The organism is Vibrio sp. 10N.247.311.13 (assembly GCF_041467595.1).
GTDB lineage: Bacteria > Pseudomonadota > Gammaproteobacteria > Enterobacterales > Vibrionaceae > Vibrio > Vibrio crassostreae_C.
In genome coordinates, this window is sequence record NZ_JBFSUX010000034.1 from 1 (window position 1) to 47,117 (window position 47,117).

General features: G+C 44.5%; 44 protein-coding genes, 1 riboswitch and 1 other annotated feature. Of the genes, 28 read left to right on the forward strand and 16 right to left on the reverse strand.

Features of this window, described 5'->3' with window-relative positions:
* Positions 1–97: 97 nt before the first annotated feature.
* Both miaE and AB6E52_RS14390 read right to left on the reverse strand, forming a co-directional pair.
* Positions 98–853, reverse strand: a complete 756-nt coding sequence (gene miaE, locus AB6E52_RS14385; protein ID WP_017060242.1) for a tRNA isopentenyl-2-thiomethyl-A-37 hydroxylase MiaE — start codon at positions 851–853, stop codon at positions 98–100.
* Positions 854–996: 143 nt separating this feature from the next.
* Positions 997–1,761, reverse strand: coding sequence for a hypothetical protein (locus AB6E52_RS14390; RefSeq protein ID WP_017060243.1), 765 nt, complete (start codon positions 1,759–1,761; stop codon positions 997–999).
* Between the two features lie 322 nt (positions 1,762–2,083).
* Here AB6E52_RS14390 and cysB point away from each other — a divergent pair, with 322 nt between their 5' ends.
* Both cysB and AB6E52_RS14400 read left to right on the forward strand, forming a co-directional pair.
* Positions 2,084–3,058, forward strand: a complete 975-nt coding sequence (gene cysB, locus AB6E52_RS14395) for an HTH-type transcriptional regulator CysB (protein ID WP_017060244.1) — start codon at positions 2,084–2,086, stop codon at positions 3,056–3,058.
* Positions 3,059–3,198: 140 nt separating this feature from the next.
* A complete protein-coding gene (locus tag AB6E52_RS14400) occupies positions 3,199–4,401 on the forward strand; it encodes a methyltransferase (protein WP_102319764.1) in 1,203 nt (400 codons plus the stop codon).
* A 155-nt stretch (positions 4,402–4,556) separates the two neighbouring features.
* Here the strand turns inward: AB6E52_RS14400 and ald are convergent, their stop codons facing one another.
* A complete protein-coding gene (ald, locus tag AB6E52_RS14405) occupies positions 4,557–5,681 on the reverse strand; it encodes an alanine dehydrogenase (RefSeq protein ID WP_017060246.1) in 1,125 nt (374 codons plus the stop codon).
* A gap of 156 nt (positions 5,682–5,837) precedes the next feature.
* On the opposite strand from ald, the gene lrp reads away from it, so the two are divergent.
* The 6 genes from lrp to AB6E52_RS14435 all read left to right on the forward strand — a co-directional run bounded on the left by lrp (position 5,838) and on the right by AB6E52_RS14435 (position 13,702).
* The gene (lrp, locus tag AB6E52_RS14410; RefSeq protein WP_004734558.1) at positions 5,838–6,332 is read left to right on the forward strand and encodes a leucine-responsive transcriptional regulator Lrp; all 495 of its coding nucleotides are present in this window, start codon (positions 5,838–5,840) and stop codon (positions 6,330–6,332) included.
* 163 nt (positions 6,333–6,495) lie between these two features.
* Complete coding sequence (locus AB6E52_RS14415) at positions 6,496–9,672, forward strand: DNA translocase FtsK (RefSeq protein WP_102319765.1); 3,177 nt, start codon at positions 6,496–6,498, stop codon at positions 9,670–9,672.
* Positions 9,673–9,747: 75 nt separating this feature from the next.
* On the forward strand, positions 9,748–10,344 hold the full coding sequence (gene lolA, locus AB6E52_RS14420) for an outer membrane lipoprotein chaperone LolA (RefSeq protein ID WP_102319766.1): 597 nt from the start codon (positions 9,748–9,750) through the stop codon (positions 10,342–10,344).
* Positions 10,345–10,408: 64 nt separating this feature from the next.
* Complete coding sequence (locus AB6E52_RS14425; protein ID WP_231625735.1) at positions 10,409–11,764, forward strand: replication-associated recombination protein A; 1,356 nt, start codon at positions 10,409–10,411, stop codon at positions 11,762–11,764.
* A 142-nt stretch (positions 11,765–11,906) separates the two neighbouring features.
* Entirely contained in the window at positions 11,907–13,214 is a 1,308-nt protein-coding gene (gene serS, locus AB6E52_RS14430; protein WP_017060250.1) for a serine--tRNA ligase, read from the forward strand.
* A gap of 221 nt (positions 13,215–13,435) precedes the next feature.
* Positions 13,436–13,702 carry a DksA/TraR family C4-type zinc finger protein gene (locus AB6E52_RS14435; protein ID WP_017060251.1) on the forward strand — a complete coding sequence of 89 codons (267 nt, stop codon included), beginning with the start codon at positions 13,436–13,438 and terminating at the stop codon, positions 13,700–13,702.
* A gap of 124 nt (positions 13,703–13,826) precedes the next feature.
* On the opposite strand, the gene bioA is transcribed toward AB6E52_RS14435, so the two are convergent.
* Complete coding sequence (bioA, locus tag AB6E52_RS14440; RefSeq protein ID WP_102319767.1) at positions 13,827–15,104, reverse strand: adenosylmethionine--8-amino-7-oxononanoate transaminase; 1,278 nt, start codon at positions 15,102–15,104, stop codon at positions 13,827–13,829.
* A gap of 159 nt (positions 15,105–15,263) precedes the next feature.
* On the opposite strand from bioA, the gene bioB reads away from it, so the two are divergent.
* From bioB to bioD, 4 genes are read left to right on the forward strand one after another with little or no spacing between them, the layout of a single operon-like run.
* Complete coding sequence (gene bioB / locus AB6E52_RS14445) at positions 15,264–16,316, forward strand: biotin synthase BioB (RefSeq protein WP_102319768.1); 1,053 nt, start codon at positions 15,264–15,266, stop codon at positions 16,314–16,316.
* Positions 16,303–17,514: an 8-amino-7-oxononanoate synthase gene (bioF, locus tag AB6E52_RS14450; RefSeq protein WP_102319769.1), complete on the forward strand. Its 1,212-nt coding sequence runs from the start codon at positions 16,303–16,305 to the stop codon at positions 17,512–17,514. The genes bioB and bioF overlap by 14 nt, the downstream gene beginning before the upstream one ends.
* Positions 17,515–18,318 carry a malonyl-ACP O-methyltransferase BioC gene (gene bioC / locus AB6E52_RS14455; protein WP_017072119.1) on the forward strand — a complete coding sequence of 268 codons (804 nt, stop codon included), beginning with the start codon at positions 17,515–17,517 and terminating at the stop codon, positions 18,316–18,318.
* Positions 18,315–18,998, forward strand: a complete 684-nt coding sequence (bioD, locus tag AB6E52_RS14460; RefSeq protein WP_029405464.1) for a dethiobiotin synthase — start codon at positions 18,315–18,317, stop codon at positions 18,996–18,998. Before bioC ends, bioD begins: the two co-directional genes overlap by 4 nt.
* Positions 18,999–19,112: 114 nt before the next feature.
* Here the strand turns inward: bioD and AB6E52_RS14465 are convergent, their stop codons facing one another.
* Entirely contained in the window at positions 19,113–19,280 is a 168-nt protein-coding gene (locus tag AB6E52_RS14465; protein ID WP_017060256.1) for a hypothetical protein, read from the reverse strand.
* A gap of 276 nt (positions 19,281–19,556) precedes the next feature.
* Here AB6E52_RS14465 and htpX point away from each other — a divergent pair, with 276 nt between their 5' ends.
* On the forward strand, positions 19,557–20,420 hold the full coding sequence (gene htpX, locus AB6E52_RS14470) for a protease HtpX (protein ID WP_102319770.1): 864 nt from the start codon (positions 19,557–19,559) through the stop codon (positions 20,418–20,420).
* A 314-nt stretch (positions 20,421–20,734) separates the two neighbouring features.
* On the opposite strand, the gene purB is transcribed toward htpX, so the two are convergent.
* The 3 genes from purB to mnmA form a co-directional block, all read right to left on the reverse strand.
* Positions 20,735–22,105, reverse strand: a complete 1,371-nt coding sequence (gene purB / locus AB6E52_RS14475) for an adenylosuccinate lyase (RefSeq protein WP_017068077.1) — start codon at positions 22,103–22,105, stop codon at positions 20,735–20,737.
* Between the two features lie 143 nt (positions 22,106–22,248).
* Positions 22,249–22,866: a high frequency lysogenization protein HflD gene (hflD, locus tag AB6E52_RS14480; protein WP_017060259.1), complete on the reverse strand. Its 618-nt coding sequence runs from the start codon at positions 22,864–22,866 to the stop codon at positions 22,249–22,251.
* A 43-nt stretch (positions 22,867–22,909) separates the two neighbouring features.
* Positions 22,910–24,046 (reverse strand): tRNA 2-thiouridine(34) synthase MnmA, encoded by a 1,137-nt coding sequence (mnmA, locus tag AB6E52_RS14485; RefSeq protein WP_017060260.1) that lies wholly within the window; start codon positions 24,044–24,046, stop codon positions 22,910–22,912.
* Between the two features lie 204 nt (positions 24,047–24,250).
* On the opposite strand from mnmA, the gene AB6E52_RS14490 reads away from it, so the two are divergent.
* Together AB6E52_RS14490 and AB6E52_RS14495 are read left to right on the forward strand one after the other, a co-directional pair.
* A complete protein-coding gene (locus AB6E52_RS14490) occupies positions 24,251–24,520 on the forward strand; it encodes a hypothetical protein (protein WP_010439986.1) in 270 nt (89 codons plus the stop codon).
* A gap of 102 nt (positions 24,521–24,622) precedes the next feature.
* Positions 24,623–25,927, forward strand: a complete 1,305-nt coding sequence (locus tag AB6E52_RS14495; protein WP_017060261.1) for an inosine/guanosine kinase — start codon at positions 24,623–24,625, stop codon at positions 25,925–25,927.
* Between the two features lie 194 nt (positions 25,928–26,121).
* Here the strand turns inward: AB6E52_RS14495 and AB6E52_RS14500 are convergent, their stop codons facing one another.
* Positions 26,122–26,532 (reverse strand): H-NS family nucleoid-associated regulatory protein, encoded by a 411-nt coding sequence (locus AB6E52_RS14500; protein WP_017060262.1) that lies wholly within the window; start codon positions 26,530–26,532, stop codon positions 26,122–26,124.
* 364 nt (positions 26,533–26,896) lie between these two features.
* A riboswitch (Lysine riboswitch) is annotated at positions 26,897–27,074 on the forward strand.
* 112 nt (positions 27,075–27,186) lie between these two features.
* Between AB6E52_RS14500 and AB6E52_RS14505 the strand changes: the two genes are divergently transcribed.
* The 9 genes from AB6E52_RS14505 (at position 27,187) to hisIE (ending at position 36,433) form a co-directional block, all read left to right on the forward strand.
* Positions 27,187–28,779 carry a Na+/H+ antiporter NhaC family protein gene (locus AB6E52_RS14505; protein ID WP_017060263.1) on the forward strand — a complete coding sequence of 531 codons (1,593 nt, stop codon included), beginning with the start codon at positions 27,187–27,189 and terminating at the stop codon, positions 28,777–28,779.
* Positions 28,780–28,969: 190 nt separating this feature from the next.
* Positions 28,970–29,105: a sequence feature (His leader region), on the forward strand.
* 53 nt (positions 29,106–29,158) lie between these two features.
* Entirely contained in the window at positions 29,159–30,055 is an 897-nt protein-coding gene (hisG, locus tag AB6E52_RS14510; protein WP_017060264.1) for an ATP phosphoribosyltransferase, read from the forward strand.
* Entirely contained in the window at positions 30,055–31,356 is a 1,302-nt protein-coding gene (gene hisD, locus AB6E52_RS14515) for a histidinol dehydrogenase (protein ID WP_017065318.1), read from the forward strand. Before hisG ends, hisD begins: the two co-directional genes overlap by 1 nt.
* 9 nt (positions 31,357–31,365) lie before the next feature.
* Positions 31,366–32,406 (forward strand): histidinol-phosphate transaminase, encoded by a 1,041-nt coding sequence (hisC, locus tag AB6E52_RS14520; RefSeq protein WP_017060266.1) that lies wholly within the window; start codon positions 31,366–31,368, stop codon positions 32,404–32,406.
* A gap of 131 nt (positions 32,407–32,537) precedes the next feature.
* Complete coding sequence (gene hisB / locus AB6E52_RS14525; RefSeq protein ID WP_017060267.1) at positions 32,538–33,626, forward strand: bifunctional histidinol-phosphatase/imidazoleglycerol-phosphate dehydratase HisB; 1,089 nt, start codon at positions 32,538–32,540, stop codon at positions 33,624–33,626.
* A gap of 9 nt (positions 33,627–33,635) precedes the next feature.
* Positions 33,636–34,250 carry an imidazole glycerol phosphate synthase subunit HisH gene (hisH, locus tag AB6E52_RS14530; RefSeq protein ID WP_017060268.1) on the forward strand — a complete coding sequence of 205 codons (615 nt, stop codon included), beginning with the start codon at positions 33,636–33,638 and terminating at the stop codon, positions 34,248–34,250.
* 43 nt (positions 34,251–34,293) lie between these two features.
* Positions 34,294–35,031: a 1-(5-phosphoribosyl)-5-[(5-phosphoribosylamino)methylideneamino]imidazole-4-carboxamide isomerase gene (hisA, locus tag AB6E52_RS14535; RefSeq protein WP_012604374.1), complete on the forward strand. Its 738-nt coding sequence runs from the start codon at positions 34,294–34,296 to the stop codon at positions 35,029–35,031.
* A complete protein-coding gene (gene hisF / locus AB6E52_RS14540) occupies positions 35,013–35,786 on the forward strand; it encodes an imidazole glycerol phosphate synthase subunit HisF (RefSeq protein WP_017060270.1) in 774 nt (257 codons plus the stop codon). Before hisA ends, hisF begins: the two co-directional genes overlap by 19 nt.
* Positions 35,783–36,433, forward strand: a complete 651-nt coding sequence (hisIE, locus tag AB6E52_RS14545; protein WP_017060271.1) for a bifunctional phosphoribosyl-AMP cyclohydrolase/phosphoribosyl-ATP diphosphatase HisIE — start codon at positions 35,783–35,785, stop codon at positions 36,431–36,433. Before hisF ends, hisIE begins: the two co-directional genes overlap by 4 nt.
* A 201-nt stretch (positions 36,434–36,634) precedes the next feature.
* Here the strand turns inward: hisIE and AB6E52_RS14550 are convergent, their stop codons facing one another.
* The 4 genes from AB6E52_RS14550 to AB6E52_RS14565 all read right to left on the reverse strand — a co-directional run bounded on the left by AB6E52_RS14550 (position 36,635) and on the right by AB6E52_RS14565 (position 39,922).
* The gene (locus AB6E52_RS14550; protein ID WP_102319771.1) at positions 36,635–37,147 is read right to left on the reverse strand and encodes a YchJ family protein; all 513 of its coding nucleotides are present in this window, start codon (positions 37,145–37,147) and stop codon (positions 36,635–36,637) included.
* Positions 37,148–37,274: 127 nt separating this feature from the next.
* On the reverse strand, positions 37,275–38,492 hold the full coding sequence (locus tag AB6E52_RS14555) for an EAL and HDOD domain-containing protein (RefSeq protein ID WP_102319772.1): 1,218 nt from the start codon (positions 38,490–38,492) through the stop codon (positions 37,275–37,277).
* A 123-nt stretch (positions 38,493–38,615) separates the two neighbouring features.
* On the reverse strand, positions 38,616–39,350 hold the full coding sequence (gene lpxH / locus AB6E52_RS14560; protein ID WP_065675744.1) for a UDP-2,3-diacylglucosamine diphosphatase: 735 nt from the start codon (positions 39,348–39,350) through the stop codon (positions 38,616–38,618).
* Between the two features lie 77 nt (positions 39,351–39,427).
* The gene (locus AB6E52_RS14565) at positions 39,428–39,922 is read right to left on the reverse strand and encodes a peptidylprolyl isomerase (RefSeq protein ID WP_017060275.1); all 495 of its coding nucleotides are present in this window, start codon (positions 39,920–39,922) and stop codon (positions 39,428–39,430) included.
* Between the two features lie 189 nt (positions 39,923–40,111).
* Here AB6E52_RS14565 and cysS point away from each other — a divergent pair, with 189 nt between their 5' ends.
* On the forward strand, positions 40,112–41,497 hold the full coding sequence (gene cysS / locus AB6E52_RS14570; RefSeq protein ID WP_102319773.1) for a cysteine--tRNA ligase: 1,386 nt from the start codon (positions 40,112–40,114) through the stop codon (positions 41,495–41,497).
* A gap of 98 nt (positions 41,498–41,595) precedes the next feature.
* Positions 41,596–42,174, forward strand: a complete 579-nt coding sequence (locus AB6E52_RS14575) for a thymidine kinase (protein ID WP_017060277.1) — start codon at positions 41,596–41,598, stop codon at positions 42,172–42,174.
* Positions 42,175–42,311: 137 nt separating this feature from the next.
* On the opposite strand, the gene AB6E52_RS14580 is transcribed toward AB6E52_RS14575, so the two are convergent.
* From AB6E52_RS14580 to AB6E52_RS14590, 3 genes are all read right to left on the reverse strand, one after another.
* Positions 42,312–42,977, reverse strand: coding sequence for a YdcF family protein (locus AB6E52_RS14580; protein ID WP_102319774.1), 666 nt, complete (start codon positions 42,975–42,977; stop codon positions 42,312–42,314).
* Positions 42,970–43,824 carry an NAD(P)H-binding protein gene (locus AB6E52_RS14585; protein WP_017060279.1) on the reverse strand — a complete coding sequence of 285 codons (855 nt, stop codon included), beginning with the start codon at positions 43,822–43,824 and terminating at the stop codon, positions 42,970–42,972. Before AB6E52_RS14585 ends, AB6E52_RS14580 begins: the two co-directional genes overlap by 8 nt.
* A gap of 114 nt (positions 43,825–43,938) precedes the next feature.
* Positions 43,939–44,169, reverse strand: a complete 231-nt coding sequence (locus tag AB6E52_RS14590) for a TIGR02647 family protein (protein ID WP_017060280.1) — start codon at positions 44,167–44,169, stop codon at positions 43,939–43,941.
* Positions 44,170–44,426: 257 nt separating this feature from the next.
* Here AB6E52_RS14590 and AB6E52_RS14595 point away from each other — a divergent pair, with 257 nt between their 5' ends.
* Positions 44,427–45,734, forward strand: a complete 1,308-nt coding sequence (locus AB6E52_RS14595) for an ATPase (RefSeq protein WP_102319775.1) — start codon at positions 44,427–44,429, stop codon at positions 45,732–45,734.
* A 362-nt stretch (positions 45,735–46,096) separates the two neighbouring features.
* A complete protein-coding gene (gene focA / locus AB6E52_RS14600) occupies positions 46,097–46,939 on the forward strand; it encodes a formate transporter FocA (RefSeq protein WP_017060282.1) in 843 nt (280 codons plus the stop codon).
* The last annotated feature ends 178 nt before the right edge of the window (positions 46,940–47,117 follow it).

Consider the following 47,117-nt stretch of genomic DNA (forward strand, 5'->3'; position numbering starts at 1 on the left):
GCTTGTACGGTGGTGTGAGAGGACGGAGGCCGTGAGGCCTCCTCCTACTCGATTAGTCTGGATTAGTCTAAACTGGACTGAATGTTCTGTGTGGAGCCTAAACCGGAGCACCACTATGGAATTTGAAGTCGCTGTCTTCTGAAGTGATAAGATCAGCTTCTACTTGAGCAAAATGCGAAATACGCTCTGAAATATCTTTCCCTGCGATCTGTTCTGCTAGCTCAAGGTAATCTTGGTAGTGGCGAGCTTCTGAACGAAGTAGAGACACGTAAAACTTCTCCATGTCTTCTTCCAAGAAAGGAGCCAATTTAGCGAAGCGCTCACAAGAGCGAGCTTCAATAAACGCACCGATGATAAGCTTATCAACCAGAGCATCAGGCTCGTAAGTCTTAACTTGTTTGATCAAGCCCTTAGCGTAACGACCCGCCTCGATTGGCTGGTAAGTCACGCCTTTCTTCTCCATCAACTCCATGACTTGGTAGAAGTGATGCAGCTCTTCTTTGATCAGTAAAACCATCTTATCGATTAGGTCAGCACCGTAATTACAGCCTTCTTTCGCTGTGATTTGCTTGGATACGTTGCTTTTACCACGCAGAGACTCTAAGTCTCCGATACGACGGTAAGCAAATTGCTCGTATGGCAAAATCCATTCATTCAGTTGCTTCGCGCTTTCTTTATCGACGGCGTACTTGCGAATAAGGAATAAAGCACTCTGTGCCGCCTTAAGTTCACACAGCATGTGATCGCGTAGAATGATGTGAAGATTTTCTGGCTTTTTGGCTTCATCTATCCATGAATCTGGCGTTTCGGCTTTAAGAAAAGAGTGGATTGGAGCGAGTAATTCTTGATACATGGTCAGGGAAAGTTTGTTGATAATGCGGGGATTTTATCACAGCTCAAGAGATCTCCCTATACAGAGAAAGGAAATTCAACAGCTACAAAAAAGGCCGCCTATTTAATGTAAATAAGGCGGCCTTTAAGTGTTGAGTTAGACTGTTACCATTTCTTCTTCTGACCGAAGAGGGCATCCATATCGTCTTCTCGTTCTTTAGATTCCATCTGCTGCAAATCTTGAGCGTTTTTGTCTTGGCGTTTCTGGTCAAGCTCGTTAAGCATCTGTTGAAGCTTTTCTTTGGCTTGATTAGAGTACGAGTCGTTCTTAGTCGCCAAAGCATCAATACCTTTGCGTAATAGCTGAATCGCTGTTCCCGGTTGTCCGCGAGAAATCGAATCGTTTGCACGTTTGATAACATTTTCAATGTTAATACGGATTTGAATTGTTTCTAGGCGAGCATTTTCAACCACATAAGCTTGAGTCTCGAAACGGCCTTTATTGTGCTCGTTGCGCACCGTATCACGCAGGCGTTTAACTAACTTAAGCATCATGATCGCTTGCTTGTCACTACTTGGTACGCGGAAAGCGGTACTCTCGCCACCTTTGTAGTTCTCTTTTAGCTGAGTGATTTGTTGTTTTACGCTTTCAATGCGTTGGGCAAGCTGCTTATTTTTTGGATCGAGTTGATACATGTTTTCTAATGCATCAAGAATTCGATTGTTTAAGCATACAAGAAGATCTTGGCTAAACGGCATGTGATGAGCGTTGCCAATCAGTTCTTCTGTACCGTCAATAATGGTTAGATAACGAGAAGCTTCCTGTTTCTTCGCTGTTTCTACCTTAACTTTATATTGAAGCATGATGTTGTAGCCTAAAACTAACACCAAAAGAACGGCTACTAAGACGATTATTAAACCAATATTCATATATTTGAGTCTGCTTATTATTTTCTATAGCTAACTGGAGAGGATACACGATTCCATTGTGTATCGGCACTCGTAAATTGCAATTTCTGATTATCTCTTGTTGAGCGAAATCGGCAATCAAAACTTACCAACTAATGTATGAGAATGAGGGTTGGGTTGCAAAGCGTTAGTGATGTTTTTGTTTGTTAAGCTAGAAAAACTCAATTTTCCTGTCATTTTTGTGTTCGAAGCGTTATAACTATTAATTATATTACACGCGACTATAACGCTCTCTTTGCAAATAAGTTAGCACAGAAATGAGTAAAGGATTACGAGGTTAGATATGAAGTTACAGCAACTGAAGTACATTGTTGAGGTTGTAAACCATAACCTAAATGTTTCAGCTACAGCAGAGAGTTTGTACACATCTCAGCCTGGCATTAGTAAGCAAGTTAGATTACTTGAAGACGAACTAGGCATTCAGATTTTTGAGCGTAGCGGCAAGCATCTAACGCAGGTTACCCAAGCGGGTGAGGATATCATTCGTATCTCTCAAGAGATTTTGGCGCGCGTTGAAAGCATTAAAGCGGTAGCGGGTGAACACACACATCCAGAGATGGGTACATTGAATATTTCAACGACTCATACTCAAGCTCGTTATGCACTGCCTGATGTGATTAAAGGTTTCACGGCGCGCTATCCAAAAGTATCGCTTCACATGCACCAAGGTACGCCAAGCCAAATGTCAGAAGCCGTCGCTAAAGGTACAGCGAATTTTGCGATTGCAACGGAAGCGCTACACCTTTACCAAGATGCGATTATGCTGCCTTGTTACCACTGGAACCGTTCGATCGTCGTGACCAAAGATCATCCCCTGGCACAGAAGCGTAATATCACGATCGAAGATCTTGCGGCTTACTCTCTCGTGACTTATGTATTTGGTTTCACTGGCCGTTCTGAGCTTGATACCGCGTTTAACAAAGTAGGTTTAACACCGCGTGTTGTGTTTACTGCGACCGATGCAGACGTAATCAAAACCTACGTTCGTATGGGCATTGGTGTTGGTGTAATTGCAAGTATGGCTATTGACCACGAGCAAGATACTGATTTGGTTGCGATTGATGCGAGTCATCTATTTGGTGCGAGCACAACCAGCATTGGTTTTAGAAAAGGCACCTTCTTGCGTTCTTACATGTTTGATTTCATGGAGCGTTTTGCACCGCACTTAACTCGCCCTGTGGTTGAGCAAGCTATTTCTTTGAAATCGAACGAAGAGATCGAAGAGATGTTTAAAGATATCGAACTGCCAGTTCGTTAATCTCATCGTGTAAATTTTGATTCTTATTCGGCCTGTATTTGCAGGCCGTTTTTCTTTTGGGCTTTTAGTTTTCGTTTTCTTTATCGGGCCTTTCCATTTCGACCTCTTACCCCTACAATCCAAGCATCATAGGGGGAAGCATGCATTCACGATTTAAAATACTCGATTCATTTTTGCTAGAGCACCAGATTTACTGGCGTTCAGAGCCTTTTCACCTATGCCAAACTCAACAGCAGCCGTGGAAAGAGGTCAATCGTCCACTCGTTGATTGGTTAGAAAGCTTAGATAATGAAAGCATTCAAACCTTAAAAGAGCAGCCTCAGCTTTTGATTGAGGAACTGACTCGTTTCCTACCTGAATTAGAAACTGCTACCCAAAACATCCACTTCGATAACACTGCTTTGGTTGGTTTAGACCTCCCACGTGGTACTGCTGATGGTATTCCTGGCCGAAAGCTACATCAAATTGTCGCAATGGGCGAGGCTGCATTATGCCATCACCATGGCAAAGAGTGGCTCGAGTGGTGTTCTGGTAAAGGCTTTCTTGGTCGAATCCTATCTCAGCAATCGGCTCAAAAAGTCACTAGCTTTGAATGGCAGCAATCGTTATGCGAAAGCGGACAAAAGATTGCGGATGACCAGAAGTTAGCGATGGATTTTGTTCAAGGAGATGCGTTTTCAGACAAGGCCGATGACGTGTTTAATTCGTACCAACATGCCGTGGCCCTTCATGCTTGTGGTGATCTTCATGTTGAGCTATTTAAAAAGTCAGTGTCACATGGGCTACCAGCGGTCACTATTTCTCCTTGTTGTTATCATCTTATTCGAGACGAAAACTATCAAGCGATGTCTTCTATCGCGAAAAGCTCAGCATTAACGTTAAGTAAGAGCGACTTGAGAATCCCGCTTCAAGAAACCGTTACTGGTGGTGAAAGAGTAAAAAGACATCGTCAACTAGAGATGAGCTATCGTCTAGGCTTCAGCCAGTTGCTTAAGGCTGAACTTAACATTGACGAATACATTCCTGTACCGAGCATCAAAAAATCAGAGTTAGCTGAGGGTTTTGAATCTTTCTGCCGTTGGGCATCTGAAGTGAAAGAGCTATCGCTGGGCTCAGATATTGATTTTGATTCTTATTTGATTCAAGGCGAAGCGCTTTTCTCGGAAATGGAAAAGCTGAGTTTGGTTCAACAAGTCTTTAGACGACCATTAGAGATATGGCTGGCTTTAGATCGCGCTATCTATCTGCAAGAGCAAGGTTATGAAGCTACGATTGAAGAGTTCTGTGAACGCAGTATTACGCCAAGAAATCTATTGATTCATGGGGTTAAAATCGAGCGCTAGTGGTAAACCGTACTGTTACGTGTTTTTACGAACTAAATCCATTAATGCAAAAAAGCCAGCGCGACATAATGTCGTACTGGCTTTTTGTTTAATGTGTACGAGTTAACTGAACGCTTCAACGAGAAGATTATTGCGTTCAGTTAGTCATTACATCATTAGTTAAACATTGCGATTGCTTCTGCTGGGTCTACGTATTCAAGGTCAAAGCTTTCTGCAACTTCTTTACAAGTTACTTTACCGTGAATAACGTTTAGACCTTCTAGGAAGCCTTCATCAGATAGAAGTGCTTCGCGGTAGCCTTTGTTCGCTAGCTTAACAATGTAAGGAAGTGTTGCATTGTTTAGTGCGTATGTAGAAGTGCGAGCAACAGCGCCAGGCATGTTTGCAACACAGTAGTGAACGACGTCATCAACAATGTAAGTTGGGTCTGCGTGAGTGGTTGCGTGAGAAGTCTCGAAGCAACCGCCTTGGTCGATTGCAACATCAACAACTGCTGAACCTGGCTTCATCTTAGCGATGTGCTCTTTTGTAACCAGTTTTGGCGCTGCCGCACCAGGGATTAGTACAGCACCAATCACTAGGTCTGCTTCTAGAACATGCTTCTCAATAGCGTCTTCAGTAGAATAAACCACTTTTGCACGACCTTGGAATTCTTCATCAAGACGACGCAGTGTATCTACGTTACGGTCAAGAATTGTAACATCAGCGCGAAGGCCTACAGCCATACGTGCTGCGTTAGCACCTACAACACCGCCACCAACAACAACAACTTTTGCTGGTTCAACACCTGGAACGCCACCAAGAAGAAGACCACAACCACCGTTAGATTTCTCTAATGTTTGTGCACCTGCTTGAATAGACATGCGACCAGCTACTTCAGACATTGGTGCTAATAGTGGCAAGCGACCCATATTATCTGTTACAGTCTCATAGGCTACGCAGACAGCTTTGCTCTTGATAAGCTCTTCAGTTTGTGGAAAATCTGGTGCAAGGTGTAAATAGGTAAATAATATTTGCCCTTCGCGAAGCATAGCTCGCTCGACAGCTTGAGGTTCTTTAACCTTTACAATCATCTCTGCTTTCGCGAAAACGTCAGCAGCAGTAGGAAGAATGGATGCGCCTACAGCGATGTAATCATCGTCTGAAAAACCGATACCAGTACCGGCATTGGTTTCTACAAAAACTTGGTGGCCGTGTGAGATTAGTTCTCTCACGCTAGCTGGGGTCATACCAACGCGGTATTCGTGGTTCTTGATTTCCTTAGGTACGCCAATGATCATCCTGACTCCTCATTTTATTTTGGTTGTTTTATCTATGTGTAGGGTAATTCTGTCGAATTAATATCTAGTATAGATAGGTTCAGATAAAATTTGATACTGAATATTAAAAAGTTGTAGTATATTTTTTTGCAAGGAAGTAATAAGGTGGAATAAAAAATGGCAGACAATTATAAGAAGCCGTCCAAGGAACTAGATCGTATTGACCGCAACATTCTTAATGAGTTGCAAAAAGACGGTCGTATCTCAAACGTTGAACTCTCAAAACGAGTAGGACTTTCTCCAACTCCATGTCTTGAACGTGTTCGTCGTTTGGAACGTCAAGGTTACATTACTGGGTACACAGCGTTGCTGAACCCACAGTACCTTGATGCTTCACTTTTAGTGTTTGTTGAAATTACGTTGAACCGTGGTGCGCCAGATGTGTTCGAACAATTCAACACCGCTGTGCAGAAACTGGATGACATCCAAGAGTGTCATTTAGTGTCGGGTGATTTTGACTATCTTCTAAAAACACGTGTATCTGATATGGGTGCTTACCGTAAGCTACTGGGTGATACGTTACTTCGTCTACCGGGCGTAAACGACACTCGAACTTATGTTGTAATGGAAGAAGTGAAACAAACCAATCAACTTGTGATTAAAACTCGTTAGTCACAATTGGTGAAATGAAAGAAAGCGGACATTTGTTCCGCTTTCTTGCTTTCTGGAATTGGGTTTTTCTGTTTGATATGGTTAAATCAACAGTAGTTTCATTGAAACGAGCGGCTTTGGCCGCTCGAGATGTTTTTATCCCGTTTAATTATTAAGTTGGTTTATGTTCAAGCAGAGCAGTAATAAAGTAGAAACAATCATTAAAACGAGTGAAGAGCCTCAGTCTCCTCGTTTGAGTGGTTCTCAACGTATCAAAGAGTGCAGTCTGATTCTCGGTGTTCTCTTCTCTATTCTACTTGCCGTTGCGTTATTAACTTTTAGTCCTGCAGACCCATCATGGTCGCAAACGGCGTGGGGTGGTGACATTCAAAATGCGGGTGGCTACCTAGGTGCTTGGTTGGCGGATACGCTTTTCTTCGTATTTGGCTCTTTGGCTTACCCTCTGCCTATCTTAGTGACGGTTGCTGCGTGGGTTTTATTCCGCAAACGTAATGAAGACGAGCAGATCGACTTCATGCTGTGGGGCACTCGCTTACTTGGCCTGACTATCCTAATTCTTACGAGTTGTGGTTTAGCGGATATCAACTTTGACGACATCTGGTACTTTTCATCCGGTGGCGTGGTAGGTGACGTTTTAACAAGCCTTGCACTTCCAACGTTGAATGTTCTTGGTAGTACGCTGGTTCTTCTTTTCTTATGGGGTGCTGGTTTCACTCTATTAACCGGTATCTCTTGGCTAAGCATTGTGGAATGGTTGGGTGAATGTGCCATCAAATTTTTCACGTCTACTGTTAATAAGGCTCGTGGCCAAGACCAAGAGCTGCTTGAGCCTCAATTAAGAGAATCAGCAGACCGCGATTTAATCGAAGAACGTCATCAGCAGCATCAAGCGCCAACTTACCGCGATGTTCCTGCTATAGAAGGCAACAAAGAATCAACAGAGCATGATCCGCTAGATCCTGCGATGAGTTTTTCTGCGACCAATGAGTCGGCAGACGTGGCGACAAATGCGCGAGACAATGCTGCATCGCCGAAGCGTCATTACAATATTCATATGCCTGTCGATGCTCCTGCGAAACAAGAAGCTCCTGTTCATGAAGAACCTCAGGTTCAGCCTCAAGCGGTAATTGAGTCAGAGCAAACGATCCCTGCAGCAGCTGTTTACCAAGCGCCAGAAGAACCGCTAGAAGAAGGTATTGAGCGCTCTAAACAGTTGAATGCAACGATAGAGCAGCTAGAAAATGCGGCCATGTATGAAGATGACCTAGCAGAACAAGATCAGGTTGACGCGCATGATTCTCAGGTTGCTTACCAACAATACATGCAGAACGAACAACCAGAAGTTGGCCCTGCTCATGCTGACCTTAGAAGTGCTGAACCAGAATTAGATAGCTCACCACAAGTAAATGGCGAATTTGGTTCTGAAGATGTTCAACCTGAATCTTTATACGCTTCACCTATGGGCGAGCCAGAAGCAACCGTGGAAGACGATTTCTCTGCACAACCTTCACCGTTTGATGTTACGGAAGAGCAAAGCTACCAACAGGGCTCAGAGCTTGAATCAGAACAGGCTGAAGCTGAATTAGCTGACGCAGCATTAATCGAAGAACAGTTTGAACCTTTCCCTTATCAAGAAGAACATTCAGAACCTGAACAGCCAACAGCACAAAACCTAGAGCCAACTGTTGATCTTCCTTGGGAAGAAGTAACGGAAGAAGAACCTGCGCATCAAGATCAAGATCAAGATGTCGCCGCATTCCAAAGCATTGTTTCTGAAGCCCAAGCGAATATGGCAGCGGCGCAGAATCCGTTCTTGGTTCAACAAGATGTTAATTTACCTAAGCCTGCTGAGCCATTACCCACGCTTGAATTGTTATTCCACCCTGAAAAGCGTGAAACCTTTATTGACCGTGACGCACTAGAGGCAATTGCTCGTCTTGTTGAATCTAAGCTAGCGGACTACAAGATCAAAGCCGATGTGGTTGATATTTTCCCTGGTCCTGTAATCACTCGATTTGAACTTGATCTGGCTCCAGGTGTGAAAGTAAGCCGTATTTCTGGCCTTTCTATGGACTTAGCGCGTTCGCTCTCTGCATTGGCAGTACGTGTCGTAGAGGTGATTCCGGGTAAACCTTATGTTGGCTTAGAACTGCCGAACATGAGTCGCCAAACGGTATTCTTCTCAGATGTGGTTGCTAGCCCTCAGTTCCAAGAAGCAAAATCGCCAACAACAGTGGTTCTCGGACAAGACATCGCAGGTGAAGCCGTTATTGCTGACCTATCGAAAATGCCACACGTTCTGGTTGCAGGTACAACCGGTTCTGGTAAGTCGGTAGGTGTGAACGTAATGATTCTGAGTATGCTTTACAAAGCATCACCGGAAGATGTTCGCTTCATCATGATCGACCCGAAAATGCTTGAGCTATCGGTTTATGAAGGCATCCCTCATCTATTGTCTGAAGTGGTAACCGACATGAAAGATGCGTCGAACGCCCTTCGTTGGTGTGTCGGCGAGATGGAACGTCGTTATAAGCTGATGTCAGCGTTAGGCGTTCGTAACATTAAAGGTTACAACGATAAGCTTAAGATGGCAGCGGAAGCGGGTCACCCAATTCACGACCCACTGTGGAAGCCGGGCGACAGCATGGACCCAGAAGCGCCATTGCTTGAGAAGCTGCCTTACATTGTGGTTATCGTTGATGAATTTGCTGACCTAATCATGGTGGTTGGTAAGAAGGTTGAAGAACTGATTGCACGTTTAGCACAAAAAGCACGTGCGGCGGGTGTTCACTTGATTCTAGCGACGCAGCGTCCATCTGTGGATGTTATTACGGGTCTTATTAAAGCGAACATTCCAACCCGTGTGGCCTTTACGGTATCAACCAAAACGGATTCACGAACTATCCTTGACCAAGGTGGTGCCGAATCACTATTGGGTATGGGTGATATGCTTTACTTGCCACCGGGTTCAAGCCATACAACTCGTGTTCACGGTGCCTTTGCATCTGATGACGATGTACACGCAGTCGTGAATAACTGGAAAGCGCGTGGTAAGCCAAACTATATTGATGAGATCACCAACGGCGAACAAACCCCTGAAACCTTGCTTCCGGGTGAGAAGATGGAAGGTGATGAAGAGGTTGATCCTCTGTTTGACCAAGTGGTAGAACACGTTGTTCATTCACGTCGTGGCTCAGTTTCAGGCGTACAACGTCGATTCAAGATTGGTTACAACCGTGCAGCAAGAATTGTTGAGCAACTTGAAGCTCAAGGTATCGTAAGTGCTCCAGGCCATAACGGTAACCGAGAAGTCTTAGCACCAGCGCCACCAAAAGATTAGTTCCACTAGGAACTCATACCCATTAAGTCGGTCAAATCGAAAATATGACCGACTTATGTTCTAACAGGATTATTGATGAAAAAAGTATTCGCACTTTTATTTATGAGCTTCTCAGTGTTTGCTTCTCCGAAAGAAGAGTTGAGTAGCCGCTTGGCATTAAACGCAGGCTTCAGCGCTGACTTTAAACAAGTCGTGACCAGCCCTGATGGTGATGTTGTTATGGAAGGTGAGGGCACGGTTGAGATTGCACGCCCAAGCTTGTTCCGCTGGGAGACCACGCTCCCTGATGAAAACTTGTTGGTATCTGATGGCCAGAGCTTGTGGTACTACAGCCCGTTCATTGAGCAAGTGAGCATTTACTGGCAAGAGCAAGCGACATCACAAACACCTTTTGTCCTACTTACACGTAACCAAGAAAGCGATTGGGATAACTATAATGTGGCGCAAACGGGTAACCAATTTACGCTAACGCCAACCGCTGTCGATTCTAATCAGGGCGACTTTCAGATTAATATCACCGAAAAGGGCATTGTTCAGGGCTTTAATGTGATTGAACAAGACGGTCAAAAAGGTGAGTTTACCTTTAGCAATGTTGACTTGGGTAAACCTGCAGCAGACCGCTTTACTTTTGTGGCACCGGAAGGTGTCGAGGTCGACGACCAAAGAAACTGATCTAAACAAGCAGATCGTTTGGTAGTACGTCGATAGGCATTAATGCCATCAACGAATCAAGAGATTGCAATTGAGTAATTACAGCTTAGATTTTGCGGGGGACGAAGATTTTCGTCCCCTTGCTGCTCGTATGAGACCGGAAACTGTCGAACAGTACATCGGTCAGCAGCATATATTAGGCCCAGGTAAACCACTTCGCAGAGCATTGGAAGCGGGCCATATCCATTCGATGATTTTGTGGGGGCCTCCGGGCACCGGTAAAACGACGTTAGCCGAAGTAGCAGCAAATTATGCCAATGCTGAAGTGGAACGCGTATCGGCGGTAACCTCGGGCGTAAAAGACATTCGTATTGCGATTGAAAAAGCGCGTGAGAACAAGCAAGCAGGGCGCAGAACCATCCTGTTTGTGGACGAAGTCCATCGCTTTAACAAAAGTCAGCAAGATGCTTTTCTGCCTCATATCGAAGATGGCACCGTGACCTTTATTGGTGCGACAACAGAAAACCCTTCTTTTGAATTGAACAATGCTTTGTTGTCACGTGCGCGCGTCTACAAACTGACTTCCCTGAATACCGATGATATTTCTCTCGTTATTCGCCAAGCGATTGAAGACAAGCAACGCGGGTTAGGTGATGTGCCTGCTGATTTTGCTGATAATGTTTTAGATCGTCTTGCGGAACTGGTTAACGGTGACGCGCGTATGTCGCTTAACTATCTTGAACTGCTGTATGACATGGCAGAAGACAACGATAGAGGCGAGAAAGCGATAACCTTACAGTTGTTGGCTGAAGTGGCTGGTGAAAAAGTCGCTCGTTTCGATAACAAGGGCGATATTTGGTACGACCTAATATCTGCGGTTCACAAGTCAATTCGTGGCTCAAACCCTGATGCGGCCTTGTATTGGTCGGCGCGAATGATTGCGGCGGGTTGCGACCCTTTGTATATCGTAAGACGTTTGCTAGCGATTGCTTCTGAAGATATTGGCAACGCTGACCCTCGTGCCATGCAGGTGGCGATGTCGGCTTGGGACTGCTTCACTCGAATTGGTCCTGCCGAAGGCGAGCGTGCGATTGCGCAGGCGGTAGTTTATCTTGCGTGTGCACCAAAGAGTAACGCCGTTTACACCGCGTGGAAGCAAGCTCTAACAGATGCTCACAACCTTCCTGAATATGAAGTCCCTCATCATTTGCGAAATGCACCGACAACTTTGATGAAGGACATGGGCTACGGGCAAGAATACCGTTATGCTCATGACGAACCAGGAGCCTACGCGGCTGGTGAAAAGTATCTGCCTCCTGAAATGGGAGAGAAGCAATACTATTTCCCAACAAAACGAGGCTTAGAGACCAAAATTGGCGAGAAGCTAGATTATCTGGCGGATTTGGACGCAAAAAGCCCACAAAAACGCTATGAAAAGTAGTCTTTTTTGGATATCGTTACCTAGTCATAAAATTTCAATTAAATCGTTATAAATTGGTCGAAATAACACCAGTTTTAGGGGTTTAGCAGTGATTCAGTAGCAAGCTACTGAATATTCAAATAACTAAAGCATAGGATTAGCAATGCTGGATTCTAAATTACTTCGAGCTGAGCTGGATGAAACAGCGGCAAAATTAGCACGTCGAGGCTTCACCCTTGATGTAGAGACAATTCGTGAACTTGAAGAAAAACGTAAGTCCCTTCAGATGAAAACTGAAGAGCTACAAGCGTTACGTAACTCTCGATCGAAGTCCATTGGTCAAGCGAAAGCAAAAGGCGACCATGAAGAAGCTGAGCGTATCCTTGCAGAAGTAGGCAACTTAGGCGCAGAACTAGACCAAGCTAAAGTAGCATTGGCTGATCTTCAATCTGAGCTAGAAACGATCACAATGTCTATTCCTAACCTACCTGATGCAGAAGTGCCAGATGGTAAAGATGAAGACGATAACGTAGAAGTTTCTCGTTGGGGTCAACCTAAGACTTACGACTTTGAAGTGAAAGATCACGTCGATCTTGGCGAAATGTCTGGCGGTCTTGATTTTGCTAGCGCAGTTAAAATCTCGGGTTCTCGTTTCATCGTGATGAAAGGCAAATTTGCACGTCTACACCGTGCTATTGCTCAGTTCATGCTGGACCTTCACACTGATGAGCACGGCTACACAGAAATGTACGTACCGTATCTAGTGAACCACGATAGCCTTTACGGTACTGGTCAACTTCCTAAGTTCGGCGAAGACTTGTTCCACACAAGCCCGCTAACTGAGCAAGTAAGTGACGTACCTCTTAAGACTCTATCGCTTATCCCTACTGCGGAAGTACCGGTAACGAACATGGTTCGTGACACGATCACTGATGAAGCTGAACTGCCACTTAAGATGACAGCTCACACGCCGTGTTTCCGTTCTGAAGCGGGTTCTTATGGTCGTGACACTCGTGGTCTTATCCGTATGCACCAATTCGATAAAGTTGAATTAGTACAAATCACTAAGCCAGAAGACTCAATGGCAGCGCTTGAAGAGCTAACTGGCCACGCTGAGAAAGTACTTCAACTTCTAGAGCTTCCTTACCGTAAAGTGATTCTATGTACAGGTGACATGGGCTTCGGTTCTGCGAAAACTTACGACTTAGAAGTATGGGTTCCAGCACAAGAGACTTACCGTGAGATTTCTTCTTGTTCAAACATGTGGGATTTCCAAGCGCGTCGTATGCAAGCTCGTTTCCGTCGTAAAGGCGAGAAAAAACCTGAACTTGTACACACACTAAACGGTTCTGGTCTTGCTGTTGGTCGTACTATGGTTGCTATCCTTGAGAACAACCAAGAAGCAGATGGCCGTATTGCTATCCCAGAAGTACTTCAACCATACATGGGCGGCGTAACGCACATCGGTTAATTAGATTGATTAAGCATTAGGTTACTTATAAAACCCAGCCAACAGGCTGGGTTTTTTATTGCCTATAGAATAGTGCAGTGGCGAGAAATAAATAATTTTTGTTACCTATGTGTAATAGTGTTTTATTGATTTTGATAATTATTACAATCCTTAAATGTGGCTATAATATGCTCTTACCGCGGTAGGTATAGATTTTCTCGTTCAAATACTGAGGAGGGCTTATGGCCGTAGGATGGGCTGGTGACGATAGTGTCAGCCAGCAAATACAAAATACCATTGATGATGAGATCTCTCGTGTAAGAGGAAACCTTCGAGGTGGTGAGGGTTTGCGTTATTGTGATGAGTGTGGTGATGAGATTCCGGAACAAAGACGACGCGCGATCAAAGGCGTTCGTTTGTGTATAGAATGTCAGTCAATATTAGAGCATGACGCACATCGACATTCATTGTTTAACCGTCGAGCAAGTAAAGATAGCCAATTACGTTAAACTGACGGTTACCTTCAAGCAGTTAAGGCCTTACTTTTATGTAAGGCCTTTTAGTTTAATTAAATGATTTATTAATGAAGATATATAGAAATAATCGTCGCTCTTGTTTAGAGCAATAAACGCCTTATTTAAAGCAATGAGTATTTTGTAATGCAGTGTCGATAGCAGCGACCAATTGCTCAATATGTTGTGGTTTGATAATAAACGGAGGCATCATATAAATTAGCTTACCAAACGGACGGATCCAAACGCCTTGCTCTACAAAGTGAGCTTGAATGGCTTCCATATCGACGGGTGTGTGAGTTTCAACGACGCCAATAGCGCCTAACCAACGCACGTCTTTAACCAGTTCATGTTCTCGCAACGGTGGTAACAACTCAGAAAAGAGCTGTTCAATCTGTTGAGTCTGATTTTTCCAATGGCCTTGCTCGATGATGGATAAACTTGCCGCACCGACTGCGCAAGCCAATGGGTTGCCCATAAAGGTTGGCCCATGCATAAAGCAGCCTGCTTCACCACCACATACCGTGTCAGCAACTTCCTTACTCGCAAGCGTCGCTGACAATGTCATATAGCCACCAGTTAAAGCTTTGCCTACGCATAATATGTCCGGTTGAACATCGGCATGCTCACAAGCGAACAGTTCCCCTGTGCGGCCAAATCCGGTCGCAATCTCATCCAAGATCAGCAATACGTTGAATTCATCACACAGCAAGCTAACTTGTTTTAGGAACTCAGGGTGGTAGATGCGCATGCCGCCAGCCCCTTGAACGATAGGCTCTAAGATCACCGCTGCGACTTCTTGATGGTGTGCTGCCAGCTTTTCTCGAAAACTATCGATGTCACTTGAGTTCCACTCATCCCAAAAGCCTGTTTTTGGCGAATCAGCGAAAATATGTTCCGGCAAAAAGCCTTTGTAGAGGCTGTGCATCGAATTGTCAGGGTCGGTCACTGACATCGCCGCAAAGGTATCACCGTGGTAGCCATCTCTTAGTGTGAGGAACTTTGAACGAGGTTGTCCTTTAGCGTGCCAATATTGCAATGCCATCTTGAGGCTAACCTCTACGGCAACTGAACCTGAATCGGCCAAAAATACATGCTCAAGATTACTTGGCGCGAGATTCAAAAGCTTCTTACATAGATCGATAGCGGGCTGGTGGGTGATGCCACCAAACATAACGTGTGAAACCTTATCGATTTGACTATGAGCTGCAGCGTTTAGCTCTGGATGATTGTAGCCGTGAATGGTTGACCACCAAGATGACATACCATCAATAATTCGTTTTCCGCCTTCTAATTCTAGGTAAACACCGTCTGCGTTGGTGACTGGGTAGCAGGTCAGAGGTGTTAACGTTGATGTGTAGGGATGCCAGATATGCTGGCGATCAAAGGCGAGATCCATAGTAACTTCCATTCTTGGTGTGATTAAAAAATAACCAGATGTAAACTTTTGATATTATCAATGTGTTGACAGTCTAAAGCTTGTCGGTAGACTAGCCAAGCATAAATGCAATCTCTATTGATAGAGATGAAACATCAAATAATAAAAAAGGATCGACACGTGGAAGTTCGTCATGACTGGACAGTTGCTGAAGTAACAGCACTGCTTGAAAAACCGTTTATGGATTTAATGTTTGAAGCTCAAGTGGTTCATAGACAGTACCAAGAGCACAACCACGTGCAGGTGAGTACGCTTCTATCGATTAAGACTGGTGCTTGTCCTGAAGACTGTAAGTATTGTCCTCAAAGTGCTCACTACCGAACGGATGTCGACAAAGAACGCCTAATGGAAGTAGAGCGTGTTTTGGATGCGGCGCAAAAAGCCAAGAACGCGGGCTCGACTCGTTTCTGTATGGGCGCGGCGTGGAAAAACCCGAAAGAACGCGATATGCCTCACTTGACTGATATGATCAAAGGTGTGAAAGGTATGGGTCTAGAAACCTGTATGACACTAGGCATGTTAACCCCTGATCAAGCTGGCGAGTTAGCGGGTGCAGGCTTGGATTACTACAACCATAACCTTGATACGTCTCCCGAGTTTTACGGCAGCATCATCACCACTCGTACTTACCAAGATCGTTTAGATACGCTATCTCACGTACGTGATGCCGGTATGAAGATCTGTTCTGGTGGCATTATTGGTATGGGCGAAAGTACCAATGACCGTGCAGGCCTGCTGGTAGAGCTAGCGAACCTTCCGGTACACCCTGAGAGTGTGCCAATCAACATGCTCGTGAAAGTGAAAGGCACACCGATGGAAAACGTCGATGATGTTGAATCTTTTGACTTCATTAAGTTGATTGCGATTGCTCGTATCATGATGCCAATGTCAGCGGTTCGTCTATCTGCAGGTCGCGAGAATATGAATGAACAGATGCAGGCGATGTGCTTCATGGCTGGCGCGAACTCTATCTTCTACGGTTGTAAGCTACTGACTACGCCAAACCCAGATGAAGACACGGACATGCAGCTGTTTAAGAAGTTAGGCATCAACAGCCAACAAGTGGCTCAGAAGCCTGATGAAATTCAAGAAAACGAACTGTTAGATCAAGTAGTGGAGCGCGTTGCTGCTCGTCCAACGAAAGATGACATGTTCTACGATGCCACTGTTTAAATCCCGTATCAAAGATGCCCTTGTTCAACGCCGTGAGCAGGGGCTAACTCGTCAACTTAAAGTGCTCGAAAACAGTAATGGTCCTTTGCTTAATTGCGAAGGTTCTCGCTTTATTAATTTTTCGAGTAATGATTACCTAGGCTTGGCGAACGACCCTGAATTGGTAGAGGCGTGGCAAGCGGGGCTTTCCCTTTATGGTGCTGGCAGTGCGGCATCGCCATTGGTCACGGGTTTTAGTCCTGCCCATCGAAATTTAGAAGCTCAACTCTGTGAATGGTTGGGCTTTGAACGTGCCATTCTCTTTAGTTCTGGTTTCAGTGCGAACCAAGCCTTGTTGTTTTCTCTGCTCGAAAAAGACGACTCTCTGCTGCAAGACAAACTTAACCACGCCTCTTTGATGGAAGCGGGGATGCTTTGTCCTGCAACCATGAAACGCTTTAAGCACAACGATACGCAGCACCTAGAGTCGTTATTAAGCCGATCTCCACAATCCTTGGTCGTCACTGAGGGCGTATTCAGCATGGACGGCGATCAAGCGCCTCTCAGCCAGATATCTAACCTGACTCATCAATACGACAGTTGGTTGGCGGTTGATGATGCCCACGGTATCGGTGTATTAGGTGATAAAGGAGCTGGGAGTTGCAGTGCAGCACAAATCTCCCCCGATATTTTGGTGGTGACCTTTGGCAAAGCATTTGGCCTTTCTGGTGCTGCGATTCTTTGTTCGTCAGAAGTGGGTGATTACTTAACTCAGTTTGCTCGTCATCATGTGTACTCGACGGCGATGCCACCTTCACAAGCGGTGGCTTTATCTCATGCCTGTAAGATGACTCAAACTCAAGAGTGGCGCCGAGAAAAGCTGACTGAGTTAGGGTCTCTCTATGCAGAGCAGGTGAGCGGCTTGAAAGGCTTTGTGGATACTCAGACTCCGATTAAGCCATTTGTGATAGGTGAAGCACAAGCGGCATTATCAATAGCTGAAGAGTTAAAGCAAAACCAAGTTTGGGTGACCGCAATAAGGCCGCCAACCATACCTGCTGGAACTGCTCGATTACGAATCACGTTAACAGCTAACCATAGCCCAAAACAGATTCTCCAGTTAGCCAGGTCGTTGCATCAAGCCATTGAACGAAACATCGACTTAAGCACTGAACCGGGTATCCATCCAAGCTTTGAATCAAATAAAGAGGCTCAGTAAATGTCACAAGAAGCAGTAGTGCATAATTACGTTGGCCAAGATAAGAGTGCGATTGCCGAAGCCTTTGGTAAAGCGGCAACAACCTATGACAAACACGCTGAATTTCAACGCGATGTTGGCCACCGATTACTGGATAAATTACCCAGCGATCTGTCAGGCTTTAAGGTGCTGGATCTAGGTTGTGGTACTGGCTATTTCTCCGAGCAACTTGTAAAACGAGGCGCCGAAGTGGTTTGCGCTGATCTTTCTGTTGGAATGCTAGCAACAGCAGAGAAGCGGTGTGGTGCATCTGTATCTTTATATCAACAAGCCGATGCCGAACAATTGCCGTTTGAAGATGGGTGTTTTGACATCGTTTTCTCTAGCCTTGCGTTGCAATGGTGTGACGATTTGTCGTCGCCTTTGAGAGAGATGAAGCGTGTTACAGCGGCTGGTGGGCGTGTTATTTTCTCAACTTTGCTTGATGGGTCACTGTTTGAACTGAAAAAGTCGTGGTCCAAAATTGATGCACATCAACACGTTAACCATTTTATTACAATCAATCAGGTAAAAATTGCGTTAGCGCAATCTAGCTGTACCGTTCATCAACTAGACTTGCCCACCATCACCGTTTGGTACGACACTGCGTTTGAACTGATGCGCGACCTTAAAGGTATCGGCGCTAATCACGTAAGTGGTCGCTCACAAGGTTTAACAAGTCGTCGCATGTTGCAGCTTGTTGATCGGGAATATCGAGAGTTTAAGAACCATCAAGGTTTCTTACCAGCAACATATCAAGTTTGTTTAGGGGTTATTCAATTATGATTGATGCATTATTCATTGCGGGTACGGATACCGAAGTGGGAAAAACTGTGGTTTCAAAAGCGATTCTTCAAGCTTTGGCCGCACAAGATTTATCAACAATTGGTTACAAGCCAGTTGCTGCAGGGAGTGAAAAATCCCCTGAAGGACTACGTAATAGTGATGCACTGCATCTTCAAGAAGCGGCGACGCAAGATATTGCTTACGAAGACGTAAACCCGTATGCACTATTGCTACCGTCATCGCCTCACATCGCTGCAAAGCATGACGGCGTGGTGATTGATGAGGCGGTATTATCAGCGAAGCTGGAAGAGCATAAGCAAAACTCTGACATCGTGTTAGTTGAAGGTGCTGGTGGTTGGCGAGTCCCGGTTTCAGACGATGAATATCTTTCTAGCTGGGTTAAAAAAGAGCAACTGCCAGTGGTACTGACTGTGGGTATTAAACTTGGTTGTTTGAGCCACGCTCTATTAACGGCAGAAGCGATTCGTGCTGATGGCCTAAACCTAGTAGGTTGGGTCGCAAACCGTATCAATCCAGGTACTGAGCACTACGCAGATATTATTGCGATGCTTGAAGATAAGTTAGGTGCACCTAAGTTAGGTGAAATCCCTTACGTCCCAAAAGCGAAGTCTAAAAACATTGGTAAGTACATTGATGTGCAGCCTTTGCTTGCGCTTTAATTACCACGTTATGTACTAAATAAGAAAAGGGCTGCGATTGCAGCCCTTTTGCTATTTTAAGCCTTTAGACCTTGAGTTGATAAACAACCGGTCTTTTAATAAACAAGCTTAGAACTAATGTTCTTTAGTCAGTCCCATTAAAGCTTGCTGAGTTTCTGTGATTTTTGTCTGTGCCGTTTGCGGTGTTAGGATTCCAACCTGCTTTTTCGCTTCTTCTTCAGTAATCCCTAGGTGACAGCACAGTAAATCGATAGCCATTTGAGTGTTAGTACCTTCAACCATGATCCTTTCCTTTTTGTACATGGACTAGCCAATAAATCATCTGCAGTCACTGTAAACGGATTGTTATATCGACACCATACGACTTAGGTCTAATAGAGTGGATTTAATTCGGATATGGTCTCGTAATCAAATGTTGCAATTTAATGCTTAACCTTGTTTTCTTAATCTAAGACTATATGTATAAGTAAGTATAAGTCTCAAGGTTGGAATAAATTGCTGTCTGCCTTGTCTATAACAATAAGTTTTATAAAAACAGCTTTCATGCGGAGATAAGTAATGAAGCGAGTAATGTTGTTCCTTGCAACCAACCTTGCGGTTGTATTGGTACTAAGTGTTGTTCTTAATATTGTATACGCAGTTACAGGTATGCAACCAGGAAGCCTCTCAGGCTTGCTGTTAATGGCTGCGGTATTTGGTTTTGGCGGCTCATTCATTTCATTAATGATGTCAAAGAAAATGGCGCTACGCTCAGTTGGCGGCATGGTCATTGAGAACCCACGTAATGAAACAGAACATTGGTTGATGGAGACGGTAAGCCGTCAAGCTCAACAAGTTGGTATTGGTATGCCAACAGTGGCGATCTACGATTCGCCAGACATCAACGCATTCGCAACAGGTGCTAAGCGTGACGATTCATTGGTAGCGGTATCAACAGGCCTTCTGCACAACATGACACGTGACGAAGCTGAAGCGGTATTAGCGCATGAAGTTAGCCACATCGCAAACGGCGACATGGTGACGATGACCCTAATGCAAGGTGTTGTGAACACGTTCGTTATCTTCCTATCTCGTTTCATCGCCAACATTGTTGCGTCGAATGACAACGAAGAAGAGGGTGGCAGCAACATGATGGTGTACTTCGGTGTGTCTATGGTGCTGGAACTGGTATTTGGTTTCCTAGCGAGCTTCATTACCATGTGGTACAGCCGCCACCGTGAGTTCCATGCTGATGCAGGTGCTGCGCACTTGGTTGGTAAAGAGAAGATGATTGCAGCGCTCGAGCGTCTAAAGGTGAGCCATGAGCCACAACTAGAAGGTTCTATGATGGCGTTTGGTATCAACGGTAAGAAGTCTCTAACTGAGCTTCTAATGAGCCACCCGCCGCTAGACAAGCGTATTGCTTCTCTACGTAACATGTAATCGCTACGTATTCTTCAGTCGCTAATCGACAAGATACATTTGAAAGGCTTCCTTCGGGAGGTCTTTTTTGATCTTGGCATCTAAGACAGTAAGTATTCGAGGAATAGGTGTCTGGCGATAGAGGGTTACTGGTGATGAAGCATTACGATATTGATTGGTTGATATCGCACGGATTGAGATGAGTAGGGTAATGATACTGGGTTGCTTTGTATTATTTTGCTGACGTCTCTTGTGCTCAATACACTTTGTTCCGCTCAACAAAAAGGCTTCCACATGGGAAGCCTTAGTCTATTCTGTGATTCGAAATTCGAACCTTACAGTTTGTCAGTTAGCTCGATTGCTTGGCCGATGTAGTTCGCTGGAGTCATCTCTTTCAGGCGAACTTTCTCGTCTTCAGGGATCTCAAGACCATCGATGAATGCACGCATGCCTTCGCCATCTACACGTTTACCACGAGTTAGCTCTTTTAGCTTCTCGTATGGTTTTTCGATGCCGTAACGACGCATTACTGTTTGTACTGGTTCAGCCAATACTTCCCAGTTCTTGTCTAGTTCAGCAAGTAGCGCAGCGCGGTTAACTTCAAGCTTGCTAATACCTTTAAGAGTCGAAGTGTATGCAATGATTGCGTAGCCAACACCCACACCTAGGTTACGAAGAACCGTAGAGTCAGTAAGGTCACGCTGCCAGCGAGAAACTGGAAGTTTTTGTGCAAGGTGGCTGAATACTGCGTTCGCTAGACCAAGGTTGCCTTCAGAGTTTTCGAAGTCAATTGGGTTAACTTTATGCGGCATTGTCGAAGAACCGATTTCGCCAGCAATAGTCTTCTGCTTGAAGTGACCAAGAGCGATGTAGCCCCAAACGTCACGGTCGAAGTCTAGAAGGATAGTGTTGAAACGAGCAATTGCATCGAATAGCTCAGCGATGTAATCGTGAGGTTCGATTTGAGTTGTGTACGGGTTCCAAGTTACGCCAAGAGATTCAGTGATGAACTCTTCGCTAAACTGGTGCCATTCAACTTCTGGGTATGCAGAAAGGTGTGCGTTGTAGTTACCTACAGCACCGTTGATTTTCGCTAGGATCTCAACGTTTTCGATTTGCTTGTATTGACGTTCCATACGGTACGCAACGTTAGCCATCTCTTTACCCATAGTAGAAGGAGAAGCTGGCTGACCGTGTGTACGAGACAGTAATGGAATATCACGGTACTCGTTCGCAAGTGCTTTGATAGCATCAATTACGTTACGGATTTCTGGAAGAATCACTGTGTCACGAGCTTCTTTAAGCATAAGCGCGTGAGAGGTGTTGTTGATGTCTTCAGAAGTACATGCAAAGTGAATAAATTCGTTTACAGCGTGAAGTTCAGGAACGCCAGCAACTTTCTCTTTCAAGAAGTACTCAACCGCTTTAACGTCGTGGTTAGTCGTGCGCTCGATCTCTTTGATACGTAGAGCATCTTCTTCGCTGAAGTTAGCGGCTAGTTCATCAAGAAACTGGTTAGCTTCTGCACTGAACGCTGGTACTTCTTTGATTGCATCAGTTGCTGCAAGCTTTTGTAACCAACGAATTTCAACGATAGAGCGGTACTTTAGTAGTCCAAACTCACTAAAGATGCTGCGTAATGCAATAGTCTTACTTCCGTAACGGCCGTCTACTGGTGAAACAGCAGTCAATGCTGACAGTTCCATGGTGTTCTCCTGAATTGAGTTTTCTAAATTTTGAGAGGTTTATACCAGTAACAATCTCAATTGTCACGCACATTGCGCAATCGTTTGCGTGAGAGTTGTGTTGATACAAAAAACAAGCTCGCGACGAGGCGCGAGCTAATAAACTACATTCGAGCTAGTAGGATTTGAGCCTGCTCGATCATCTTCTTACGACCGAAGATAAGGTGGCGACGTTTACCGCCAACTTGACGCCATAACACAGCGCTTCGAATCCCTGATAGAAGCAGTGCGCGAACCTTATGTTGGCTCGATGTCTGCTGAAGTACAGACGGAGTACCAGAAACCTGAATGCGAGGGCCGATAGGGCTGACGACATCAAGGTAGATACTTGCAAGGTTGCTTATCATTTGCTCGTCAAACAGATCAAAGTGTTCAGTTTGGCGCTCTGCAGTTTGAATGCGGTCACCAAGCTGAGACATAGAGTCGTTGCGAGAAGACAGCTTACGCTCAAGCGCCATCAAGCTGATGATGTAACGCGTGATATCGCTACCTGCTGGAGTACTATCGATACCTTTTACTAAGCACTCAAGGCCAAGCTTTAGGTTCGCTTCACGTCCAAATACGCCCACGGTATTCGATGGGTTGGTATTTAAAATGGCACTGAGTGAAGCTTCAAAGGCATCTTTATCACAATGGCCGTCTTTCGCTACTTGTTGAACCAAAGCCACAGCTTGGCAAATTCCGGCGAAAGCAATAGTACGGTCATAAAGTGTATTAGCCACGTAGTAACTCCTAGTTGTCTTCTATCGTTTGTCGTTTGATTGATTAGATGCGCTTTTCGATGATACCACCACCAAGACATACTTCGCCTTGGTAGAACACTGCAGATTGACCTGGGGTCACTGCGATTTGTGGCTCATCAAAAATAACCTTAATGTTCTCATCATCAATTGGGATGATTGTACAAGGAATATCTGTTTGACGGTAACGTGTTTTTACCGTGCATGTCATAACTTCAGTAATTGGTGTGCGATTTACCCAATGAAGTTGAGATGCGATCAAGCCTTCTGATTTCAGAAGAGGGTGGTCTTTACCTTGTACTGCGATAAGTACATTACGCTTAAGGTCTTTTTCACCAACAAACCATGGTTCTTCGTTACCGCCACCACCTTTAGTGCCGCCAATATGAAGGCCTTTACGCTGACCTAGCGTGTGGTACATCAAACCTTGGTGTTGACCAATCACTTGGCCTTCAGGTGTTTCGATGTTACCCGGTTGTGCTGGTAGGTATTTGCCTAGGAACTCAGTGAACTTGCGCTCACCGATAAAGCAGATGCCTGTTGAATCTTTCTTCTTAGCTGTGATCAAGTCTTGCTCTTCAGCAATACGTCGCACTTCTGGCTTCTCTAATTCACCGACAGGGAATAGGCTGCGTGCCACTTGATCTGAGCTTAGCGTGTATAGGAAATAACTTTGGTCTTTGTTGCTGTCTAGACCGCGTAGCATTTCTGGTTTTACGCCAGCATCAAGCTCTTCTTGAGTTGGGAAAGTACGACGAACGTAGTGACCCATCGCAATGTAGTCTGCGTCTAGCACTTCATCCGCAAACTCTAAGAATGCTTTAAATTTGATTTCTTTGTTACAAAGAATATCTGGGTTAGGTGTACGACCTGCTTTGTACTCTTCAAGGAAGTATTCGAATACGTTGTCCCAGTATTCTGCAGCAAAGTTGATAGTGTGAAGGTGGATACCTAGTTTGTCACATACCGCTTGAGCATCAGCAAGATCTTCAGCTGCCGTGCAGTATTCTTCGTTATCGTCTTCTTCCCAGTTTTTCATGAAAAGGCCTTCTACCTGATAGCCTTGTTGCTGAAGAAGATACGCCGATACTGACGAATCTACACCGCCGGACATACCGACAATTACTTTCTTTTCGCTGTTTCCAGAGCTGATATCTGACATGTCTAAACACCGTTACTATTACTTGGTCGCAGATTCTAACAGAAAGAGAAACGCCGTGACAGATCCGAGACCGGAATCACAGTTTCATTTGCACAAATAGTGCGCTGACTTTGTTAGAGAATCGCATGAGAGCGAGGTGAGTCGCTAGGATGTCAGAAGTATATGTGGCATAGTCGCTCGAAATCCAAGACCTGAGATAAAAAAATGTCTGAACAAAATGAATTTATGCAAGAAGAAGAGCTGATTGAGATCATCGAGAACCAGCTTGAAGATGGCGAACCAGTGAAAGTGAAAGAGACGTTGATGCGTTTAATGATGACAGGCACTCCACGTGAAGAAGCAATTGCGGCTATGGCATGTGCACTGGCAATTGAAGTATTTGACGTTATGAAAAACGGCGCGGAGTTTAATCAAAAACGTTACGCGGAGCATTTGGGCATGCTGCCTGATTTAAGCTTTATGGAAGGCGAATAAAAAAAACCTTCAGCAAACGTTTGCTATAGTTTGAAAGATTGCCGCGTTAAATATAGCGCGGTAGAATCCGCCACCTATTTCCCCTTGACTTAGACTAGCCTTATGAAATTCCCTGGACAACGTAAATCAAAGCACTACTTTCCGGTTCACGCTCGTGATCCTCTAGTGAGCCAAGCTCAAAGCAGTAAAAGAATGTCACGCACTCATATTATCGGTATTGACCAAACATTGGTGGATATTGAAGCAAAGGTGAGTTCTGAACTTATTGAGAAGTATGGTTTGAGCAAGGGACATTCACTGGTTATTGGCGACGCAGCCGCTGAATCTTTGTATCAAGAATTAAAAGAGCAATGCCTGATTACCAATGAATACGCTGGTGGCACAATTGGTAACACATTACACAACTATTCAGTGCTAGCGGATGACCGTTCTACACTGTTAGGTGTAATGAGCCAAGATATTAAGATTGGTAGTTACGGTTATCGCTATTTATGTAATACATCAAGCAGAATGGATCTGAACCATTTACAAGGGGTAGATGGCGCAATTGGTCGCTGCTTTGCATTAATTACAGAAGACGGTGAACGTACTTTCGCAATTAGCGAAGGACAAATGAACCAATTAAAACCAGAAAGCATTCCTGAAAAAATCTTCAAAAGTGCTTCTGCTTTAGTTTTAACGGCTTATTTAGTTCGCTGTAAGCCAGGCGACCCGATGCCTGAAGCAACAATGAAAGCGATCGAATACGCGAAGAAATACGATGTGCCAGTCGTTCTTACACTAGGTACTAAGTTCGTTATTCAAGATGATCCAGAATTCTGGAAAGATTTCCTTGAGCAACACGTAACGGTTGTTGCAATGAATGAAGACGAAGCTGAAGCGTTAACGGGTGAAAGCGATCCACTGGCTGCATCAGATAAAGCGCTAGACTGGGTAGACCTTGTTCTATGTACTGCGGGACCTGTTGGCCTATTTATGGCTGGTTATACAGAAGATGCAGCTAAGCGTGAAACGTCACTGCCTTTACTTCCAGGTTCAATTGCGGAATTCAACCGTTTTGAATTTAGCCGTCCTGCGCATAAAGATTTATGTGAAAACCCAACTAAAGTGTATTCGCACATTGCGCCATACATGGGTGGACCAGAAAAGATCAAAAATACCAATGGTGCAGGTGATGCTGCGTTATCAGCTTTATTACATGATATGGCTGCTAATAAGTACCACAAAGAAAACGTGCCAAACTCAAGTAAACACCAACATTCATTCTTGACGTACTCTTCGTTCTCACAAGTTTGTAAATATTCTAACCGTGCTAGCTATGAAGTGTTGGTTCAACACTCTCCACGTTTATCTCGTGGCCTTCCTGAAAGAGAAGATAGCCTAGAAGAAGCGTACTGGGAAAGATAAGTTACTTTCTTTAATCAGTAGTACTATCAGTATCAGTTGGTTTCTAATACTGATAGTACAAATATAAAAAAGGCTCCGAAAGGAGCCTTTTTTGTTTCTGAATATATTGAAGTCGTAAATAATACTTTGGTCGACTTAAATATTAATTCTATCGCTTAGCGTGTAATTGATTACTCACTAAGTAAACTAAATGTTTAGATAGCAAACTCTTCTAGAGATTTACCAGCATCTAGCTGTTCTTGGATAGCTGAAGGCGTACGGCCTTGACCTGTCCAAGTCTTCTCGTCGCCGTTTGCGTCTACGTATTTGTATTTCGCTGGGCGAGGAGCGCGTTTAGCTTTTGTTGTTTTAGATTTTGCTTCACCAGAAAGTGCAGCAATAAGATCGGCAACATCAATTCCGTCTTTTGCAATTTGTTCAGCAATAGCAGAAAGCTTAGCTTCTTGCTCTGCTTTAGCAGCACGCTCTTCAGCTTCAGACTCTTGACGCTCTTGTACAACAATAGTCAGCTTGTCTAGCGCTTCTTCAAGTTGCTCAAGAGTTAATTCACGTGAGAACGCACGAAGGCTGCGGATATTTAATAGAGTTTTTGTTAATTCAGACATGATATTTTCCATCAAGGTAAACTAAATAATCTTCCTAATAATAAACAGAGCCTAGGAATAAAACAAATAGTATTTCTTCTATTACATATTTAAATATAAAAGTGAGATGAATAGTTGAAAATTCAGAGCAGTATTTCTATTGAATTTATAATAATTATTAAGAATATCTTAAAAAATGATATGTGACAGGTGGAGTAGTCAACTTATGTAGACTATTCTTCTATTGATTAGTTCATTAACAAAAAGCTATTTTTCTCGGAATGATATGTTGCATTGTTGCTCTTGGTGAGTACAATTGCGGCTACCTGATGCGAGGTGTTGGTTAATTTGTTGTTAAACTCTGGTTTGCACGGTTAATAATGTTATCGCACGTAGAGGTGCAATTATAAAAAGTAACTTCCGTTGGGGTGATGCCAATGAACGGGAATGAAAGGTGTAATTGCCGAAGTAAATTGTATATCTAAGCAATTTGCTGGGGTTGTGCTCAATAGGTACAACACTGCCATAGTCTTAATTTTAAACTATGGAGCGCTACTGTAGGGTTGGGTGAAGTGTTCACTTCCCTTTCGCTTAGTTCAACATGAGCTTGGTCAGCCGTATCAAGTTTGTCTGCAGTAGATCTCTAGCCAAATAAAAAACTGGTTTTTGAAGATCATGAATTTAATAGATTTTGCAACATCACCTTTATCTTTGCTTCCGCCCCTTGTGGCTTTGAGCCTTGCTATTGTTACCCGCCGTGTATTGGTTTCTTTGGGTGTCGGTATCATCATGGGTGCGATTCTACTTGCTGATTACTCAGTAGGTAACGCAGCTAGCTACGTGTTTACTAAAGCATCTGGTGTTTTCATCGAAGATGGTGGCATCAACACTTGGAACATGAGCATCATTGCATTCCTAATTATTCTTGGAATGACAACGGCATTATTAACACTGTCTGGCGGTACTCGCGCATTCGCGGAGTGGGCACAGTCTCGCGTTAAGAGCAAACGTGGTTCAAAACTACTTGCTGCTTTCTTAGGTGTATTCATCTTTGTTGATGACTACTTTAACAGCCTAGCGGTTGGTGCTATCTCTCGTCCTGTAACAGACCGCTTCTATGTATCTCGCGCTAAGCTTGCTTATATCCTAGATTCAACTGCTGCTCCTATGTGTGTGATCATGCCTGCTTCTAGCTGGGGTGCTTACATCATCACGATCATTGGTGGCATCTTAGTGACACACGGTGTGACAGAGTATTCTGCACTGGGTGCTTACGTTCGTCTTATCCCAATGAACTTCTACGCTGTATTCGCACTACTAATGGTGTTCGCAGTAGCATGGTTCGGTCTAGACGTTGGTAAGATGCGTGAGCATGAGATCGAAGCATCTCAAGGCCGTGGCTTTGAAGGTGACAACGATCAAAAGCAAGCTCACGATCTAAACGAAGAGTTAGATATCGAAGAGAGCGAAAACGGTTCAGTTTCTGATCTTGTTATGCCAATCGTATCGCTAATTGTAGCGACAGTGGCTGCAATGCTTTACACAGGCGGCCAAGCGCTGGCTGCTGATGGCCAAGCATTCAACCTTCTAGGCGCATTCGAAAACACGGATGTAGGTAAGTCTCTTGTTTACGGTGGTGTTATTGGCTTACTAGTAGCACTAGCGACAGTATTCAAGCAAAAGCTATCTATGACTGATATCGCAAGAACAATGTGGATCGGTGCTAGCTCTATGTTTGGCGCGATTCTGATTCTTGTGTTTGCATGGACTATCGGTTCTGTTATCGGCGACATGAAAACGGGTTCTTACCTATCGTCTCTAGTAACAGGCAGCATTGATTACCACTGGTTACCGGTTATGTTGTTCCTTCTAGCGGGCGTTATGGCGTTCTCTACAGGTACATCTTGGGGTACGTTCGGTATCATGCTACCAATCGCGGGTGATATGGCTGCAGCATCGGATATCGCACTGATTCTTCCAATGCTAAGTGCGGTTCTAGCGGGTGCAGTATTTGGTGACCACTGTTCTCCAATCTCAGATACGACGATTCTGTCTTCTACTGGTGCTCGTTGTAACCACATCGACCACGTCTCGACTCAGCTTCCATACGCGTTGTCTGTAGCGTTCGTATCGTGCATTGGTTTCATCACTCTAGGTATGACATCTTCAATTGGCATCGCATTTGGCGCAGCGTCTCTAACGTTTGTTGCTGTATGTTTTGCATTGGCTTACTTCTCTCGCTGCAAAATGGCGACGTGCAAAAGCTAAAATTGAAAGTTAATCAGTAAACTATCAGGGAGGCGTTTGCCTCCCTTTTTTGTGCCTGTTAATTTAATTTTAAGTTTCGTGAAAAAAGTTCGAATAAATGGTTGAAAAAGGATGTCAGCTTAGTTAGTGTGGAGACAAGACAGCAAACAACCTAAGAGCTGATAAGTATGCGTAAATTAGTAATGAACATTCATCACCATCATCACCCTATCTAGTCTTTCGGGGAGATTTACGTATACCCGGGAGCAAGATTACTCCCGGAGGTTAAGTCAAAAGAATTTAGATTTAAACCCTCGGGATGACAAAGTCCCCGAGGGTTTTTTAGTTTTAGCGCTTTTAAATAATCAATAAATTCAAATATTTGCACAGGGATACAGCAATGCAGACACAACGCCTAAGAATCGCAATTCAAAAGAAAGGTCGCTTAAGTAAAGAGTGCCAAGACCTACTTAAAAAATGTGGTGTTAAATTTAATATCATGGGTGAGCGCCTAGTGGTTCACTCACTAAATATGCCAATCGACTTGTTACTCGTTCGTGATGACGACATCCCAGGTCTTATCATGGATGGTGTAGTTGACCTTGGTTTCATCGGTGAAAATGAACTAGAAGAAGTTCGTCTAGATCGTGTTGCTCTTAAAGAGCCTTCAGAGTTCCGCACACTACGTCGTTTAGACTTCGGTGGTTGCCGCCTTTCAATCGCTATTAATAAAGACGAAGAATACAACGGCCCACAAGACTTAGCGGGCAAACGTATTGCGACAACCTACCCACAACTACTTAAAGCCTACATGGACGAGCAGGGTGTTGAGTTCAGCACTTGTATGCTAACAGGTTCGGTTGAAGTCGCGCCTCGCGCTGGCCTTGCAGACGCTATCGCTGATTTAGTTTCTACAGGTGCAACGCTTGAAGCGAACGGCCTAAAAGAAGCAGAAGCTATCTTCCAATCGAAAGCAACACTGATTCAACGTGTTGGCGACTTCGACGCAGACAAGACCGCACTGATTGAAAAACTACTGACTCGTATGCAGGGTGTTCAACAAGCGAAAGAGTCGAAGTACATCATGCTTCACGCGCCAACCTCTCAACTAGAGCAAATCAAAGCACTACTGCCTGGTGCTGAAGATCCAACGGTTCTTCCTCTATCTACAGACAAAGACAAAGTTGCCGTGCACCTAGTAAGTACAGAGAACTTGTTCTGGGAAACAATGGAACAGCTGAAAGAGTTGGGTGCAAGCTCGATTCTAGTATTACCAATCGAAAAAATGATGGGGTAGTGACGATGAGAACCGTTGTTTGGCAATCTTTAAGTGAATCACAGCAAGACTCGGTATTAGAGCGTCCAGCTATTACTGAAGGTGCAAACATCACAGCGACTGTTTCTGATGTTATTGCAAAAGTACGAAATGAAGGCGATGCCGCGCTTAAAAAGCTGACTGCAAAGTTTGATGGTGTAACTCCAGAATCTATCCGAGTCAGTTCGGGTGAGATTGAAGAGGCGTGTGCTCGTCTAACACCAGAGATGAAGCAAGCGTTAGAGCAAGCTTATAGCAACATTGCTAAGTTTCACGAAGCTCAAAAGCCGCAGCCAATTAAGGTTGAGACACAGCCTGGTGTTGTGTGTGAGCAAGTGACGCGCGCGATTAATACTGTTGGCCTTTATATTCCCGGTGGCAGTGCGCCACTACCGTCAACGGTTCTTATGTTAGGTGTTCCTGCTCAAATCGCAGGTTGTCGTAAGGTTGTGCTTTGTTCACCTCCGCCAATCGCTGATGAAATCTTGTATGTCGCTAAGCTTTGTAAGATCGACGAAGTTTACAACGTTGGTGGTGGTCAAGCGGTTGCAGCAATGGCTTACGGTACCGAGAGTGTGGCTAAAGTCGATAAGATCTTCGGCCCAGGTAATGCCTACGTTACGGAAGCAAAGCGCCAAGTGAGTAATGACTTCCGCGGAGCAGCTATTGATATGCCAGCTGGCCCATCTGAAGTGTTAGTGATTGCTGATGAAACGGCTGATGCAGACTTCATTGCAGCGGATTTGTTGAGCCAAGCGGAACACGGGCCTGACTCTCAAGTAGTATTGGTAACTCCATCTCCAGTGGTTGCAGACCAAGTAACAGAAGCGGTTCAAAAGCAACTGAAAGAACTGTCTCGTGCGAACATCGCTCAGCAAGCATTGGCTTCAAGCTTAATCATCATTGCTGAATCGATCACTCAAGCGATTGCGATTTCGAATTTCTACGGTCCTGAGCACTTGATCGTTCAAACCAAGAACCCACGTGAATTGCTGCCATTGCTAGATAATGCAGGCTCAATTTTCCTTGGTGACTGGTCTCCAGAATCTGCAGGTGACTACGCATCCGGCACAAACCACGTTCTTCCGACTTACGGTTATACCAAGACGTATTCAAGCCTAGGTTTGGCTGATTTCTCTAAGCGAATGACGGTGCAGGAGCTAACAGCCGATGGGTTGAAAGGCCTAGCGCCAACAGTAGTAACAATGGCGGAAGCCGAAGGTTTGGATGCACACAAACGCGCTGTGACTATCCGAGTTGAAAAGTTAAATAAAGCGAAATAAGGGTAGGGCATGGAAAAGTTAGCAAGAAAACAAGTTCAGGCTCTAACACCTTACTTGTCTGCAAGACGCATAGGCGGTACTGGTGATGTATGGCTAAACGCCAACGAATCTCCGTTTGATAACGAGTACAACCTGAACTTGTCTCGTCTTAACCGTTACAGCGAATGTCAGCCAAAAGAGCTGATTGATGCTTACGCTCAATACGCAGGCGTGAAATCAGAGCAAACTCTGACAACGCGTGGTGCTGACGAAGGCATTGAGTTATTGATTCGTGCTTTCTGTGAGCCGAACGAAGACGCTATTCTTTACTGCCCACCCACTTACGGTATGTACGCAATCAGTGCAGAGACGATTGGTGTTGAGCGTAAGGTTGTGCCTCTGACTTCTGAATGGCAATTGGATCTTCCAGCTATCGAAGCTCAGCTCGACAACGTAAAAGTGGTGTTTGTTTGTAGCCCAAATAACCCAACCGGTAATTTGGTTGATCGCAAAGACATCATCAAGTTGCTTGAAATGACACAAGACAAAGCGATTGTGGTGATGGATGAAGCGTATATCGATTTTTGTCCAGAAGCGTCAACCGTTGATTTGCTTGAGCAATATCCAAACCTAGCGATTCTGCGCACCTTGTCGAAGGCCTTTGCTTTGGCGGGCTTACGTTGTGGCTTTACGCTAGCGAACAAAGAGCTTATCGATGTACTGTTGAAAGTGATTGCTCCTTATCCAGTGCCAATCCCTGTTGCTGACATTGCCGTTCAAGCACTTTCAGAGCAAGGACTCGCGCGAGCTAAGTTCCAAGTTCTGGATTTAAGTGCTAACCGAGCGTATTTGCAGGCGGGTCTATTAGGTATGCCTCAAGTGACGGTTTTTGATGGCTGGGGTAACTACTTACTGGTGAAATTCCCGAACGGCGATGAGTTATTTAAAGCGGCTTGGGATACGGGCATTATTTTGCGTAATTCACCTATTGAAGACTGTGTTCGTATTAGTATTGGTAACCGCGAAGAGTGCGAAAAGACACTTGGATTCATTCGTAACTTTTATCAGTAACGAAAGGCTTACCAGTAATAACATTTGCCAGTTTGAGTTGATTAATCGCAGATTGGCAAGTGAAACCAATATTTTGGGTTAGCGTTTGATTTTAGCTAGGCCACCAGATTTAAAATTAAAAGGAAGTTCAAGTGAGTAAACAACAGAAAATACTTTTTATAGACCGTGACGGCACCTTAATTGTAGAGCCGCCAGTTGACTTTCAAGTAGATCGTTTAGACAAGCTAAAATTCGAACCGCGAGTAATTCCTAGCCTACTTGCACTGCAAGACGCTGGTTACCGTCTAGTGATGGTGACTAACCAAGATGGTCTAGGTACCGATAGCTACCCACAAGAAGATTTCGATGCACCACACAATATGATGATGGAGTTCTTCGAATCTCAAGGCGTTAAGTTTGACGACGTGCTTATTTGCCCTCACTTTGACGAAGACAACTGCTCTTGCCGTAAGCCTAAACTGGGTATGGTTAAAGAGTACCTACAAGGCGGTAAAGTCGATTTCCAACACTCTGTTGTGATTGGCGACCGAATGACGGATCTTCAACTGGCAGAGAACATGGCTATCCGCGGTATTCAATATGGCCCGGATGCGGAAACTGAAGGCACGCTTAACTGGCCACAAATCGTTAAAGATCTGACGGTTAATGCGCGTATTGCTGAAGTAGTTCGTACTACTAAAGAAACCGATATCAAGGTTGCAGTAAACCTTGATGAAACCGGTGGCAACAAGATCGATACCGGCATGGGTTTCTTCGACCACATGCTTGATCAAATCGCGACACACGGTGGTTTCCAAATGAACCTGACTGTGAAGGGCGACCTGCACATTGATGATCACCACACAGTCGAAGATACCGCTCTGGCTTTAGGCCAAGCATTGAAAGATGCACTAGGCGACAAACGTGGTATTGGCCGTTTTGGTTTCAGCCTACCAATGGATGAGTGTTTGGCTCAGTGTGCGTTAGACCTTTCTGGTCGTCCATACCTGAAGTTCGATGCTAAGTTCAGCCGTGAGCAAGTGGGTGATCTTTCAACCGAGATGGTGGTTCACTTCTTCCGTTCTCTAACTGATACATTGGCTTGTACGCTACACCTTTCTTCTGATGGCAATAATGATCACCACATCATTGAGAGCCTGTTCAAAGCGTTTGGCCGTACTCTTCGCCAAGCAATCAAAGTTGAAGGTAACGAGTTACCAAGCAGCAAAGGCGTTCTGTAAGGGTTCGGTATGAAAGAGCAAAAAGTCGTTATTATTGATACTGGTTGTGCCAACGTTTCATCGGTGAAGTTTGCGATTGAACGTCTGGGCTACGCAGTTGAAATTTCAAAAGAACCAGAAGTTGTTCTTGCTGCCGACAAGCTATTCCTACCCGGTGTAGGTACAGCAAGTGAGGCAATGAAGAACCTGCAAGAGCGTGACCTTGTTACCCTTGTCAAGCAAGTTGAGAAGCCTCTGCTGGGTATCTGTTTAGGTATGCAGCTGTTAGGCAAACTGTCTCAAGAGAAAGGTCAAAAGGCTGATGAGTTAGTTGAATGCCTAGGTTTGTGTGATGGCGAAGTTCGTTTACTTGAAACGGGCGACTTACCATTACCACACATGGGTTGGAACACAGTAACAGCAACGCCTAATCACCCGCTATTTAAAGACATTGAAGAAGGCGAATACTTCTACTTTGTTCATAGCTTCGCAATGCCAGTGGGTGACTACACAATCGCACAATGTGATTACGGTAATCCGTTCACTGCGGCGGTTCAAAGTGGCAATTATTATGGTGTTCAGTTCCACCCAGAGCGATCTTCGAAAGCTGGCTCTAAGCTGATTCAGAACTTCTTGGAATTGTAATAAGGATTAGGCAGCGGCTAACGTTGCCATATAAGGAATGTAAATGATTATTCCCGCGTTAGATTTAATTGAAGGCCAAGTAGTTCGCTTATTCCAAGGAGACTACGGGCAAGTAACAGAATACAAAGTAGACCCAGCAGAGCAGTTTAATCTGTACCACCAAGCTGGCGCTGGCTGGCTGCACCTTGTTGACTTAACGGGCGCAAAAGACACAACGGCTCGTCAGTTAGACTTGATTGCTAAGCTCCTTGCTAGCACGCCTGCGAACATCCAGATTGGTGGTGGCGTGCGTAACGAACAAGATGTCGTTGATCTGCTAGAAGCTGGCGCACAGCGCGTTGTGGTTGGTTCTACAGCCGTTAAGCAACCTGAGTTGGTGAAAGGTTGGATGGAGAAGTATGGCGCGGAAAAAATCGTGCTGGCTCTAGACATCAACATTGATGAAAGCGGCACACGTAAAGTGGCGATTTCAGGTTGGCAAGAAGATTCAGGTGTGACTATTGAAGCGCTGATTGAAGACTACCTCACGGTTGGCCTTAAACACGTGCTGTGTACCGATATTTCACGTGACGGCACGCTAGAAGGATCAAACGTAGAGCTCTATGTTGATCTTTGTAAGCAGTACCCACAAGTGCAATTCCAATCATCGGGCGGCATTGGCAGCCTAGCTGATATCGAAGCGCTTAAAGGCAGCGGTGTTGCGGGTGTGATTGTGGGTCGTGCGCTACTTGATGGCAAGTTTACCGCAGAGGAGGCATTTGCATGTTGGCAAAGCGAATAATCCCTTGTTTGGATGTCCGTGACGGACAAGTGGTTAAGGGCGTTCAGTTCCGTAACCACGAAATTATTGGTGACATCGTTCCGCTAGCACAACGCTATGCAGAAGAGGGCGCCGATGAATTGGTATTTTATGACATCACCGCATCAAGTGATGGCCGTGTGGTCGATAAAAGCTGGGTGAAACGCGTAGCTGAAGTGATCGATATCCCTTTCTGTGTCGCTGGTGGTATTAAATCAGCAGAAGATGCAGCGCGCATTCTTGAGTTTGGTGCGGATAAAGTGTCAATCAACTCACCGGCATTGGCTAATCCACAGCTGATTACTGACCTTGCTGATAAGTTTGGCGTTCAGTGTATCGTTGTCGGTATCGATTCATACTTCGACAAAGAAACCGGTAAATATCAGGTTTACCAATTTACAGGCGATGAAGCGCGTACTAAAGCAACCAAATGGGAAACCAAAGATTGGGTGCAGGAAGTACAGAAGCGTGGCGCAGGTGAGATTGTGTTAAACATGATGAACCAAGATGGCGTTCGTAACGGCTATGATATCGATCAGTTAAACATGGTGCGTGAAGTGTGTAATGTGCCATTGATTGCCTCTGGTGGAGCTGGTGCAATGGAGCACTTTGCTGAAGCTTATAAAAAGACCAACGTGGATGGAGCACTTGCGGCTTCGGTATTCCACAAACAAGTCATCAATATTGGTGAACTTAAACAGTATTTAAAACAACAAGATGTAGAGGTGCGACTATGAGTTTTGAACCCGTAAGCTTATCAAAAACAGAAGTAGGCGCATTGTCAGAGCGTATTAACTGGGAAAAAGTAGATGGCTTAGTGCCAGCGATTGTTCAAGATTACCAGTCAAGCCAAGTGCTAATGATGGGATACATGAACCCAGCCGCACTTGAGAAAACGGGTGAAACTGGCAATGTGACGTTTTTCTCTCGCACAAAAGAGCGTCTTTGGACGAAAGGTGAAACGTCGGGCAATGTATTGCAACTGCAAAACATCGCCTTGGACTGTGACAGCGACACCTTACTGGTTAAAGTTAATCCCATTGGTCCAACGTGCCACACAGGTACAACAACGTGTTGGGATGGAGACAAGCAAGAAGAGTCTCAGATGGTGTGGCTTCATCAGCTTGAGCAGCTATTGGCTGCCCGCAAGGACGCCGATCCTGAATCTTCTTATACTGCCAGTCTATATGCCCGTGGCACCAAGCGTATTTCGCAAAAAGTGGGCGAAGAAGGCGTTGAAGTCGCGCTTGCGGCGACGTCGGGCGATAAGGCGGAGTTAGTGTGTGAATCAGCAGATTTGATTTACCACCTAATGGTTCTTCTTCAAGACCAAGGCTTATCGATGGATGATGTGGTAAACAAGCTGAAAGAGCGTCATAAGTAAGCTCTCTTTAGATTAATAGAACCGCGTAAAAGACAGACAAAAGCCCCGCAAACAAACATGTTTACGGGGCTTTTTAGTTTTTTAATTTTCAAGATTTCTAAGCCCTACGTCACTTTTCTAACCTCTGACTTTGCGTCATTCCGAGGAGCCTAAGCGACATCAGGAATCTCTTCTCTCAATCTGACTTCTTAGTCGAACGAGTTACCCGCAGCACTTCTTGTATTTCTTACCACTGCCACAAATACACGGATCATTACGGCCGATTTTAAAGCTCTCAACGGTTTGATTTAAGCGTGGGTCAATTTCTGGTTGTGTAGTTTGTTCCTGCTCTGGGAAGGTACCATCAATGTAGTACCAAAGACCGTCTTCACGTATAAAGCGAGAGCGTTCTTGCATGCAGTATTGTGCGCCTTCTTCATTGAAGTAAGCTTTAAACTCAACAAAGCCTTCGTCTTGGTGCGAGCCTACCGCAGTATCGATGACTTCTAGTCCTGCCCAATCACTGTTGATAGATTCGGCAATGCCTTCTCTTTGTGCTTCTGCATTGCAGCTAGGGTGGTAAGTCGCAACAACATAGTCAACCAAACCCAGCACGTGTGCTGAATAACGAGAGCGCATTAATTGCTCTGGTGTTTCAACGGCACTGTGGTTAAGGTGCGCTGATTCACAGCACTGTTGGTAAGTATTGTTGCTACCGCATGGGCATAAAGACATAGTCAGGTCCTGTAAAAATGGCCTCTATTAAGAGGCCATAAATGAATGCGTGGGAGTTTACCAAGAAACGATCGCTCACCAAAGCTTAGTTTCTATTGAAACTATTAAAGCTATAGTACGAAGTATGTTATTTCAGGGCTGGAGCCAATAGCTCTTGGGCCCAAGTTGTCGCTTCGTCATAAGCTTGACCAAGTTGAGCTTCACTCAGTTTGAGAAGCTGGCGAATACGAGTCGCTTCATCCCAACGAGCTTGTTCATAAGCAACGACCATCGCCAATACAGCACCTAACACGCCTTTACGTTGGATAAGGGCCTGTTTAATCTCATCGTCGATTGGCACTGAGTCCAGTACTTGCTTCAACGGTTGGTCAAACAGTGAATCCAGTAGCGAGAACATACCGGTCAAAAAGGCTTGTCCTGGCTCAACCTTCACATTCATCTTCTCGACTAAGAGCTCACATTGACGCGCGCGTAATACCGCTAAACCGTAGAGTGAGTCCGGCTTGTCTTCTTTCGCTGATGCGATCGCCACAAGTGAAACGAACTTACGCAGCTTTTGTTCACCAAGGTAAATAAGCGCTTGGCGGAATGAACGAATCGTTGTTGGTGAACCGCCAGCGGAGTTTACGTAGGTAAGTAGCTTATACGACATGGTCACATCGAGCGTAATCAAACGCTCTACTTCACCAAAGTCGATAGGGTCGTGCGCAATCTCTTTTAACAGCTGAACAGTCGTCAGGAATGCCGGGTTGAGCGCACGCGTTTGGATCATCTCTGGCTTGCTAAAGAAATAACCTTGAAAGTAGGTGAAGCCTGCTTTTTTCGCTTCTTGGTATTCTTCGTACGTTTCTACTTTCTCAGCAAGGAACTTGATATCTAGCCCTTTGAGAGAGTTCATAAACATCGCTGCTTTGGCAATTGGCGTCAAACGGATATCGAACTTGATAATTGAAACGTAGGGTAAGAAGCGCTTCCAAGCTTTACTTGGCACAAAGTCGTCTAGCGCAATGGTATAACCCGCGTCAAAGATGGTTTTGATTGCTTCAAGTAATTCGTCTGTTGGTTCGCAGTCTTCAAGAACCTCAACAACGAGGCTTTCTTTGGGGAACAGAGTAGGGACTAAGTTGATTAGGCTTGCATATGGGAAGTTCACGAACCCAAGCTTATCACCCAACGTATTATAGTGGGTCGATAAGAAGTGATCGGAAAGCAAACGGCTAGTAGCGAGCTCCGGCTCTACTTCAGGGAAAGTGTTCTTAGGACCATCCCTGAATAGCAACTCGTAACCTATGGTTTTCTTGCCTGTGTCGAGTATTGGTTGACGCGCTACGTATGAATATTTCAACTTGGTACTGTGTTCGGTTTATTTCTGGTAGAGAGATAATAGCTAATTCACTAGAAATTACCATACACTTTCTAAGAAAGTCTGACCGACAATAATAATCAAAGTGAAAGTTTAAGCGTGATGTTAAAAGCTATTGCTAAACGCTCGATTCTGTAGTTCAAAACTTTGCGGCGTGAACACCAGCACTGAGCCTTGCGTATACCAATCGCCAAGTACGATACGGGTTTTAGTGCAATTGTTAGCATTAAATGTATGGATGTCTGGGCGGTGAGTATGGCCGTGGATCATCAGATCGACATTGTTTCGTTCCATCACATCTTCGACTTCTTGCTGTGTCACATCCATGATGTCGAGAGACTTGGTCTGCTTGTCATCTTTGATATCTGATTGAACCTTTGAAACAATTTTCTTCTTGATGAAAAATGGAATTCGGTTGAAGACCCATTGTAACCATGGCTGATGCACTTTTTCGCGAAAGGCGAGGTACTTTACATCTTCAGTACATAGAGTGTCTCCATGCAATACTACCGCTTTTTGCCCGTAGATATCGATCGTAGAAACTTCGTCGAGAAGTTGTACGCCCGTTTGCTTAGCAAATTTTTTGCCGACTAAGAAGTCGCGGTTCCCTTGAGTAAAGTAACAAGGCACGCCTGTTTTCACTAAGTCGATAAACGCTTGGCGGATAGAAGTCGCGAATTCACTCTTATCATCGTCACCAATCCAGAATTCGAAAAGGTCACCTAATACGTAAAGTGCATCCGCTTCTACGGCTTCTTTCTTCATAAAGGTTAAGAAGCAGTCTGTGATGTCTTGTCGTGACGGAGAAAGGTGCAGATCTGATATAAAATATGTTTTCATAGGTCTAAAAAAAGGGAGCGATTCGCTCCCTATATCCTGATTTTATCGGCTCATCAATACTAACCGAAAGCGATGAATTAAGCTTCGATTGTAGTACCAGTGATGATCACTTCTTCTAGAGGTACATCTTGGTGCATACCCATAGAACCAGTGCTAACACCTTTAATCTTGTTTACGATGTCCATGCCTTCAACAACTTCTGCGAATACACAGTAGCCCCAACCGTCTAGGCTTTCGCTACGGAAGTTTAGGAAAGAGTTGTCGTTAACGTTGATGAAGAACTGAGAGCTGGCTGAATGCGGTTCCATAGTACGAGCCATTGCTAGCGTACCAACTTTGTTCGCTAGACCGTTGTTTGCTTCGTTCTTGATCGTTGCACGAGTTGCCTTTTCTTTAAGGCCAGAAGTCATGCCGCCGCCTTGAATCATGAAACCATCGATAACACGGTGGAATAGTGTGTTGTCGTAGAAACCGTCACGGCAATACTGTAGAAAGTTTGCGCTTGTTTCTGGTGCTTTTTCTTCGTTAAGTTGAACTTTGATATCACCAAAATTTGTGTGAAGGATGATCATGATTGTTACCTTACTGTCTTTTTAATATGAAGTTCGAATTCTAGCGCATGTTGGCGGACTTTCAAATCATCAAATCATTCACTTAACTCAGATGTTTAAAGTAATTCCTGCTTTTGGGGATTACCTATTAAGGTATGACTTGTTATACTGCGAGCTTATTTTGATTAATCCATAAAATAGATAGAGATCATGCTGAAGATATATAACACGCTCACAAGACAGAAAGAGGAATTCAAACCAATTACAGCTGGCAAAGTCGGCATGTATGTCTGTGGGGTAACCATATACGATCTCTGTCATATTGGTCATGGTCGTACGTTCGTTTCTTTCGACGTAGTAACTCGTTACCTTCGTTACCTTGGTTACGATTTGAACTTCGTTCGTAACATCACAGATATCGATGACAAAATCATCAAGCGCGCTAACGAAAACGGTGAGTCTTGTGACTCTCTGACTGAGCGTTTAATCGGTGAGATGCACGCTGACTTTGATGCATTGAACATGAAGCGTCCAGATGTTGAGCCTCGTGCGACAGAATACATCACTGAAATCATCGAGCTTGTTGAAAAGCTGATTGAACGTGGTTTCGCATACGTTGCAAGCAACGGCGACGTGATGTTTGAAGTAAAGAAATTCGACGAATACGGTAAGCTTTCTAAGCAAGACCTTGATCAGCTTCAAGCGGGTGCTCGCGTTGATGTTGAATCTGCAAAACGTAGTCCATTAGACTTCGTTCTTTGGAAGATGTCTAAACCAGGTGAACCTACATGGGAATCGCCATGGGGCCCGGGTCGTCCAGGTTGGCACATCGAATGTTCAGCAATGAACTCGTCTATTCTTGGTAACCACTTCGATATCCACGGTGGTGGTTCAGATCTGCAGTTCCCTCACCACGAAAACGAAATCGCACAGTCTTGCTGCGCGCACGGCACTCAGTATGTAAATACTTGGATGCACAGTGGTATGGTGATGGTAGACAAAGAAAAGATGTCTAAGTCACTAGGTAACTTCTTCACTATCCGTGACGTTCTAGCACATTACGATGCTGAAACGGTACGTTACTTCCTAATGTCTGGTCACTACCGTAGCCAGCTAAACTACAGCGAAGATAACCTAAACCAAGCTCGCGCATCACTAGAGCGTCTATACACGTCACTTCGTGGTCTAGACCTTACAGCAGCTCCTGCTGGTGGCGAAGAGTACGTGACTCGATTCTCTACAGCGATGAACGATGATTTCAACACACCTGAAGCTTATTCAGTACTGTTTGAAATGGCTCGTGAAATCAACCGTATCAAGCCTGAAAGCATTGAAAGAGCAAGCGGACTTGGTGCACTGATGCGTGAACTAGCAGACATCATCGGTATTCTTCACCAAGAGCCAGAAGCCTTCCTACAAGGCGATGCGGCAGGTAACGGCGACGAAGTGGCTGAAATCGAAGCGTTGATCAAACTGCGTAACGATTCTCGTGCTTCAAAGGATTGGGCAAACGCCGATCTTGCACGTGATAAGCTAAACGAGTTGGGTATTGTTCTGGAAGATGGCCCAGAAGGTACGACTTGGCGTCGTAAGTAAATCTTATAAAAAGGGCTGATTTTCAGCCCTTTTTTCTAGCACGAATTCTCTATTTTCACCTTTTCTATCTTCAACTTTTAATTAACAGGAATATTTCTGTGGCTCAGATGTATTTTTATTACTCGGCAATGAATGCGGGTAAATCAACAACGCTTCTTCAATCTTCATTCAACTACCAAGAACGTGGCATGACGCCAGTGATCTTTACGGCAGCGTTGGACGATCGCTATGGTATCGGTAAAGTGAGCTCACGAATTGGTCTGCAATCTGAAGCTCAGCTGTTTAAAAATGACACCAACATGTTTGATGCGATCAAAAAGCTCAATGAGGAAGAAAAGCGTCATTGTGTGTTGATCGATGAGTGCCAATTTTTATCGAAGGAGCAGGTGTACCAATTAACAGAGGTGGTTGATAAGCTGCATATCCCAGTACTTTGTTACGGCCTACGTACCGATTTCTTGGGTGAACTGTTTGAAGGTAGCCGTTACTTACTGTCTTGGGCAGATAAACTTGTTGAGCTTAAAACAATTTGTCACTGTGGCCGTAAAGCGAACATGGTCATTCGTACCGACGAGCATGGTGTGGCGATTGCTGAAGGTGACCAAGTAGCTATTGGTGGTAACGATAAATACGTTTCTGTTTGCCGTCTGCACTACAAAGAAGCGTTAGGTAAATAAGCTGACCTACAGATGCTGACATTGCTAACGCGAAAGAACGAAAAACGGTGACCAAGTGTCACCGTTTTTGATTATTGGGCCTGTGTTTTGCTTTCTTCCAAGCCGAGCTTTTACTTTGTTCAAAATCTAACTTTTGCTTATTCGAAACCGAGCTTCTTCAATGCTTGATAGGCGTGGTCAACGTCGTCGGGGATCGGCATCTCAATCTGAAAGCCTTTCGCTGGGTAGATTTTGATTCGCTCATAATCAGCAATTAATGCGCCTAACACCATGTCTAACGGTAGCTCTTCGTTAAAGTAATCATCCCAAGTTTGCCATCGTGACGTCACGGTAATCTCGGAAGTTTCGTCAGGCCACTGTTTACTGAAGGTGGCGTAGGTACGTTTCTCCATGAAGGGCTTCTGAACTAAGGTTAACCTCTTCGGCGATAACCCTTTTTCTGTCAGCAACTCATGAGTGAATCGTACATTTTCCCCAGTATTTGTCGCGTGTTTCTCTATGATAATGTCAGAGTCAGGCACACCACAATCTCGTGCGATAGAAGCGAATGCTTCTGCTTCTGAGCGCTCAAAGCTTCCTTCGGTAAAGCGTCCAACACCGCCAGAAAAAACGATGTAAGGCGCGACCTTTTGGTGATAAAGCTCGGCTGCATATTCAGCGACGCGAGTATCGTTGCTACACAATACAAAGATACAGTCGGAAGGCGTAACCTTGTGACCCATAGACATAAAGTTCCAAAGGGTGTCGACTGAGCGATGCAGTTTTATGTTGGGATCTTTGTTAGCTATAGATTGTTCAGTCATGAAGTGCGTCCAGTGTGGATTCGAATTTAAATGAATAACCTAAGTCGAGAATCTTCTTCGAAGAGATTAACTTGTCTGGGGTATCAACAACAGCGGGCAGAGGCTCACTGCTGTTGGCGCTTTTCAGTGCCGCGGCATAAAACTCCGCCTTACTGACTGTATTTGGTGTGGTCACGTTAACTATTTCATTGTGCAGTTGACTGATAGCGAAATCGACAGCACCAATTGCATCATCAAGGTGCAGCATGTTGGCTGGAGCTTGAGTGCTGACTTGTTTTAACTTGCTTGCGAAGCGTGATGGGTGACGGCTTGGGCCGATTAAGCCACTAAAGCGAAGAATGGTGTAGTCGATACCGGAATCAATCACTGACTGTTCAGCTTGCAGCATGATTCGTGCGTTATCGGAAAATAAAGACGCGTGCTCGTTATCTGAGGTCGAAAGGGGGAGTGATGCATCCAGCTCGTTCAGCACACCCGGCTTAGTTGGGTATACCGTAGTTGAACTAACCATAATGAGCTTTTTAATGTTGGCCTTTTGGCATGCATTGGTGAGTTGCTGCCAGTAGTCGGCATACTCTTGTCCTGCTCCTTTTCTAAAGCCAGGAGGGAAGCTGCCAATCACAATTTCAGTGTTGTTTTCGAGTAACAATGAATAGAGTCGCCCGATAGTCTGTTGTGGATCGGATGAATCAAAGCTAAACACTTCACATGGAATTTGTTCGCTACCAATGGCATCTGCTCCCGCTTGGGTCGTTTTCGTGACCACTACTCGGTTACCATGTTTTTCTAAATGTTCAGATAAAGGTGCACCTACCCATCCTGCACCGACAATAAATATAGAAGCCATGTGTTCCTCACAACTGCAAATGACGAATTTACAATAAGCCTAACAAAGCTTTGCCCAAAAATGAAAAAACTCCACGGCCGAAGCAAGTGGAGTTTTTACTAGAACAATGGAGCTTTAGTTTAGTACGCGAAGAAGCTTGTCTGCGCGCTCTGCCATCTCGATACCTTCATCTGTTAGGTAACCGCCGTCTGGCTGAGTACAAAGGTTTTTTTCGAATAGGCGCTTAACAGCGTCTTGAGTTTCTTGAGCAGCCTCTTGATGGACTTTAATTCCAGTAGCTGCACTACTTACATCAAATTGAAGAAGGAGGTTTAAATCAGCAATATGTTCAGCGTTGTACTTCATAATTAACCTATATATTCATAACGTTCTCTACCTTCACCTTAGTGCGCATTCTCGGCTCAGGCAATAGCAAATAAAGAGAATTGATAAGTGATACCAAATTGATTGATTAATCATCGAGTGATGAGTTTATTTTGGTTATATTGGGTGATTTGCACCCACTTAAATCATCAGTGATGTTTATTGCTAAGTGGTTGTAATATATTGTGACTAGAAATAATTTGCATTGAGCGAATATTGTATAAAAAGGATATGCATAAGTGAGAGCGAACAAAGTAGCATTAACGATCAGTATGCTATTTGCTATCTCAGGTTGTCAAAGCACACCCTCAGAGCAGACAGACGCGAACCAAACCACAAACAACAATAATGAATCGACAATAGAGGTCCGTTCATTTCAGTCTGTCCAAAGCGTTTACTCCGAATGGGAAGTTAAGCTTGAAGATCATGATCAATTGTCTCTCTATGCACCAGAGAATTACAATGAACTATTAGACGCATGGGATGATGCTGAAAGCATTTATGCGGACTTACTTAAAGACGAAACTCGGATAACCAAGAGTTACTCCATTTTTTCGAGCCTAACTTACGCTGAAGCCTTCGATGAAAAAATCGCTTTGATCAAATCAAACTATGACTCGATCTTAGTGTTAAAGAAGAAGGCTGATCGAGTACTTGCGGATTCGATTGTCCAAATGGATTACCTGAAGTTTCTTGGCGCAGATACCATGTTTACCTCGAGCTACAAACGTTTGTATTCAGAATACAGCGAGTTGTTCGAGTATGTGCTGGTCGATGAGCTTGAAGACGCTCAAGAAGCGCAGGTGGAATTTCTTAACAATGCTCGCTTATTAGAAGTTAAAGTGGCGCATAAGAAATACATCGAACCTTTGAAGAACGAATTAGAGTTCTTGGAAGATGAAGATTTTGATGACGTTGCTCCGCTTACCTTTGCTAAGGCAGCATCTCAAATTGCGTTGGCCGAAAGCCAAGTGAAAGCTAGCCCTCGTGAAAAGTCGATCATTGAAGACGCGGTTCACGCTGCAGAGTTTGAATTGAACCACGTGCGCAGTGTCGCTCATGAAGTCAAAGTGCTGGCGAGCGTAAAAGGCGACCAGTTCGAACAGTCGGTTTTGAATGCCGAGAACCAGCTACTGAGCATTTCACAAATCGTTAATGATGAAGATTACCGTGATGTTGGTTTACGTCAGCAATCACAGAAGATAGTAGCGAGTGTTAAGGCGTTAAAAAGCTCTGATATGACAGGGCTTTTAAAGTCAGAGATTGAAACTTTGACTGAGCAATTGGCTAAGCTGGAGTCTGAAAACCAGAAGCAAGCGCAGCAACTGTCTGAAGCAACCAAGCACAGTGAGTTGCTCGGTGAGCAGATTACCAAGAGTGATGCTCACATTAAAAGCTTAGAAGAGTTAGTGGATAGTTTGAAAAGCTTAGGTGGCAAAGTTGCCAACGAAAGTGACTCTGGTGTGATGTCCCCGGCTGTTGAATCTACTCTAGAGGATTCAACCCTAGAACAATCATCAGAAGAAGTGATTGAACCTTCGGTTTAGCATCACTAATTTCTTTATTTGTGATTGAGTTAAAAGCGCCTTAGGGCGCTTTTTTACGTTCTGTTGATCTATGTCAAAATCTAGAAATAAAAGCGCTCTGTGAGCCATTTTAGTGTACGTTATTCTTTTGGTTTTAACGTAACTTGTTGATATTTATAGGTGTGTTATTTTCTATGCTGATAACTAATCATTCAGCAGAGTTTTCTTTTTACTACTAAAGTCGTATGAATTTGGAATAACTCGGACTATTTGCTTTCAACAAGGCTGTTAGAGCTATTTTGTGCCTAAAATAGCTCTTGAATTCAGAAATGAAAGAGAGGATTATCGCGCTCCCGACGACATGTTTCAAAATGTAAATCATCATGAATCTAAACCAATTTGACTCATTATTACCGCCACAAATGGCTGAGCGCGCTGCAGATATTGGCGTAGGTAAAGCAACCAAAGATCCAATCAAATCTTTTCTCCTAGCGATTTCCGCTGGCATACACATCGGTATTGCGTTTGTGTTCTACACCATCGTAACGACTGGTGCTGGTGATTTGCCTTGGGGTATTACTCGCCTATTAGGTGGCCTTGCATTTAGCTTGGGTTTAATTCTCGTTGTTGTTACCGGTGGTGAGCTATTTACCAGTTCGGTGCTGACTCTGGTTGCTCGTGCAAGTGGCAAGATTAGTTGGCGCACGCTCGTTAAGAACTGGGCTACAGTTTATGTAGGTAACTTGATTGGCGCATTGCTGCTGGTGGCTTGTATGTTACTGACCAAACAGTACATGTTCGACCACGGTCAAGTGGGTTTGAATGCAATGGCGATCTCCCAACATAAGATGCACCACGATTTTATCCAAGCTATCGCGCTCGGCATCATGTGTAATGTATTGGTTTGTATCGCGGTATGGATGACGTTTAGTGGACGCACACTGACTGACAAAATTGCGGTAATGATTTTGCCTGTTGCGATGTTCGTATCGGCTGGTTTCGAGCACTGTATTGCGAATATGTTCCAAGTGCCTTTAGCTATCGGCATCAAAACATTTGCTCCGGCTGAATTTTGGACAATGACAGGCGCTAACCCAGCGGACTATGTTGATCTGAACATGGCGGACTTTTTGATGAACAACTTGCTGCCCGTTACCATCGGTAACATCATTGGCGGCGGTATCTTTGTTGGCATGTGGTACTGGTTGATCTACCTACGTGACTAATAAAGGTGGCGCTATCGACAAAGATGGCGTGACTAACTCAGTTGACGAGATGAGTTAAGGCGCAGTGAAAACACTGAACTGACTTATGACATTTACAAGACGGTCTGCATTGCAGGCCGTTTTTTATTGTGCGCCGAGCATGGCGTTGATCTAGGAGGTGAAAGTCCTCTACGGGCTC

Coding starts and splice junctions, on each gene's coding strand:
- AB6E52_RS14590 (WP_017060280.1), bottom strand. CDS start 44,169: ATGAAGTACAACGCTGAACATATTGCTGATTTAAACCTCCTTCTTCAA.
- htpX (WP_102319770.1), top strand. CDS start 19,557: ATGAAGCGAGTAATGTTGTTCCTTGCAACCAACCTTGCGGTTGTATTG.
- AB6E52_RS14415 (WP_102319765.1), top strand. CDS start 6,496: ATGTTCAAGCAGAGCAGTAATAAAGTAGAAACAATCATTAAAACGAGT.
- hisIE (WP_017060271.1), top strand. CDS start 35,783: ATGAGTTTTGAACCCGTAAGCTTATCAAAAACAGAAGTAGGCGCATTG.
- lpxH (WP_065675744.1), bottom strand. CDS start 39,350: ATGAAAACATATTTTATATCAGATCTGCACCTTTCTCCGTCACGACAA.
- AB6E52_RS14585 (WP_017060279.1), bottom strand. CDS start 43,824: ATGGCTTCTATATTTATTGTCGGTGCAGGATGGGTAGGTGCACCTTTA.
- hisF (WP_017060270.1), top strand. CDS start 35,013: ATGTTGGCAAAGCGAATAATCCCTTGTTTGGATGTCCGTGACGGACAA.
- ald (WP_017060246.1), bottom strand. CDS start 5,681: ATGATCATTGGCGTACCTAAGGAAATCAAGAACCACGAATACCGCGTT.
- bioA (WP_102319767.1), bottom strand. CDS start 15,104: ATGGATCTCGCCTTTGATCGCCAGCATATCTGGCATCCCTACACATCA.
- AB6E52_RS14580 (WP_102319774.1), bottom strand. CDS start 42,977: ATGACTGAACAATCTATAGCTAACAAAGATCCCAACATAAAACTGCAT.
- cysS (WP_102319773.1), top strand. CDS start 40,112: ATGCTGAAGATATATAACACGCTCACAAGACAGAAAGAGGAATTCAAA.
- hisH (WP_017060268.1), top strand. CDS start 33,636: ATGAAAGAGCAAAAAGTCGTTATTATTGATACTGGTTGTGCCAACGTT.
- bioF (WP_102319769.1), top strand. CDS start 16,303: ATGCCACTGTTTAAATCCCGTATCAAAGATGCCCTTGTTCAACGCCGT.
- purB (WP_017068077.1), bottom strand. CDS start 22,105: ATGGAACTGTCAGCATTGACTGCTGTTTCACCAGTAGACGGCCGTTAC.
- miaE (WP_017060242.1), bottom strand. CDS start 853: ATGTATCAAGAATTACTCGCTCCAATCCACTCTTTTCTTAAAGCCGAA.
- hisA (WP_012604374.1), top strand. CDS start 34,294: ATGATTATTCCCGCGTTAGATTTAATTGAAGGCCAAGTAGTTCGCTTA.
- lrp (WP_004734558.1), top strand. CDS start 5,838: ATGGCAGACAATTATAAGAAGCCGTCCAAGGAACTAGATCGTATTGAC.
- AB6E52_RS14565 (WP_017060275.1), bottom strand. CDS start 39,922: ATGATCATCCTTCACACAAATTTTGGTGATATCAAAGTTCAACTTAAC.
- AB6E52_RS14490 (WP_010439986.1), top strand. CDS start 24,251: ATGTCTGAACAAAATGAATTTATGCAAGAAGAAGAGCTGATTGAGATC.
- AB6E52_RS14505 (WP_017060263.1), top strand. CDS start 27,187: ATGAATTTAATAGATTTTGCAACATCACCTTTATCTTTGCTTCCGCCC.
- hisG (WP_017060264.1), top strand. CDS start 29,159: ATGCAGACACAACGCCTAAGAATCGCAATTCAAAAGAAAGGTCGCTTA.
- AB6E52_RS14400 (WP_102319764.1), top strand. CDS start 3,199: ATGCATTCACGATTTAAAATACTCGATTCATTTTTGCTAGAGCACCAG.
- AB6E52_RS14465 (WP_017060256.1), bottom strand. CDS start 19,280: ATGGTTGAAGGTACTAACACTCAAATGGCTATCGATTTACTGTGCTGT.
- lolA (WP_102319766.1), top strand. CDS start 9,748: ATGAAAAAAGTATTCGCACTTTTATTTATGAGCTTCTCAGTGTTTGCT.
- bioD (WP_029405464.1), top strand. CDS start 18,315: ATGATTGATGCATTATTCATTGCGGGTACGGATACCGAAGTGGGAAAA.
- AB6E52_RS14500 (WP_017060262.1), bottom strand. CDS start 26,532: ATGTCTGAATTAACAAAAACTCTATTAAATATCCGCAGCCTTCGTGCG.
- AB6E52_RS14550 (WP_102319771.1), bottom strand. CDS start 37,147: ATGTCTTTATGCCCATGCGGTAGCAACAATACTTACCAACAGTGCTGT.
- cysB (WP_017060244.1), top strand. CDS start 2,084: ATGAAGTTACAGCAACTGAAGTACATTGTTGAGGTTGTAAACCATAAC.
- hisC (WP_017060266.1), top strand. CDS start 31,366: ATGGAAAAGTTAGCAAGAAAACAAGTTCAGGCTCTAACACCTTACTTG.
- AB6E52_RS14435 (WP_017060251.1), top strand. CDS start 13,436: ATGGCCGTAGGATGGGCTGGTGACGATAGTGTCAGCCAGCAAATACAA.
- AB6E52_RS14495 (WP_017060261.1), top strand. CDS start 24,623: ATGAAATTCCCTGGACAACGTAAATCAAAGCACTACTTTCCGGTTCAC.
- AB6E52_RS14390 (WP_017060243.1), bottom strand. CDS start 1,761: ATGAATATTGGTTTAATAATCGTCTTAGTAGCCGTTCTTTTGGTGTTA.
- focA (WP_017060282.1), top strand. CDS start 46,097: ATGAATCTAAACCAATTTGACTCATTATTACCGCCACAAATGGCTGAG.
- serS (WP_017060250.1), top strand. CDS start 11,907: ATGCTGGATTCTAAATTACTTCGAGCTGAGCTGGATGAAACAGCGGCA.
- bioC (WP_017072119.1), top strand. CDS start 17,515: ATGTCACAAGAAGCAGTAGTGCATAATTACGTTGGCCAAGATAAGAGT.
- mnmA (WP_017060260.1), bottom strand. CDS start 24,046: ATGTCAGATATCAGCTCTGGAAACAGCGAAAAGAAAGTAATTGTCGGT.